At 61.5% G+C, this 56,530-nt stretch carries 53 protein-coding genes (1 of these 53 cut by a window edge); 29 read left to right on the forward strand and 24 right to left on the reverse strand.

The window, feature by feature from the left end; genetic code table 11:
- Positions 1–32: 32 nt before the first annotated feature.
- The 7 genes from AC1DLV_RS16455 to AC1DLV_RS16485 form a co-directional block, all read right to left on the reverse strand.
- Positions 33–824, reverse strand: coding sequence for a molybdopterin-binding protein (locus AC1DLV_RS16455; RefSeq protein ID WP_476801031.1), 792 nt, complete (start codon positions 822–824; stop codon positions 33–35).
- 16 nt (positions 825–840) lie between these two features.
- The gene (locus AC1DLV_RS16460) at positions 841–1,716 is read right to left on the reverse strand and encodes a cytochrome b/b6 domain-containing protein (RefSeq protein ID WP_476800885.1); all 876 of its coding nucleotides are present in this window, start codon (positions 1,714–1,716) and stop codon (positions 841–843) included.
- A gap of 119 nt (positions 1,717–1,835) precedes the next feature.
- On the reverse strand, positions 1,836–2,489 hold the full coding sequence (locus AC1DLV_RS16465; RefSeq protein ID WP_476800884.1) for a DUF1345 domain-containing protein: 654 nt from the start codon (positions 2,487–2,489) through the stop codon (positions 1,836–1,838).
- Positions 2,486–2,974, reverse strand: a complete 489-nt coding sequence (locus tag AC1DLV_RS16470; RefSeq protein WP_476800883.1) for a YaiI/YqxD family protein — start codon at positions 2,972–2,974, stop codon at positions 2,486–2,488. Before AC1DLV_RS16470 ends, AC1DLV_RS16465 begins: the two co-directional genes overlap by 4 nt.
- A gap of 151 nt (positions 2,975–3,125) precedes the next feature.
- The gene (locus AC1DLV_RS16475) at positions 3,126–3,617 is read right to left on the reverse strand and encodes a GNAT family N-acetyltransferase (RefSeq protein ID WP_476800882.1); all 492 of its coding nucleotides are present in this window, start codon (positions 3,615–3,617) and stop codon (positions 3,126–3,128) included.
- A complete protein-coding gene (locus AC1DLV_RS16480) occupies positions 3,617–4,744 on the reverse strand; it encodes an S-(hydroxymethyl)glutathione dehydrogenase/class III alcohol dehydrogenase (RefSeq protein ID WP_476800881.1) in 1,128 nt (375 codons plus the stop codon). Before AC1DLV_RS16480 ends, AC1DLV_RS16475 begins: the two co-directional genes overlap by 1 nt.
- Positions 4,745–4,794: 50 nt before the next feature.
- The gene (locus AC1DLV_RS16485; protein ID WP_476836195.1) at positions 4,795–5,058 is read right to left on the reverse strand and encodes a hypothetical protein; all 264 of its coding nucleotides are present in this window, start codon (positions 5,056–5,058) and stop codon (positions 4,795–4,797) included.
- Here AC1DLV_RS16485 and dnaE point away from each other — a divergent pair.
- From dnaE to AC1DLV_RS16510, 5 genes are all read left to right on the forward strand, one after another.
- Complete coding sequence (dnaE, locus tag AC1DLV_RS16490; protein WP_476800880.1) at positions 4,966–8,496, forward strand: DNA polymerase III subunit alpha; 3,531 nt, start codon at positions 4,966–4,968, stop codon at positions 8,494–8,496. The genes AC1DLV_RS16485 and dnaE overlap by 93 nt on opposite strands.
- Positions 8,497–8,675: 179 nt before the next feature.
- Entirely contained in the window at positions 8,676–9,686 is a 1,011-nt protein-coding gene (locus AC1DLV_RS16495; protein WP_476800879.1) for a methyltransferase, read from the forward strand.
- Between the two features lie 104 nt (positions 9,687–9,790).
- Positions 9,791–10,744: an ABC transporter substrate-binding protein gene (locus tag AC1DLV_RS16500; RefSeq protein WP_476800878.1), complete on the forward strand. Its 954-nt coding sequence runs from the start codon at positions 9,791–9,793 to the stop codon at positions 10,742–10,744.
- A gap of 30 nt (positions 10,745–10,774) precedes the next feature.
- Positions 10,775–11,452: a L,D-transpeptidase gene (locus AC1DLV_RS16505; protein ID WP_476800877.1), complete on the forward strand. Its 678-nt coding sequence runs from the start codon at positions 10,775–10,777 to the stop codon at positions 11,450–11,452.
- Between the two features lie 45 nt (positions 11,453–11,497).
- Entirely contained in the window at positions 11,498–11,806 is a 309-nt protein-coding gene (locus AC1DLV_RS16510; protein WP_476800876.1) for a hypothetical protein, read from the forward strand.
- 25 nt (positions 11,807–11,831) lie between these two features.
- Here AC1DLV_RS16510 and AC1DLV_RS16515 read toward each other — a convergent pair whose 3' ends face one another.
- Positions 11,832–13,160: a DNA polymerase IV gene (locus AC1DLV_RS16515; RefSeq protein ID WP_476800875.1), complete on the reverse strand. Its 1,329-nt coding sequence runs from the start codon at positions 13,158–13,160 to the stop codon at positions 11,832–11,834.
- Positions 13,161–13,226: 66 nt separating this feature from the next.
- On the opposite strand from AC1DLV_RS16515, the gene AC1DLV_RS16520 reads away from it, so the two are divergent.
- Positions 13,227–13,802 (forward strand): GNAT family N-acetyltransferase, encoded by a 576-nt coding sequence (locus AC1DLV_RS16520; protein ID WP_476800874.1) that lies wholly within the window; start codon positions 13,227–13,229, stop codon positions 13,800–13,802.
- A 4-nt stretch (positions 13,803–13,806) separates the two neighbouring features.
- Here AC1DLV_RS16520 and AC1DLV_RS16525 read toward each other — a convergent pair whose 3' ends face one another.
- Positions 13,807–14,349: a DUF924 family protein gene (locus AC1DLV_RS16525; protein WP_476801030.1), complete on the reverse strand. Its 543-nt coding sequence runs from the start codon at positions 14,347–14,349 to the stop codon at positions 13,807–13,809.
- 5 nt (positions 14,350–14,354) lie between these two features.
- Positions 14,355–16,211: a monovalent cation:proton antiporter-2 (CPA2) family protein gene (locus tag AC1DLV_RS16530; RefSeq protein WP_476800873.1), complete on the reverse strand. Its 1,857-nt coding sequence runs from the start codon at positions 16,209–16,211 to the stop codon at positions 14,355–14,357.
- Between the two features lie 266 nt (positions 16,212–16,477).
- On the opposite strand from AC1DLV_RS16530, the gene AC1DLV_RS16535 reads away from it, so the two are divergent.
- Entirely contained in the window at positions 16,478–16,744 is a 267-nt protein-coding gene (locus AC1DLV_RS16535) for a hypothetical protein (RefSeq protein WP_476800872.1), read from the forward strand.
- 68 nt (positions 16,745–16,812) lie between these two features.
- On the opposite strand, the gene AC1DLV_RS16540 is transcribed toward AC1DLV_RS16535, so the two are convergent.
- The 4 genes from AC1DLV_RS16540 to AC1DLV_RS16555 form a co-directional block, all read right to left on the reverse strand.
- The gene (locus AC1DLV_RS16540) at positions 16,813–17,331 is read right to left on the reverse strand and encodes a hypothetical protein (RefSeq protein WP_476801029.1); all 519 of its coding nucleotides are present in this window, start codon (positions 17,329–17,331) and stop codon (positions 16,813–16,815) included.
- 108 nt (positions 17,332–17,439) lie between these two features.
- Positions 17,440–18,528, reverse strand: a complete 1,089-nt coding sequence (locus tag AC1DLV_RS16545; protein ID WP_476800871.1) for a YcjF family protein — start codon at positions 18,526–18,528, stop codon at positions 17,440–17,442.
- A complete protein-coding gene (locus AC1DLV_RS16550) occupies positions 18,525–19,997 on the reverse strand; it encodes a YcjX family GTP-binding protein (RefSeq protein ID WP_476800870.1) in 1,473 nt (490 codons plus the stop codon). The genes AC1DLV_RS16545 and AC1DLV_RS16550 overlap by 4 nt, the downstream gene beginning before the upstream one ends.
- 67 nt (positions 19,998–20,064) lie before the next feature.
- The gene (locus AC1DLV_RS16555) at positions 20,065–20,568 is read right to left on the reverse strand and encodes a SixA phosphatase family protein (RefSeq protein ID WP_476800869.1); all 504 of its coding nucleotides are present in this window, start codon (positions 20,566–20,568) and stop codon (positions 20,065–20,067) included.
- Between the two features lie 245 nt (positions 20,569–20,813).
- Between AC1DLV_RS16555 and dksA the strand changes: the two genes are divergently transcribed.
- Positions 20,814–21,230, forward strand: a complete 417-nt coding sequence (dksA, locus tag AC1DLV_RS16560; RefSeq protein ID WP_476784386.1) for an RNA polymerase-binding protein DksA — start codon at positions 20,814–20,816, stop codon at positions 21,228–21,230.
- A gap of 69 nt (positions 21,231–21,299) precedes the next feature.
- On the opposite strand, the gene AC1DLV_RS16565 is transcribed toward dksA, so the two are convergent.
- Entirely contained in the window at positions 21,300–22,034 is a 735-nt protein-coding gene (locus tag AC1DLV_RS16565) for a hypothetical protein (RefSeq protein ID WP_476800868.1), read from the reverse strand.
- Between the two features lie 209 nt (positions 22,035–22,243).
- Here AC1DLV_RS16565 and cckA point away from each other — a divergent pair, with 209 nt between their 5' ends.
- The 4 genes from cckA to AC1DLV_RS16585 all read left to right on the forward strand — a co-directional run bounded on the left by cckA (position 22,244) and on the right by AC1DLV_RS16585 (position 27,750).
- The gene (cckA, locus tag AC1DLV_RS16570) at positions 22,244–24,835 is read left to right on the forward strand and encodes a cell cycle histidine kinase CckA (protein WP_476800867.1); all 2,592 of its coding nucleotides are present in this window, start codon (positions 22,244–22,246) and stop codon (positions 24,833–24,835) included.
- Positions 24,836–24,942: 107 nt separating this feature from the next.
- On the forward strand, positions 24,943–25,695 hold the full coding sequence (gene deoD, locus AC1DLV_RS16575) for a purine-nucleoside phosphorylase (RefSeq protein ID WP_476800866.1): 753 nt from the start codon (positions 24,943–24,945) through the stop codon (positions 25,693–25,695).
- 189 nt (positions 25,696–25,884) lie between these two features.
- Positions 25,885–26,061, forward strand: a complete 177-nt coding sequence (locus AC1DLV_RS16580; RefSeq protein ID WP_214385806.1) for a hypothetical protein — start codon at positions 25,885–25,887, stop codon at positions 26,059–26,061.
- 333 nt (positions 26,062–26,394) lie between these two features.
- Complete coding sequence (locus AC1DLV_RS16585; RefSeq protein ID WP_476836188.1) at positions 26,395–27,750, forward strand: DEAD/DEAH box helicase; 1,356 nt, start codon at positions 26,395–26,397, stop codon at positions 27,748–27,750.
- A gap of 171 nt (positions 27,751–27,921) precedes the next feature.
- Here AC1DLV_RS16585 and AC1DLV_RS16590 read toward each other — a convergent pair whose 3' ends face one another.
- Complete coding sequence (locus AC1DLV_RS16590) at positions 27,922–28,743, reverse strand: SDR family NAD(P)-dependent oxidoreductase (RefSeq protein ID WP_476800864.1); 822 nt, start codon at positions 28,741–28,743, stop codon at positions 27,922–27,924.
- Positions 28,744–28,935: 192 nt separating this feature from the next.
- On the opposite strand from AC1DLV_RS16590, the gene AC1DLV_RS16595 reads away from it, so the two are divergent.
- From AC1DLV_RS16595 to AC1DLV_RS16620, 6 genes are all read left to right on the forward strand, one after another.
- Entirely contained in the window at positions 28,936–29,967 is a 1,032-nt protein-coding gene (locus AC1DLV_RS16595; RefSeq protein WP_476836189.1) for a cysteine synthase A, read from the forward strand.
- Positions 29,967–30,710, forward strand: coding sequence for an alanyl-tRNA editing protein (locus AC1DLV_RS16600; protein WP_476786344.1), 744 nt, complete (start codon positions 29,967–29,969; stop codon positions 30,708–30,710). Before AC1DLV_RS16595 ends, AC1DLV_RS16600 begins: the two co-directional genes overlap by 1 nt.
- Before the next feature lie 15 nt (positions 30,711–30,725).
- Complete coding sequence (sseA, locus tag AC1DLV_RS16605) at positions 30,726–31,577, forward strand: 3-mercaptopyruvate sulfurtransferase (protein ID WP_476800862.1); 852 nt, start codon at positions 30,726–30,728, stop codon at positions 31,575–31,577.
- Positions 31,578–31,579: 2 nt separating this feature from the next.
- A complete protein-coding gene (locus tag AC1DLV_RS16610; protein ID WP_476836190.1) occupies positions 31,580–32,143 on the forward strand; it encodes a GNAT family N-acetyltransferase in 564 nt (187 codons plus the stop codon).
- Between the two features lie 112 nt (positions 32,144–32,255).
- Positions 32,256–32,813, forward strand: a complete 558-nt coding sequence (locus AC1DLV_RS16615; RefSeq protein WP_476784863.1) for an OmpA family protein — start codon at positions 32,256–32,258, stop codon at positions 32,811–32,813.
- 142 nt (positions 32,814–32,955) lie between these two features.
- Positions 32,956–33,456, forward strand: coding sequence for a DUF1203 domain-containing protein (locus AC1DLV_RS16620; protein ID WP_476800861.1), 501 nt, complete (start codon positions 32,956–32,958; stop codon positions 33,454–33,456).
- 60 nt (positions 33,457–33,516) lie between these two features.
- Here the strand turns inward: AC1DLV_RS16620 and ald are convergent, their stop codons facing one another.
- Positions 33,517–34,632, reverse strand: coding sequence for an alanine dehydrogenase (ald, locus tag AC1DLV_RS16625; protein WP_476787676.1), 1,116 nt, complete (start codon positions 34,630–34,632; stop codon positions 33,517–33,519).
- A 154-nt stretch (positions 34,633–34,786) separates the two neighbouring features.
- Between ald and AC1DLV_RS16630 the strand changes: the two genes are divergently transcribed.
- The gene (locus AC1DLV_RS16630; RefSeq protein ID WP_476784860.1) at positions 34,787–35,260 is read left to right on the forward strand and encodes an Lrp/AsnC family transcriptional regulator; all 474 of its coding nucleotides are present in this window, start codon (positions 34,787–34,789) and stop codon (positions 35,258–35,260) included.
- 14 nt (positions 35,261–35,274) lie between these two features.
- Here the strand turns inward: AC1DLV_RS16630 and AC1DLV_RS16635 are convergent, their stop codons facing one another.
- Positions 35,275–35,937 carry a 5-formyltetrahydrofolate cyclo-ligase gene (locus AC1DLV_RS16635; protein ID WP_476800860.1) on the reverse strand — a complete coding sequence of 221 codons (663 nt, stop codon included), beginning with the start codon at positions 35,935–35,937 and terminating at the stop codon, positions 35,275–35,277.
- A gap of 239 nt (positions 35,938–36,176) precedes the next feature.
- Between AC1DLV_RS16635 and AC1DLV_RS16640 the strand changes: the two genes are divergently transcribed.
- A complete protein-coding gene (locus tag AC1DLV_RS16640) occupies positions 36,177–38,153 on the forward strand; it encodes a bifunctional 2',3'-cyclic-nucleotide 2'-phosphodiesterase/3'-nucleotidase (RefSeq protein ID WP_476800859.1) in 1,977 nt (658 codons plus the stop codon).
- A gap of 65 nt (positions 38,154–38,218) precedes the next feature.
- Here the strand turns inward: AC1DLV_RS16640 and AC1DLV_RS16645 are convergent, their stop codons facing one another.
- Both AC1DLV_RS16645 and AC1DLV_RS16650 read right to left on the reverse strand, forming a co-directional pair.
- Positions 38,219–39,199: a glycerophosphodiester phosphodiesterase family protein gene (locus AC1DLV_RS16645; RefSeq protein ID WP_476800858.1), complete on the reverse strand. Its 981-nt coding sequence runs from the start codon at positions 39,197–39,199 to the stop codon at positions 38,219–38,221.
- Positions 39,200–39,338: 139 nt separating this feature from the next.
- Entirely contained in the window at positions 39,339–40,595 is a 1,257-nt protein-coding gene (locus AC1DLV_RS16650) for a class I SAM-dependent methyltransferase (RefSeq protein ID WP_476800857.1), read from the reverse strand.
- Between the two features lie 372 nt (positions 40,596–40,967).
- On the opposite strand from AC1DLV_RS16650, the gene AC1DLV_RS16655 reads away from it, so the two are divergent.
- The gene (locus tag AC1DLV_RS16655; protein WP_476800856.1) at positions 40,968–41,096 is read left to right on the forward strand and encodes a hypothetical protein; all 129 of its coding nucleotides are present in this window, start codon (positions 40,968–40,970) and stop codon (positions 41,094–41,096) included.
- Between the two features lie 101 nt (positions 41,097–41,197).
- On the forward strand, positions 41,198–41,488 hold the full coding sequence (locus AC1DLV_RS16660) for a Dabb family protein (RefSeq protein ID WP_476783115.1): 291 nt from the start codon (positions 41,198–41,200) through the stop codon (positions 41,486–41,488).
- 48 nt (positions 41,489–41,536) lie between these two features.
- Here AC1DLV_RS16660 and AC1DLV_RS16665 read toward each other — a convergent pair whose 3' ends face one another.
- Both AC1DLV_RS16665 and AC1DLV_RS16670 read right to left on the reverse strand, forming a co-directional pair.
- Positions 41,537–41,998, reverse strand: coding sequence for a Ros/MucR family transcriptional regulator (locus AC1DLV_RS16665; RefSeq protein WP_476800855.1), 462 nt, complete (start codon positions 41,996–41,998; stop codon positions 41,537–41,539).
- Positions 41,999–42,155: 157 nt separating this feature from the next.
- The gene (locus AC1DLV_RS16670; protein WP_476800854.1) at positions 42,156–44,996 is read right to left on the reverse strand and encodes an Rne/Rng family ribonuclease; all 2,841 of its coding nucleotides are present in this window, start codon (positions 44,994–44,996) and stop codon (positions 42,156–42,158) included.
- A 651-nt stretch (positions 44,997–45,647) separates the two neighbouring features.
- On the opposite strand from AC1DLV_RS16670, the gene AC1DLV_RS16675 reads away from it, so the two are divergent.
- The 6 genes from AC1DLV_RS16675 (at position 45,648) to AC1DLV_RS16700 (ending at position 53,044) form a co-directional block, all read left to right on the forward strand.
- Positions 45,648–46,913 (forward strand): N-acetylmuramoyl-L-alanine amidase, encoded by a 1,266-nt coding sequence (locus tag AC1DLV_RS16675; protein WP_476800853.1) that lies wholly within the window; start codon positions 45,648–45,650, stop codon positions 46,911–46,913.
- A 216-nt stretch (positions 46,914–47,129) separates the two neighbouring features.
- A complete protein-coding gene (locus AC1DLV_RS16680) occupies positions 47,130–49,571 on the forward strand; it encodes a penicillin-binding protein 1A (protein ID WP_476800852.1) in 2,442 nt (813 codons plus the stop codon).
- 269 nt (positions 49,572–49,840) lie between these two features.
- On the forward strand, positions 49,841–50,311 hold the full coding sequence (locus AC1DLV_RS16685; protein WP_476800851.1) for a VOC family protein: 471 nt from the start codon (positions 49,841–49,843) through the stop codon (positions 50,309–50,311).
- 145 nt (positions 50,312–50,456) lie between these two features.
- Positions 50,457–51,588 (forward strand): peptide chain release factor 2 gene (gene prfB, locus AC1DLV_RS16690; RefSeq protein ID WP_476800850.1). Its coding sequence is split into 2 segments (ribosomal slippage): positions 50,457–50,522 and positions 50,524–51,588, totalling 1,131 coding nucleotides; the frame shifts between segments, so codons are not numbered across the junction.
- A 144-nt stretch (positions 51,589–51,732) separates the two neighbouring features.
- Positions 51,733–52,071: a hypothetical protein gene (locus AC1DLV_RS16695; protein WP_476800849.1), complete on the forward strand. Its 339-nt coding sequence runs from the start codon at positions 51,733–51,735 to the stop codon at positions 52,069–52,071.
- A 325-nt stretch (positions 52,072–52,396) separates the two neighbouring features.
- Positions 52,397–53,044 (forward strand): YiaD family glycine zipper/OmpA-like lipoprotein, encoded by a 648-nt coding sequence (locus AC1DLV_RS16700; protein ID WP_476800848.1) that lies wholly within the window; start codon positions 52,397–52,399, stop codon positions 53,042–53,044.
- A gap of 160 nt (positions 53,045–53,204) precedes the next feature.
- Here AC1DLV_RS16700 and AC1DLV_RS16705 read toward each other — a convergent pair whose 3' ends face one another.
- Entirely contained in the window at positions 53,205–54,746 is a 1,542-nt protein-coding gene (locus tag AC1DLV_RS16705) for a DEAD/DEAH box helicase (RefSeq protein WP_476800847.1), read from the reverse strand.
- A gap of 167 nt (positions 54,747–54,913) precedes the next feature.
- The gene (locus AC1DLV_RS16710; RefSeq protein ID WP_476800846.1) at positions 54,914–55,687 is read right to left on the reverse strand and encodes an NAD kinase; all 774 of its coding nucleotides are present in this window, start codon (positions 55,685–55,687) and stop codon (positions 54,914–54,916) included.
- A gap of 94 nt (positions 55,688–55,781) precedes the next feature.
- Here AC1DLV_RS16710 and AC1DLV_RS16715 point away from each other — a divergent pair, with 94 nt between their 5' ends.
- Positions 55,782–56,530, forward strand: the 5' portion of a protein-coding gene (locus AC1DLV_RS16715) for a GGDEF domain-containing protein (RefSeq protein ID WP_476800845.1). 268 nt of this gene lie beyond the right edge of the window; 749 of the gene's 1,017 nt are visible here — the first part of the coding sequence; it begins with the start codon at positions 55,782–55,784; its stop codon lies off the right edge, out of view.

The raw sequence follows: 56,530 nt of genomic DNA on the forward strand, positions 1-56,530 counted from the left end.
GCGGCGAGGACCCCACGATCGGACGATCGCCGTCATATGCCGCCATACCAGTCGTAGCCGCGGTCTTCCCAATAGCCCCCCTTGCCGAGGCCCATGGGCCCAAAGCTGTCGACCAGTTCGATCTTGTGGAGGTATTTCGGCATCTTGTAGCCGAGCTGGCGCTCGACCCGCACGCGCAGCGGCGCCCCGTTTTCCACCGGCAGCGGCCCACCATTCATGCCATAGGCGAGGATCGTTTGCGGATGGCGCGCGTCGATCAGGTCGATCGAGCCGTAATATTTGATGTCGCCCGACAGGCTTTGCTCGATCGTATCGAGGCAATGGAAAACGACATAGCGCGCCTCAGGCTTGACCACCGCCTGGTCGAGCACCAGCGCCATCGGCACGCCGGTCCATTTGGCGATGCAGCTCCAGCCTTCGACACAGTCATGGCGGGTGATCTGGGTGCGCGAGGGCATGTCCATCAGTTGTTGCCGCGACAGTGACAGCGGCTTTTCGACTAAGCCAATGACCTCTAGCCGCCAATCGGAGAAATCGTTGGACTGGAGCCCCAAATAGACGCCGTCGTTAGGCGCGGTGATGCCGTTCGGCCGCTGCGGCTGGCGGATGTCTGCCTCGGTGAATTCCTGCGCCAGGGAGTTGCGGCCGGCGATCAGTCTTTGAGCTTGGTAGGTCAGATCGTTGGCACCCGTGAGGAAGTTGCGCACGCCGCTGTCGCGGTCCTGCAGGAAGTCGAAGGCATCGCAGCCAGACAGCGCAACGGTCGATGCCCCGAGCGTGGCTGCGGTGAGGAAGCGCCTGCGGGTAAGCTGGAACTTTGGCATGTCCAATTTGGGCATCTCATTCGCTCCCTTTGGGGCGGTCGTTTTCAGCCGGATCGGTACGATACCAGCCGGTGACGATCGAGCGCAGTTCGTTAATCGGACCGGCGGCGAGGATCATCAGCATGTGAACGATGAAGAAGCCGACGATCAGCAGCATGGTGATGAAATGGATGGTGCGTGCTGTCTGCCGTCCACCGAACAGGTCAGTGAGGAACGGGATCGCGGCGTTCATGCTCGGCGACATGGCGAGCCCGGTCAGGATCATCAGTGGCAGCAGCACGAACAACACGCCGCCATAGGCGAGCTTCTGCAGGGTGTTGTAGTCGCGGCTGTGATGGAATTTCAGCCTTGCGTGGTCGGAGATGTCCTTGGGCAGCCGGCGCAGGTCATCGACGCCAGGCGCGAGATCGCGGCGCAGATGACCGTTGAACAGGCTGGCAATGAACCAGACGAGCAACGTTGCGGACAAAAGCCAGGCGAAGAAGAAATGCACTACTCGACCCGTAGCCAGGTCCTGGCCGGACGGGATGGTAGCCCACGCTGGAAAGGCGCGGCCGCTCGGATTGTCGGCCGGACCGGAGAGACCAAGCACGCCCGTCGTGTTGAACCGATGTCCAAGAACTGTCGTGTAACCAACTGGTCCAGTTGCGGTATCTTCCGCGGAGATGGTCAGCACATCGTTGCTGAAAGCGAAGCCGGACTGCTTGCCGATATAGAGTGCGGGGTGCGCATTGAAGATCTGCAGGCCGCTCAACAGCAGGAAAAACAACGATAGCGCCCAGACCCAGTGGGTGACGCGTGTCCAGCGCGTTTGCCGGTAGACGAGTTCGCCATCGGCGATCGGCGCGGGCTGCTCATCCGCCTGCTGCGCTGTGCGTGCCTGGCTTTCCATCGCACCTGATCTCCCGTGGCCTCAGCCATCGCGGGACGTCATTTTACGCCCCTTCGGAAGTGATTACGCTTGGAGATTGGCTTTTGTTTCGCCGTTGCGATGATATTCGCGTGAGCCGGTCAACTGGCCAGTGAAACCACGAGATTGACCGCGGCAGCCACGATGATGGTGTTGAAGAAGAACGACAGGACCGAATGGGCCATTACAGCCTTTCGCATCACCGTGGTGGAGATGTTGGTGTCGGCGGTCTGGGCGGTCATGCCGATGACGAGGGAGAAATAGAGAAAATCCCAGCCGCAAGGGCGCTCGGTATCGGGAAATATCAATCCGCCGACCGGAATGCGGCTGCGTGTTGAGGTCGTTTGGTTCTTGTCGCCTTTCCAGAAGAGGTGGGCATAGTGCAACGCCGCCATGGCATGGATGGTGGACCAGCCCAATGGCAATGACAGCAGCGAAAAGGCAAGCCAGTAGGGATGCGGGCTCTGCTTCGCGTTCATCAGTACAAACAGCGATCCTACCGCCACTGCAACGATGCCGATGGTGACCAGGAAGATGATCCAGACAGGCTCGTCCGCCTGCTGGGCACGCCGGCTCAGGAAGTCGGCCGTCAGCTTCGGCATTTCGCGCAGCACCAGGAAAATATAGGCCACGAAGAAAGCATTGGCGGCAATTGCATAGCTCAAGGGATGTTGCAGAAACAAAGCCGCACCAAGTGCGATCAAGCCGACAGCGGCGCTGGCCGCGAAAATGAAATGTCGGCGAAACCGCATCATGCGGGCGCACCTTTGCCGGAAGGAACCGACCGGAGCGCCCGTCGTGCCGCCTGGTCAAGGGCGCCCAGAAAGCGCGAGCGATCCTGTGGCGCGAAAGATGCGTTGTAGCCCTTGCTCTCGCCGGTTTCGCGTAGATGCTGCTTGAGGTCGCGCATGGCCACTGCCATTCCGATGCTTTCGGGCGTGAACGGCCTGCCGGTGGGGCCCAGTACATGGGCGCCAAGCGCTACAGCTCTGGCAGCCAGCGGAATGTCGGCGGTGACGACGATGTCGTTGGCGCGCGCATTCTCGACAATCCAGTCGTCGGCTGCGTCCGCTCCCTTGGAGACGACGACGTTGCGGATCATCGGGTCGCGCGACGGCCTGAGGCCGCCATTGGAGACGAAGGTGACGATAAGGTCCAGCCGTTCAGCGACCTTCACCACCTCGTCTTTAACCGGGCAGGCGTCGGCATCGACATAGATGATGGGGGCATTTTCGGTCATTTCAGGCATGGTTCCGGGAGAGGATATCTTTGGCTATGGTCGGGCTTCGAACAGAGGCCGACCATGGCACATCTGATCAATCACGAACAATGGGCCGAAAAGGCCGATGCCTGGCATGGCAAGTTCCAGGGTGGCGCCGATGGCGTGGACGTCAGGCCTGACTTTGAGTTGTCGAGCCGGTGTGCGACTTCTGACGCAGCATGTCGATATGGGGGATATCGTCTTCCAGATATTCCTCCGACACCGTCTCGAAGCCGAACGACGCATAAAACTTCTCGAGGTGGCTCTGCGCAGAGAGCTCGATAGGCCGGTCCGGAAACAGCCGTTCGCAGGCGGAGATGGATTCCGCCATCAGCTTTTCGCCGAGGCGCTTGCCGCGATGGTCGGGCGACACGACGACCCGGCCAATTTGGGCCGGGTCCTCGACGCCGAACGGCGCGATGATACGTGTGCTCGCCAGCAATTCCGTGCCGGCAAGCAACCTGAGGTGCAACGCCTCAGGATCCTTGCCGTCCATTTCGGGGAATGCGCATTTCTGTTCAACGACGAAGACGTCGATGCGCATCTTCAGCATCGCATAGAGGTCGCGTGGGGGCAGGTCGTCCAACCCCCTGACGTCGACCTCGTATGCGACCTCGCTCATCAGTAGACCACGACGCTCCTGATGCTCTCGCCGGCATGCATCAGGTCAAAGCCCTTGTTGATGTCTTCGAGCTTGAGGGTGTGGGTGATCATCGGGTCGATCTGGATCTTGCCCTCCATGTACCAGTCGACGATCTTGGGCACATCGGTGCGGCCGCGCGCGCCGCCGAAGGCGGTGCCCTTCCAGGTCCGGCCGGTGACCAGCTGGAACGGACGCGTGGCGATCTCCTGGCCAGCACCGGCGACACCGATGACGATGCTTTCGCCCCAGCCGCGATGGCTGGCTTCGAGCGCCTGGCGCATCACCTTGACGTTGCCGGTGCAGTCGAAGGTGTAGTCGGCGCCGCCGATTTGGTCGGCACCACGCTTGGTCATGTTGACGAGGTAAGGAACGATGTCGCCGTCGACCTCCTTCGGGTTGACGAAATGCGTCATGCCGAACTTTTCGCCCCAAGCCTTGCGGTCATTGTTGATGTCGACGCCGATGATCATGTCGGCACCGGCAAGGCGCAGACCCTGCAGCACGTTGAGGCCGATGCCGCCCAAGCCGAAGACGATCGCAGTCGCGCCGATCTCGACCTTGGCGGTGTTGATGACAGCACCAATGCCGGTGGTCACGCCGCAGCCGATGTAGCAGATCTTGTCGAACGGCGCGTCGGGATTGACCTTGGCGAGCGCGATCTCGGGCAGCACGGTGAAGTTCGAGAATGTCGAGCAGCCCATGTAGTGGAAGATCTTGTCCTTGCCGATGGAAAAGCGGCTCGAGCCATCCGGCATCAGGCCCTGGCCCTGGGTCGCGCGGATGGCGGTGCAGAGGTTGGTCTTGCGGCTGAGGCACGACGGGCACGAGCGGCATTCGGGCGTGTAGAGCGGGATGACGTGGTCGCCCTTCTTGAGCGAGGTCACCCCCTTGCCGACATCGACGACGACGCCCGCACCCTCATGGCCGAGAATGGCTGGGAAGATGCCTTCGGGATCGGCGCCCGACAGCGTGAACTCGTCGGTGTGGCAGATGCCGGTCGCCTTGATCTCGACCAGCACCTCGCCCTCGCGCGGCCCTTCGAGGTCGACCTCCATGATCTCAAGCGGCTTTCCAGCTCCTACGGCTACGGCGGCGCGGGTTTTCATGGCGATGTTCCTTCAAGAGAAATCAGGGGCAAAAGTTCGGCGGCAAGGTTTCAGGTTTTGCCGAGGCGATCAACCGCGAAGGCGACGCAAAGCGGTCGTAAAGCGGCGACCGCGATGATACTCCACAAGCCGTTGCCGGCGCGACCCCTTGCGGGATGGACATGGCAGCGGGCGTGGCGGAACATGGCGGCCGAAATCTCCCTTGCAAGGCAAACGATTCGATGTCGAGTGACAGGCTCCCACGCGATCCGCTCAAGCGTGAAGCGTTGAAAAATGCAGAAAAGCCAGAGGTTTCGGCGCGGATGTTCATTCATCTTCGCGTCCATTCTGCCTATTCGCTGCTTGAAGGCGCCTTGCCGCTCAACAAGGTCGTCGCCCATGCCGTAAAAGATGCGGCGCCAGCGATTGCCGTTACCGACAGCAATAATTTGTTCGGTGCGCTCGAATTCGCCCAGAAGGCGACCAAGGACGGCATACAGCCACTGATCGGATGCCAGGTCGATATCGACTTTGCAGATGGAGGCGACGACACCCAGCGCAGCCATGGCTGGAAGCAGGCGCTCGTTTTGTTCCCTGTCGTGCTGATCGCCGCGACCGAGACCGGTTACGCCAATCTCGTGCGGCTGGTCAGTCGGCTCTATCTGGAGACGCCGCCAGGCGATCCAGTCCATGCGACGCTCGATTGGCTTGCAGCTTCGGCCGAAGGCATCATCTGCCTGACCGGCGGGCCGCGTGGACCGATCGGTGCCGCGATCAAGAGTGACCACGCGGCACTCGCCGAAAGCCGCCTGCTGAGCCTGAAGGCGTTGTTCGGCGACAGGCTCTATGTCGAGCTTGAACGGCTGGCCGGCTATGACCGCGTTGTCGAGGCGGCAACCATTGAGCTTGCCTATCGCCACTATCTGCCGCTGGTCGCCACCAACGAGGCATTTTTCCCGGCGCGCGCCGACTATGAGGCGCATGACGCGCTCATCGCCATCGCCGAGGGTTCGGTGGTCGCCGAAGACAATCGCCGACGGCTGACGCCCGACAATTTTCTCAAGTCGCAGAAGGAGATGGCGGAGCTTTTTGCCGATCTGCCTGAGGCGATTGACAACACGGTAGAGATTGCCCGCCGCTGTTCCTACTATCCCAAGAACCGCGATCCGATCCTGCCGCGCTTCACTGGTGGCGACATCGCCGATGCGGCTGCCGCGGTTGCAGCGGAGGCCGCGGAGCTGACGCGGCAGGCGCATGAGGGGCTTGCCATGCGCATCGCCTCGCGCGGCTTGGCCGAAGGCTACACACCAGAGCAATATACCGAGCGGCTGGAATACGAGCTCGGCATCATCGAGCGCATGAAGTTTCCGGGCTACTTCCTGATCGTTGCCGACTTCATCAAATGGGGAAAGATGCAAGGCATCCCGGTCGGTCCCGGTCGTGGTTCTGGTGCCGGTTCGCTGGTCGCCTATGCGCTCACCATCACCGACGTCGACCCTTTGCGTTTTTCGCTGCTGTTCGAGCGTTTCCTCAACCCCGACCGCGTCTCGATGCCCGACTTCGACATCGACTTCTGCCAGGACCGGCGTGAAGAGGTCATCCGCTACGTCCAGGGCAAGTATGGCCGCGAACAGGTCGGCCAGATCATCACATTCGGCACGCTTCAGGCTCGCGCCGTGCTGCGCGACGTCGGCCGCGTGCTGCAGATGCCTTATGGCCAGGTCGACAAGCTGTGCAAGATGGTGCCGCAGAACCCGGCCAATCCGGTGACCCTGGGACAGGCCATCGAGGGCGAGCCGCGCTTTGCCGAAGAAGCCGAGCGCGAGCCGATCGTGCAGACGCTGCTCGACATGGCCCAGAAGCTCGAAGGGCTCTATCGCCACGCCTCGACCCATGCCGCCGGCATCGTCATCGGCGACCGGCCGCTGTCGGAACTGGTGCCGATGTACCGCGATCCGCGCTCGGACATGCCGGTCACCCAGTTCAACATGAAATATGTCGAGCAGGCCGGGCTGGTGAAGTTCGACTTCCTTGGCCTGAAGACCCTGACGGTGCTGCAAAAGGCGCTGTATTTCATTAGCCGGCGTGGTGTCGATATCGACCTGGCTCTGATCCCGCTCGATGATCCGCTGACCTACGCCATGCTGTCGCGCGGCGAGACCGTCGGCATCTTCCAGGTTGAAAGTGCCGGCATGCGCAAGGCGCTGATCGGCATGAAACCCGACCGCGTCGAAGACATCATCGCGCTGGTGGCGCTCTATCGTCCCGGCCCGATGGAGAACATCCCGACCTACAACGCCCGCAAGCATGGCGACGAGGAGATCGCCTCGATCCATCCGATGATCGACCATCTGGTGAAGGAGACCCAAGGGGTCATCGTCTACCAGGAACAGGTGATGCAGATCGCGCAGGAGCTGTCGGGCTATTCGCTCGGCGAAGCCGATCTTCTACGCCGCGCCATGGGCAAGAAGATCCGCGCCGAGATGGACAAGCAGCGCGAGCGCTTCGTCACCGGTGCGATGGAAAAGGGCGTCTCCAAGCCCCAATCCAACTCCATCTTTGATCTGCTCGCCAAGTTCGCCGACTACGGCTTCAACAAGTCGCACGCCGCTGCATACGCGATCGTTTCCTACCAGACGGCGTATCTCAAGGCGCATTACCCGGTCGAGTTCCTCGCTGGGTCGATGACCTACGACATGTCGAACACCGACAAGCTCAACGACTTCCGCCAGGATGCCATGCGCCTTGGCATTGATGTTGTGCCGCCCTCGGTCATGACCAGCTTCCGCGACTTCGAGGTCGGCGAAAAGAAGATCTTCTACTCGCTCGCCGCCATCAAGGGCGTGGGTGAGGCCGCGGTCCAGCACATCGTTGCCAAGCGCACGGAAAAGCCTTTCGCCAGTCTCGCCGATTTCTGCGAGCGCATCGACCCCAAGATCGTCGGCAAGCGTGTCTTTGAAAGCCTGATCATGGCCGGCGCCTTCGACTGTTTCGGCTATGAGCGCGCTGCACTGATGGCCGGCATCGAGCGGATGATGGGCCTGGCTTCGCTGGCGCATGAGAACGCCACGCTTGGCCAGTCCGATATTTTCGGCAGCGCTTTTTCTGGCCAGGCGCCGGTGCTGCATCTGCCGCAGGCCGATGCCTGGCTGCCGGCGGACCGGTTGCACCGCGAGTTCCAGGTCGTCGGCTTCTACCTGTCGGCGCATCCGCTCGACGAGTACAAGTCGGCACTCGAAAAGATGCGTGTCCAGAACTGGACCGATTTCGCCGCCGCCGTGAAGCGTGGCGCGACCGCCGGCCGCCTCGCCGGAACGGTCACGACCAAGCAGGAGCGCAAGACCAAGACCGGCAACAAGATGGGCGTCATCCAGTTCTCCGACGTCTCCGGGCAATATGAGTCTGTGCTGTTTTCGGAGGCGCTGGCGCAGTATCGCGACCTGCTTGAGCCGGGCAGGTCGGTGGTCATTACGGTCGCAGCGGAAGACCGCCCTGAGGGTGTCAATCTGCGCATCCAGACCGTGCAGTCGCTCGAGGACGAAGCGAGCCGGGTGCAAAAGACATTGCGCATCTTCGTGCGCGATGCAGCTCCGTTGAACATGCTGTCCAACCAGCTGACCGTGCGCGGCGAGGGCGAGGTCAGCTTCATCGTGCTCAAGGGCGAGGCGCAAGGCGAGATCGAGATCGAACTGCCCAACCGCTATCGCATCACGCCGTCGATAGCATCTGCGATGCGGGCCGTACCGGGTGTTGTTGAGGTGGAACTGGTCTAGTCGCGGGACCTGGCCATCGCGCCGAACGCTCTGCCCGCGGCATTGCACCCACCTCCGGATTTGGCTGCGGCGAGAGCACGTCGCAAGGTTCTTTGCCGATGCCAACCGAGGGCGCGTTGCGGGCAGCAACCTATACTGGTACTTTAGCTTCTGCTCATGTTTTAAGCCGGAGTATCGTCATGGACGAGAATGCCGCCGCCAATCAACTCCTGCAGATGGTCAATGGCTATCAGGTGTCCCAGGCAATCTGCGTTGCAGCAGCACTGAGCATCGCTGATCAGCTGAAAGACGGTGGCCGTACAAGCGACGATCTCGCCGCGGCAACGCAGTGCCATCCGCAGGCGCTTTACCGGCTGCTGCGCGCACTTGCTTCGGTTGGCGTCTTGCACGAAGGAGATGATCGTCGTTTCTCGCTGACCGCGCTTGGGTCGGGCCTGCGCTCCGATGCGCCGCAATCTGTTGCGCCTTGGGCGCGCCTTGTCGAAAGATCCTATTATCGGCAGGCGTGGAGTGACTTGCTGCATAGCGTGCGCACGGGTGAGAACGCTTTCCATCATGCGCACGGCATGGGTGTCTGGCGGTATCGGGCGGAGCATCCCGAGGAGTCGGTGATCTTTGACCGGGCCATGACCGCGTTGTCTCGCCTGGTGACCGATGCGGTGCTTGCCGCCTATGATTTCAGCCCCTTCGAGGTCGTCATGGATGTTGGCGGCGGGCAGGGCGCGCTTCTCGCCAAAATACTTTCCCAAAATCATGCTCAAAGAGGCATCCTGTTTGACCAGCAGCAGGTGGTTGCCGGTGCGCTTCCTACGCTTCAGGCCGCCTCGGTCGCGGATCGGTGTCAAATTGTCGGCGGTGATTTCTTTGCGGCGGTGCCCGATGGAGCAGACGCACAGCTCATGAAATCGGTCCTGCATGACTGGGACGACGAGCGATCCGTCGCAATCCTGAAAAGCTGCCGCCGCGCGTTGCGGCCAGGCGGCAAGCTGCTGGTACTGGAGGCGGTGTTGGCTCCGCCCAACGCGGGCGCGGGCGCAAAGTTCGCCGACCTCAATATGCTGGTGGCGCCCGGAGGGCAGGAGAGGACTGCCGAAGAATTTGCGAAACTCTTCAACGCCTCCGGCTTCAGGTTGGCACGAACGATCGATGCCGGTCCGCGCATCAGCATCATCGAAGGTGAGCCTATCTGAAGCCATCGATTTTTCTCGCCTACCGATTGTGGCGGAACTCGGCTTGACTTGGCCTTGATAAGAATAAATCCTGCCTGTCAGCGGAAACGAAGCAGGCGGACGATATGAAGCCCCTATTGCGTGGTGTCTGCATTACAACTGCGATCTTCGCAGGAGCCCTCCAGGCGTCGGCTGCCGATCTGGTCGTGGCGATGCCCAATTGGCCTTCCGGACAGGCGTCCGCAAACATCATCAAGGCCGCGCTGGAAAAATCCCTTCAGGTCAAGGTCGACGTCCAGGAGATGGGGACGATGATCGCCTTCACCGGCATGGATTCAGGGGCGGTCGATGTTTACCCTGAAGTGTGGCAACCGAATTTCGACCAGCTCATCCAGAGATTCAGCACCGAACGCGGAACCGTTCATCTCAGCTCGCGCAACGTGGCGGCGACCCAAGGGCTTTGCGTCACGCAGAAGACCTATGACGATTTTGGCATTCACGATGTCGCCGACCTGAAGGATCCCGCCAAGGCCAAGGTTTTCGACACCGATGGCGACGGCAAGGGCGAGATGTGGATCGGCGCGCGCGGTTGGCTGTCGACCGATGTCGAGCGCATTCACGCCAAGAGCTACGGCTATGCGGACACCATGACGCTGCTCGAAATGCCTGAGGAAGTGGCCATGTCGGCTGTCGACGCCGCGGCCGCGACCGACAAGCCGATCGTTTTCTACTGCTACAGCCCGCATCACGTGTTCGAGCTTCATCAGCTCAAGAAGCTCAGCGAGCCGCCTTTCGATGTAGCGAAATGGAACATCGTATTGCAGGCGGACGATCCGATGTGGCTGTCGAAGTCAGACGCGCCCGTGGCTTGGAAGCCGTCAAGTTTCAGCGTCGCTTATGCAACGTCCCTGTCCAAACGCTTGCCGCAGGTCGCCAAATTCCTCGACAATATTGATTTCACCGCCGACGAGGTGACCGCGATGAGTTACGCCATCGAAGTCGAACGGCAGGATCCGGCGAAGTTTGCGGAGCAATGGGTGGCGAGCCACGAGGATCGCGTCAAGGCATGGTTGCAGTAGGCCGGACAACGGCAAACGGGGACAAGCTCAATGACAGGCATATCGCGTCTAGGTGGAAAGATAGGTCAGGCCGTTGCACTTTCCGTCGCTCTCGGACTGGGCACCACACTGGCACTGGCCGATCAGACGCAGATATTCGACCCCAAGACGCATAAATGGATCAATTACGATCGCAAGAAGGCGCGGCAATACTACGCCGCGCATGGCCAGGTTCCCGACGCTTTCCGCCGACAGGTCGTAGACTTCCGCACTGCCGAGAAGCCAGGAACGATCATCATCGATGGCAACCAGCACTTCCTCTATCTCGTGCTGCCTGGACTCAAGGCCGTGCGCTACGGCATCGGCGTTGGCCGCGATGGTTTCGGCTGGGCCGGCATCGTGCGTGTCGGGCGTATGGCCGAATGGCCGACCTGGACGCCACCGGCCGAGATGGTGGCGCGTGATCCGAACGCCGTGAAATTCGCTGGCGGCATGCCCGGCGGTCCCGACAATCCGCTCGGTGCGCGCGCGCTCTATCTCTACCAGGGCGATCAGGACACCATCTACCGCATCCACGGCACACCCGAACCCTGGACGATTGGACTCGACGTTTCGTCCGGCTGCATCCGTATGAACAATGACGACATCGTCGACCTGTACTCGCAGGTCCAGGTCGGGGCAAAGGTCGTGGTGCTGATGCAGGGGGCTGCGCTCTACAAGGGGGTGTAAGCGCCGTCATCTCATAACAATAAGCACGTCGAATGAGGGGATATCATGCGAACAGCTTTTTTTGCCGGAACTGGCTTGCTGATCGGCCTTGCGGTCACGGGCTGCTCCTCCACCGCACCCGAGCCGCAGAACATGGCACGGACAACTGTGCAGACAGCACCGGCGGACCTCCAACTGACTTGTGCCACCGCAACGGCAACACAGGCCGGCGTCGACAGCAGCAAAGTGCTGCCCGTGGGCTCGTCCACGCTCGACGCCACCAGATATCAGGTCGAACTCAATGCATCGGGCCAACGCTATACATGCGTGGTCGACAACATGGGCGTCGTGAGCTCGGTGCAGAAGGCAGCTTGAGCAGGGCTAAATCGGGTCACGGTGATTACTCTTCCAGCGGCTCGGGCGGATGGGCGTTTCGGCCCTTGCCGAACGTATAGCCTGTCTCGACGGCCGTTCTGCCGAACTTGTTGCGCAAGGCGTCCATGGCGCCTTCGGCCAGGGCACGCTTGCGCGACTGGGTGTCGACAAGATCGGGCGGATCGGCGCGTTCATCGTCCGACAGGTCGCTGACGCCAATGCCGAGCAGGCGATATTTGGTGCCGTCGGTCTCTTTCTCCAGCAATTGCATTCCGGTTTGGAAGATGCGGTCGGCAAGCCGTGTTGGATCGGCGAGCTGGCGGTTGCGTGTTCTTGTCTTGAAGTCTTGCGTCTTGAGTTTGAGCACGACCGTGCGGCCGGCGATGTTCGCTTTCTTCAGCCGGGCCGAGACTTTCTCCGACAGTGCCCGCAGCACCGGTACCAGGTCCGCCGACGAGGCGAGGTCACTGTCAAAGGTGGTTTCGGCAGAAACGCTCTTGGCCTCTTGGTCGGGCGAAACCTGCCTATCGTCCTGGCCGCGCGACAGGTGGAAGAGCCGGCTGCCCATTGTGCCGTAACGGCGCATCAGGTCGCCGCGATCCATCCTCTGCAGTTGGCCGATGGAACGGATGCCGTCGCTTTCAAGCGTCGCAGCAAACGCCTTGCCTACCCCCCAGATCATCGTCACCGGCTGTTGCGCCAGGAAGCCGACCGCCTCGGCTTCGCCGATGACGGAAAATCCGCGGGGCTTGCGGAAGTCCGAGGCGATCTTGGCGAGGAATTTGCAGTAGGACAACCCGGCGGAGACGGTGATGCCGATCTCCTTTTCCACCGTGATTGCAAAGCGGGCGAGCACCAGCGCCGGCGGCAGGCCATGCAGCCGCTCGGTGCCGTTGAGGTCGAGGAAGGCCTCATCGATGGAGATCGGCTCGACCAGCGGTGTCAGCGCCTGCATCATCGAACGCACCTCGCGCCCGACGCGGACATATTTTTCCATGTCTGGGCTGACGACGACGGCCTCGGGGCAAGCCTCCAGCGCCTTGAACATCGGCATGGCCGAGCGCACGCCATGGATGCGGGCGATGTAGCAGCAGGTCGAGACCACGCCGCGCTTGCCACCGCCGATGATGACGGGTTTGTCCTTCAGGTCAGGGTTGTCGCGCTTTTCCACTGCGGCGTAGAAGGCATCGCAGTCGATATGGGCGAGATGCAGCTTGTAGAGTTCGGGATGGCGCAGCAGGCGCGGGCTGCCGCAGGCATGACAACGCGGCCCCGCGCCACGCTGAAGGGCAAGGCAGTCGCGGCAGAAACCGTGGCTGGGATCGTTGACAGGCATTGCCTTCACTGCGAACATAAAGAGAACAATCGCGATATTATGTCAGCTGTCCCGCCGGGACAAGGCGTGTGACGGAGCTATGCCATGACTATTGCCATCTCGCCGTTGACGCCCGATCTGTGGCCGCATTTCGAGGAGTTGTTTGGCAAGCAGGGCGCCTGCTACGGCTGCTGGTGCACCTATTTCAGGTTGCCGCCGGCAGCACGCCGAGAAAACAATCGCGAGAGCAACAAGGATCACATCAAGGCGCGCATCGAGTCTGGCCCGCCGCCGGGTCTGCTTGCTTTCGAAGATAATGAGGCGAGCGGCTGGATGCAGATCGGCCCGCGCGCCGACGTGCCGGAATTCAACAATGCGGGCAGGGGCTCGGCACCGTTTGAGCCGGGCGATGCCAGCGACCCGCTAGTTTGGGCGATTTCGTGTTTTTTCATCCGCAAAACAGCGCGTGGCCAGGGGCTGACCCATCGACTTGTCGATGCTGGCATCGCATTCGCGCGACAATCGGGCGCGCGTGTTGTTGAAGCGTGCCCGATGGACCAGTCGAAGGATTCGCGCTCGGTTGGACTGTTCGTCGGCTCGACGCGGGTGTTCGAAAAGGCCGGCTTTGCCCGCGCTGTGGAACGGCGCCCCGGCCGCCCCTTGATGCGCCTGGCGCTTTGAAGCCTCAGCCGGAAAAGCCGCCCGCTTCCAGGAACGTCAGCTCCTGCTCGCTCGATTCGCGGCCGAGGAGGAAGTTGCGGTGCGGGAAGCGGCCGAAACGCGCGACGATATCGCGATGGCCGATGGCATGCTTCAGGTAATCGCCACCAAGGGCTGTCGAGCGTTCGAGCGGGATGTCGTGGTCGGCCAGCGCCTCGGAATGCGAGAACGGCAGGTAAAAGAATACTCGGATCGGCGCTTCGGTGGCGAGGTCATGGCCATCGGCAATCGCCTTGCGCGCGAAATGGCGGGCCAGAGGGTCGGTGGCATACATATGGCCGCTGCCCCGGAAGCAATTGCGCGGAAACTGGTCGAGCAGGATCATCAGCGCCAGCGCACCTTCGGCATCTTTTGCCCAGTCATCGCACTGGCGCTTGGCTGCGGCCAGGTGCAAGTCGCCGAAGCGGCTGCGGAAGCCATCGTCAAACGCCGCGTCCTTGCGGAACCAGCCGTCGGGGCCGGCATCGCGCCAGTAGGCGACCACTTCAGTTGCGCGCTGCCTGTCCATCATCTTCAGTTCCTCTCCGTCGTTTCCGTTGCCTTCTTGGCGATCATGCTCGCGGCTTCCTCATTGAGCGCCTTGGCGGTGCGGCGCGGCGGTGTCAGCGGCGTCGGCACCGGACCGGGAATGTTGCCCTGCAGATAGTCGCGTCCGGATTGAATGTCGCCTGCGATCTGCATTTCCAGCCGCGCCGCATCGCGGTTTCGCACCTCTTCGATCACCTCGGCGACATCGTCTGGATCTTCGCCAAGCTTTTCGAGCGTGGCGCCACCAAAGACGATCGCCGATTCGAAGGTCTCGCGCAGTTGGTAGTCGACGCCAGCACGAATGAGCTGGATCGCTGTGCCGCGGTCATAGGCGCGGGCCAGTACGGGCACCAGCGGGAACTCTGCAGCCAGGTTTTCGGCGATGCGGACCGCGGTGTCTTCCTTATCGACGCAAATCAGTACGGCACGCGCACGCCCCGCACCCGCCGCGTGCAGGATATCGAGCCGGGTGCCGTCGCCATAGTAGATCTTGAAGCCGAAATCGGCCGCCGCCTGGATCATCTCGACGTCGTTGTCGATGATGGAAACGTCGACGCCGCGCAACAAAAGTGGTTGGCTGGCGATCTGGCCAAAACGCCCGAAGCCGATGACCAGCACGGTGCCGCTGAGTTCAGCTGCCACGTCGACGTCTTCGAGCGACTGTTCGTCCTTAGGCGTGAATCGGCGCAACATCATGATCGCCAGCGGGGTCAGCACCATCGAAATGATGATGATGGCGGTAAGCACCGCATTGGCTTCGCCGTCGATGATGCCGACCGCAAGCGCCGAGGAATAAAGGACAAAGGCGAATTCGCCGCCCTGCGCCATGATCACCGCGCGCTCCAGAGCCTCGCGGTGCCCTGATCTGAGGAAGCGGGCAACGATGTAGATGCCGAGGCCCTTCATCAGCATGTAGACGACGACGTAGAGTGCGATCAGCTGCCAGTTCGCGACGACCACCATAAGGTCGAGCGACATGCCAACGGCAATGAAGAACATGCCGAGCAGGATGCCGCGGAATGGCTCGACGTCGGCCTCGAGCTGATGTCGGAAGGTCGATTCGGACAGCAGAACGCCGGCGAGGAAGGCGCCCATCGCCATGGATAGGCCGCTCAACTGCATGGCAAGTGCCGACCCGAGCACGACCAGCAGAGCTGCGGCGGTCATGACCTCGCGAGCGCGCGATTCGGCGAGAACGCGAAACAGCGGGTTGAGCAAATAGCGCCCGGCGATCACCAGGCCGGTAATCGCCGCAATGCCGATGCCGATCTCGGTGAGCCTACCGGCCCAGCCGGTGCCTGCGTCATTTGCCGCCACAGGCGCGAGGAAGGCCACAAGCGCCAGCAGCGGCACGATGGCAAGGTCTTCGAGCAGAAGAATCGAGACCATGCGCTGGCCCTTGGGCGTCGACATCTCGCCGCGCTCATCGAGCAGTTGCATGACGATTGCCGTGGACGTCAGCACAAATCCGGCGCCAGCGACGAAGGATTGAGAGACTGAAAAGCCGCCCGCAAGCCCGACCGCGGTCAGCAAAAGCGCGCAAATGCCGACCTGGAGCGCGCCAAGCCCGAAGATTTCGCGGCGCAGCCCCCACAGTCTGGATGGCTGCATTTCGAGACCGATGATGAACAGGAACATCACCACGCCAAGCTCGGCGACATGCAGGATGGTCTCGGATTCCGAGAAAACGCCGATGCCGAACGGGCCGATGATCACGCCGGCGGTGAGATAGCCAAGGATCGAGCCGAGGCCGAGGCGCTTGAAGATGGGAACAGCAACGACGCCCGCTGCGAGCAACGCCACCACCGGAACCAGGTCAACACCCGATGCTTCTGCTGCCATGCGCCTTGTCGATCCTTATGCATGCGGCAGCCGGCCGCTTTGGCGGAAAGGGCCAAGATAGGTGCTTCGAGGGCTGCCGAACAGCCCGCCCATCCAATCGAATCGCCGGGTTGCGAAATGATTTGCTCGACGTTTGGCGCGTCAGTCTTTGGCCGCACAACTTGCCATTGCGTCTGACATGTCATGCCGCTATGGCGGGCGTGGTTTCGATCAGCGGAGGTCGAAAAGATGCCGGCATTTCCTGCCGGTTGCGAGGAAAGACTGACATGAGAAATATTCTGCTTGCCGTTCTTGGCGTTGCTGCACTTGGCCTTTCGGCCTGCTCGAAGGCGCCGGAATGCACCGCCGAGGTCATGGCCAAGAAGGGCCAGGAAGTGGCAACAGCGCTTCAGGAAGCCATCACCAAGGATCCGGCCAAGGCAGCCGAGCTGTCTGCCAAGGTGACGGAAGTTGCATCCAAGTTCACCGGCGCGACAACTTCGGCGGACGCCTGCAAGGCCTATGACGATCTGCTGACGGCCATCAAGGGCTGATTCTTCAGCTTCAAAAAAGAAAGGGCGGCACCTCAGGTGTCGCCCTTTTTCGTTGGAGGAGGAAACGATCAGTTCTTGGCGATGGCGCCGACCGCCGTGCCGTCGACACGCGACAGCTTCATGCCGATCACCGGCACCAGCTGCTTTTCGACACGCACTGAAATGGTGACATGCATCGAATTGTCGTCCGGCACGCGCGCCTGCATCACGCCGTTGAGCTGATTTCGGTTGATCGCAAGCACGACCTTGCGGCCATCGACGACGCTGCCGGAAACGATGTCGAGGCCTTTGCCTTCCGAGCCGTCGAGGAATTTGCCGCTATAGCCGCTGCGGCCCTTCTGCTCGATGGTTGCCGACATCTTCTGGGTGAACACGCCGACGCGGCAGCCGCCGTCGAGCGACATGCCGACCTTGCCGTCCGGTGTCGAGCCGGTGAAATTGCAGGTGAATTTCGTTCCCTTGTATTTGCCAGCGACGATCTCGCCCGGGCCGACCCATTCGCCTTGGACCGACTTGAAGAACGTCTTGTCGCGTTCAGGTGCCTTGACCATGTCCGCGTGCACGACGGATGGCAGCGCCACGGCCATGGCAGGCAGGACAGCGGACAACAACAAGCGCTTCATGGGCACACCCGACAGCAGGAAACTGGAACAATTGATTGCTAGGACCATGACCAAGAATGGTTAATGCTTCGTCTATTTGGCCTTTTCAGTGCCCTTGTCCTTGGTCGCGAATGTGGTGAGCGCGGCGAGGAAATCGCCCATGCCGGGACGCTTTATCGCGGCAAAGGGCAGGGGGCGCGCGGTCTCCATCGCAGCGATGCCGATACGCGCCGTCATCATGCCGTTGACCACGCCTTCGCCGAGCTTTGCCGAAAGTTTCGCAGCCAGGCCGTGGCCGACCAATTGCTGGACGAAACTGTCGCCGACGGCGATCGAGCCGGTGACTGCGAGGTGGGCAAGCGCTGCGCGGGCAAGCCGGAAGAAGCCGAGCGTGCCAGGGCGTCCGCCGTATAGCTCGGCCAGCCGGCGGATCAGGCGGCCGGCCTCGAACACGACATAAGCGATGTCGACCAATGCGCGCGGGCTGACCGCCGTCACCAGCGACACGCGTTTGGCGGCGTCCAGGATCAGGATCTTTGCCTGTGCATCGAGCGGTGTCAGAATCTCGGTTTCAGCGAGCCGCACGAGATCAGCGCCATCGATCACGTCGCCACGCAGGTCCGCAAGTGTGCGCCTCCCGGCTGCCGTTTCAGGCTTCGACGCCAAAAGATTCGACAATTCATCGACGACATTGCGCGCCAAGCCCGGGTCATTGCGCTCGATGGCATCGGTTGCCCGGTTACGCAGCCGCTCGACTGAAGCGAGGCGGAAGACGGCAAGAAGCTCGCGAACAAGGATGACGAGTAACGCAAACGCCGCGATACCAGCGGCGCCTATGGCGAGCCAACCGAGCCAATCGGCGCGGGTGAACAGGTCGCGGATCAGCCGGTCGGTCCAAAGGCCGACACCGAGCGAAATCAAAACACCTGCTGCGGCAAGAAAGATCGTGCCGAGGCGGGACTTGCGCTTGGGCGCAGTTGCCGGCGGCGGTTCGGCAGCAGCGATGTTGGGTTCGTCAAACACATCGAATTCGGCCGGTGTGACAATCGCAGCCTCGGCGGCGAGCGCGCGCGGCTTGCGTTCGGCAGGCTGGGACACTTGCGCCTTCTTGCTCGCAGCCACGTCGTGCACGGTGATTTCCGGTTCGATGCGGAACGCCGCAGGCTTTCGGGGAGCGCTCATGCGAGGTGATCTCCGATGAGGAACTGCAGGGCGCGGTCAAGCCGGATATGCGGCAGCGACAGTGTCACGCCTTCGGCCGTGCGCTCGAGCCGGGGTGGGCGGAAGCGCACGAAGCGGATCGTCGGGTCGTTCGCGTCCTGGCGGTGATTGGTGCCAAAATCCTGGAACACGACATCGGCTTTTTCGGGTAAGTCACCGGGAAATATGGCGGTTTCGGTATTGCCGTCAAAACGGTCCTTGCCGATGGTCTCACCCTCGATCGGCGTGCCGATGATGACTGGCAATGTCTCTCGACCTTGCTTGACAGTACCCTCGCGCGTGGCGCGCACTGCGGCAAGTGCGAGAACGTCGACTTCGGCGCCTGAGAGATTGGCGCGTGCAACGGCACGATCGGTCAGCCGCCGGACGATCGACTGCAGCTTGTCATGGCTTTCATGGTGCAGATGATCGGCCTTGGTCGCAGCGACCAGGATGCGGTCGATGCGGCGCGAAAACAGGTCGGTGAACAGGTTGCCGCGACCGGGACGGAAACAGGCCAGGATTTCCGTCACCGCGCGTTCGAGGTCGGCGATGGCGCCAGGCCCCGCATTCAGCGCCTGCATCGCATCGATCAGCACGATTTGCCGGTCGAGGCGGGCAATGTGCTCGCGGAAGAACGGCTTTACCACATGGGTCTTGTAGGCCTCGTAGCGCCGCTCCATCATCGCATGCAGCGAACCGGGGCGCGCGCGCTGGGTGAGGCCAGGCAGCGGTGCAAATGTCAGCGCCGGCGAGCCTTCGAGGTCGCCCGGCATCAGGAAGCGTCCCGGCGGCAGCGTCGACAGTGCGCGCTCGTCATCCTTGCATGCCTTGAGATAGGCGGCAAAACTCTCGAACAGGCGCCGCGCCGTCATCTCGTCGGCGTCCGCTTCGGGTTTCACCGTGGCTGCAAGCTCGCGCCAGCCTTCCGACAGGTCTGCCCGAACCGGCAAACCTGCGAGCTCAAACGCCTCCCTGGAGAAGTCGTCATAACTCTTGCCCAGCAGCGGCAAGTCGAGCAGCCATTCGCCGGGGTAGTCGACGAGGTCGACCGACAGCTTTCCCGCTGAAAACATGCGGTTCCAGCCCGAAGCCGATTCAAATTCGATGGTCAGCCTGAGTTCCGATATGGCGCGGGTCGAGTCCGGCCAGATACGCTGGTCGACAAGCGCTCCGACATGATCCTCATACTGGAAACGGGGCACCGCGTCGTCGGGTTGCTCTTCGAGGAAGGCGCGCGAAATACGGCCCGACTTCTGCGCTTCAAACAGCGGCAACCGTCCGCCATGGATCAGATTGTGCACAAAGGCCGTGATGAACACGGTCTTGCCAGCGCGCGAAAGGCCGGTGACGCCAAGCCGCAGCGAAGGCGCAAACATACCTGTGGCACGGCCGGAAAGCGTGTCGAGGGCAATGCGCGCCTCGTCGGTGAAAGTGGTCAGAGACGCCAATCGTCGATCCCCATGAGGTCGCGTCGGATATAGGTGGCGCCGACGGGATTTGAAATGGCGTGCGATTTCAAAGATCGGCCGGCGTGAGGAAAGCTTCGAGATAACCTTGGCCAAGCTCGGCGGTGGAAAGCTCGCCTTCGAACCGAACCACGGCTAGCCCCGACGTGGGAAAACCTGTTTGCAGCGTATGCATCGCAGCCTCGTCGCCGTCGCCTGAAACGGCCATTGCAAGATCCTCCATCATCGGATTGTGACCGATGATGAGGACAGAACCGTGCCGGCCATTTTCCCGGATTTTCTCGAGATACCCGGCGGCGTCCGCACTGTAGAGATCGTCAGTGAAAACCACCCGTCCGGTATCAGCGTGGCCGGCGATACCCTCCAGGGTCTCGCGGGCGCGTAGAGCATTGGAGCAGAGCGTCAGTTCGGGAACATAGCCATTGGCGCGCATCGCCCTGCCGGTCGCCTCGGCATCCGCGACGCCGGTGGCGTCGAGCGGACGGTCGAAATCCCTGACGCCGGGCAGCGCCCAGCCAGCCTTGGCGTGCCTGAGAAGATAGAGCTTGCTCAAATGTCGCTCCCGGGAAGCTCAAGCTCCCGACGAGCCTGTGCCAACAGCCATCTGAGGATGTAGCCAAGCGCTAGGCACCTTGCAACCGGACGATGCCGTTCTTCGTTGCTTGTGCAGGAGAGTTGCGCTCTTGCCACGCCCGAATCACGACGCGCAGGCCTGCGACAACTTTTCTAGGAATGCACTTGTGTGAGGGTTGACCCGCGAATATATAGGCGGCGAAACGGGGTTATCGGGTGAGTCGAATGAACGATACCGTTACACTTGGTTACGTACCCTCTGAGGAGGAGCCGTTCATGAGCGAACGGCAGAAGTCTTACTTCAGAGCTAAGTTGATTGCCTGGAAGAACGACATCTTCCGCGAAGCTCGCGAAACACTCGAAATACTCCAGCAGGAAAATGCCAACCACCCGGATCTTGCCGATCGCGCATCATCCGAGACGGACCGCGCCATCGAACTTCGAGCGCGCGACCGTCAACGCAAGTTGATCTCCAAGATCGACTCGGCGCTGCAGAGAATTGACGAGGGAACCTACGGCTATTGCGAGGAGACTGGCGAACCGATCTCGCTGAAGCGACTGGACGCACGTCCGATCGCCACGCTGTCGATCGAAGCTCAGGAACGTCATGAGCGCCGCGAAAAAGTCTATCGAGACGACTGATCGCGGAATATCGAAGCAATGAAAAAGGCGGCCTCGGCCGCCTTTTTTGCGTGTGCTGTCCGGTGGCGCCTATCGCTTGTGGCTCGAAAGCTCGCAGAGCAGTTTCGCCATTTCATCGTCGAGTGACGGATCGGCAACCTTGATCGCCTTGGCCTGAGGTTTGTCGTCGAGCGACACCTCGAGCTCCTTCATCAGCGTATCGTCGATGGCGTCGCGAGGTGGCGCCGCCGCAGGCATGGGTGCCTGCCGCACCGGCGCGGAATGGCTGGGTTGGACATATGCCTGGGGCACTGTGTTTGGCGTGGGCTGAGGTGCTGGTGAAACTGGCATCCTGGGCGGAGCAGGGCGCGGCTGCGCTGGGGCAGGGGCGGGTTGCTGCTGTTGCGGCCTGGCTGGTGCTTGCGGGGCCGGCTGAGGGACTGCCTGTTGTACAGGTGCTGGCTGGCGTGGTCTCGGCGGCGCGTCCTGCCCACCCTCGCTGCCTGTCAATGCAGGGCGGCGCGGTGCACTCATGCGGATGTCTGTTTCGATCACGACGTCGGTTGGGCCGCCGATCAGCAGCAAATGTTCGATGTCGTCACGGCGCACCAGTACCAGTCGCCTTTGGCTGTCGACGGCAGTTGCGTCCATGACGGCGAGGCGGGTCTTCCTGTTCCTGCCACCGGCAACGAAGGTGCCGAAGGTCAGGCTGCGGATCAGCTTGACGATGACAAGCACGATGACGAGCAACACCAGCGCGGCAAAGGTCCACAGCACCGCCGCCGCATATCCGGGTCCCGCTACGTTATCCAGCCATTCGAACATGTCTTACCCCCGTCGCCGCGCCGGGGCGACACTAACTCTTAGCTAGCGCGCACGGCAAGTTGCCATTCACGCGTTACAGGCAAGATTTAAGCTAAGCGCATGATCTTGCCCCGGGCTTGCACCGCCTTTTTGTGTCTAGGCCTTTTCCCGGTAAGGAGAATGTGATTCAACCGCTTCCTTATGAGGGAGCCGGAGAGACTCGCAGGGGCATGGCCAAAGAAACGCGCAACGATTTCTATCCGGTTCCGATCGTGGATCAGGCGGCGCGCCCCGATGCCATCACCCGGCTGATCATCTTCATCGTCGTTCTGACCGGCGCTGCCATCGTTTTTGGAATCTTTCGCGAGCGCCTCGGTGACCCATTCCTGATGGGCATGCTTGGCGTGCTCGCCATGATCGGCGTTGGCTATCTTTTCGCGACCGCGATCGGCTTTGTCCAGATTTCCCCACGCTCGCCTTCAGATGGACTTTCCAAGGCTTTTGTCGATTCCATGTCGCAGGGCCTTGTCGTAACCGATGCCAAGGGCCGTGTCGTTTACGCCAACCGCGCATATGCCGACATGACGGGCGCGACCACGGCGTCGGACCTGAAGACTGTCGAAGGGTTGCTCTCGGACGTGACCGAGGCGTCGGCGACCATCTCGCAGCTGGCGTCCGGCTTGCGTGACGGCCAGCCGGGCGACGGCGAATTCCGCCTCGCGCAATCCGTTCGCCCAGGTGCTGCGCCCGGCGCACGCTGGTACCGGGTTCGAGCGCGCGCCTTCAACGTGCCTGGCCAGCGTCAGCCACTAAACGCCTGGCAGCTCGCCGATATTTCGCCGGAGAGAGCGGAGCAGGAGCGGTTCTTCCTCGACCTGCAGCAGGCCATCGACCATCTCGACCACGCCCCGGCTGGATTCTTCTCGGCTGACCAGGATGGTCGCATTACTTATGTCAACGCGACGCTGGCTGAGTGGCTCGGCATCGACCTTGCAAGTTTTACGCCTGGAGCCATCAGCCTGGACGAGGTCGTCGCCGGCGACGGCATGGCCCTTGTGCGTTCGGTCAAGGCCGATCCGGGTACGACGCGCAATGCGGTGATCGACCTCGATCTCGCAACGATCAACGGCGAGGCTTTGCCGGTGCGCTTCATGCATCGCGTCTCGGCCAGTCGCGAAGGCATCAACGGCCCGACGCGGACGATTGTGCTCAACCGCACCCAGGGCGAGGATTCGTCGGCGCAGCTGCGCGCTTCGGAAGTGCGCTTCACCCGCTTTTTCAATTCCACGCCGATGGCGATTGCCGGTGTCGACCACAATGGCCGCATCCTGCGCACCAATGCGCCGTTCCTGTCGCTGTTTTCGTCGGTGGTCGACCGCGACGCCGTGGATCGGAAGGTGCGTCTCGACACGGTCATCCACGACCGCGACCGAGCCGCTTTTGCTGCGGCCCTCCAAAGGGCGCATCAGCGCCAGGCGGATATTGCCCCCATCGACACGGTGATGCCGGACAATGAGGAGCGCCATATGCGCTTCTACGTCAACGCGGTGGCTGACGGTTCTGATGCCGAGGGTGCCGAAGAGGCCGCGATCGTCTACGCCGTCGAGACGACCGAGCAGAAGGCGCTCGAAAACCAGATGGCCCAGAGCCAGAAGATGCAGGCCGTGGGGCAGCTTGCAGGTGGCATCGCTCACGACTTCAACAATGTGCTGACCGCCATCATCATGGCGTCGGACCTTTTGCTGACCAATCACCGCCCGTCGGATCCGTCCTTCCCCGACATCATGAACATCAAGCAGAACGCCAACCGCGCCGCTTCGCTAGTCAGGCAGCTTCTGGCGTTCTCGCGCAAGCAGACGCTTCGTCCGGAAGTACTCAATCTCACCGACGTTCTCGCCGATCTGCGTACTCTCGTGGCGCGCCTTGTCGGCAACGGCATCAAGCTCAAGGTCGACCACGGCCGCGACCTGTGGCCGGTCCGCGCCGATATAGGCCAGCTCGAACAGGTGGTGGTCAATCTCGCGGTCAACGCGCGTGATGCGATGCCAGCAGGCGGTGACCTGGTGATACGCACCAAGAACGTGCCGGCCGAAGAGAGCAAGGCTTATGGTTATCGCGAGTTGGTGGCAGGCGACTACGTGGTGATAGAGGTCGAGGATACCGGTAGCGGCATCGCGCCCGAGGTGTTGAAGAAGATATTCGAACCATTCTTCACCACCAAGGAAGTCGGCAAAGGCACCGGCCTGGGCCTGTCGATGGTCTACGGCATCATCAAGCAGACCGGCGGGTTCATCTATTGCGACTCCGAAGTCGGCAAGGGCACCGTATTCCGCATCTTCCTGCCGCGGCATGTCGTAAAGCCACAGTCGGTGGAGGAAGCCAAAGCTGGCGCCGAGGCAGCAGCACTTGCCAAATCGGAAGCCGCACCGAGCAATGTCGCCAAGGATCTTTCCGGTTCGGCGACCGTTCTTTTGGTCGAAGACGAGGATGCTGTGCGCATGGGCGGGGTGAGGGCGCTGACCTCGCGCGGCTACACCGTTCACGAAGCATCGTCCGGCGTCGAGGCGCTCGAGATATTCGATGAGCTCCAAGGCCAGATCGACATCGTCGTTTCGGATGTGGTGATGCCCGAGATGGACGGGCCGACGCTGCTCGGTGAGCTGCGCAAGCGCCAGCCGGATATCAAGTTCGTGTTCGTTTCCGGTTATGCCGAAGATGCCTTTGCCAGAAACCTGCCCGCTGACGCGCAGTTCGGCTTCCTGCCCAAGCCGTTCTCGCTCAAGCAGCTGGCAACGGTCGTCAAAGAGGTGCTTGAAAGCTAGAGGCAGCGCAGCTACGCTGCGTTCAGGTCTGCCCGACCTGTTGAACCGCTTCCCCGCAGGCATTTATGATGCCATCATGTCGGCAAGCGCGTCGTCGGGGTGGACATATGCAGACAACGCCGCACAACGAAGCAAGACGAGGTGACTACGCCGAGGCCGTTCTGTTGCCCGGCGATCCTCAGCGCGCGGAATGGATTGCCGCCACTTTCCTTGAAGACGTCAGATGCGTAAACCGGCTGCGCGGTGCGCTGGGCTACACAGGCAGATTCCGCGGTATGCCGGTAAGCGTGCAGACGACCGGAATAGGTGCGCCCTCGCTTGCCATCTATGCGCATGAACTGCTTGAGACCTACGGCGTAAAGACGCTGATCCGTGTCGGCACCTGCGGTGGCCTGGCCGAACACGTCAAGCTGCGCAGCCTGGTCATCTCGCAATCCTCCAGCAGCGACAGCGCCATCAATCGCCAGTTTTTCGGCGTCTATGATTACGCGCCGAGCGCTGATTTCGAGTTGCTGCGCCGCGCGGCGGCGCGGGCAGCGGAATTGGCGCTCGATCATCATGTCGGCCAAACGGCATCGAGCGACGTGTTTTACCATCCTGACGTACTTGGGCGATTTGCCGGAGTGCGAGCCCATGGCGCGGTGGCGGTCGATATGGAGACCAACGCGCTTTACACTGTCGCCGCCCGCTTTCGTGCAAAGGCACTATCGATCTGTACCGTGGTCGACAGTCTGGTGACTGGCGAGGAGACGGATCCGGCCGAGCGGCAGGGGCTATTCTCCGACATGGTGCGGCTCGCACTCGATGTCGCAACTGGCATGCCTTCCGCGGCGGCCGGGCCGGATACCACTCGGCGCTAGCGCGGTTCTGCGCCCATGCTAACATTGCTGCGGCCTTGTGAGTCGGCCGCTTTTCCCGTGTCTCCCCGATCGAAGAATGGAATCGCCGGCCGCGCCGGCAAGTTCCGCGCAAGCTGCGATCCGTACTTCTGATTGGGCGTTCTGGTCTGTGTTCATTGCGTATGGGCAATCGGACGAAGGGACAGCCTGATGGAACAGTTTGTCGAGGAAAGCATGAAGAGGCGTCTGACCGAACCGGTCGACATACTCACCGCAGTCAGCATATTGAAATCGCACGGCTATTGGGGGGATGAGCTGATCATTGCGATTACCAGGATATTCTATGTCGACCTGGACACTTTCAACGAGGTTGTCGGCACCGCCTGAAGCAGATCGATGTCAGAATGTTCGATTTGCCATGTTGCATTGCAGCATGGCGGGCTTGCAATTTGTTGCCAAATCATCCATATGCGGCGTTATAGGCGCTTGAGCCGGGCTTACGGCTTTCTCCCTAAGAGAGACTGGTTGCGTCTGTTTTCACCCTTTCCGGCAACGGAAGGCGGCGAAATAGACCCGCAGGCATGAGGCCAGCGGGCACGACAGCGCAGCCGAGCGGACGGTCGTCCGCCGCCTTGTCGTTTCATGAGAGATTTAGGCCGGCAGGTTGCGCCCTGCCGCCATTGTTGTTTGTGGCGGAAAGCCACACGAAAGAAGAAGATATTGACGAATGAAATCAATGCGGAGCTGAACGGCTTCGCCAAACTCGGCATTACCGGCGCTCTGCTCAAGGCTACCCAGCTTGCGGGCTTCACCGAGCCCAAGCCGATCCAGGTCGAATCCATTCCGGCTCAGCTGGCTGGCCGCGACATTCTCGGCATCGCGCAGACCGGTTCGGGCAAGACCGCAGCGTTTTCGCTGCCGATCCTGTCCAAGATCGTTGCGCTTGGTACCAAGCGCCGGCCCAAGACGGCGCGCGCACTGATCCTTGCACCGACGCGTGAACTCGCCGTGCAGATCGAAGACACCATCAAGATTCTGGCCAAGGGCGCGCATATCTCGACAGCCCTGGTTCTCGGCGGCGTGTCGCGCTTCTCTCAGGTCAAGAAGATCGCCCCGGGCGTCGACGTCTTGATCGCCACCCCCGGCCGCTTGACCGATCTCGTCCGTGAGGGCGACCTCGTGCTGGCCGATACCCAGTGGCTGGTCCTCGACGAGGCCGACCGCATGCTCGACATGGGCTTCATCAACGACGTCAAGCGCATCGCCAAGGCGACGGCGCGCAACCGTCAGACTGCCCTGTTTTCGGCAACCATGCCGGCCGAGATCGCCGAGCTGGCGCAGGGTCTGCTCAAGGATCCCATTCGTGTCGAAGTTGCGCCGCAGAGCACGACCGCGGCTGAAATCCGCCAAAGCATCATTTTGGCCCGCACCAAGCAGAAACGTCAGATCCTGGCAAAGATGCTTGCCGATGAGGCCATGACCTCGGTCCTGGTCTTTGCCCGCACCAAGCATGGCGCCGACCGTGTGGTGAAGGATCTGGATCGCGACGGCTTTCCCGCCGCCGTCATCCACGGCAACAAGTCACAGAATGCGCGTCAGGCAGCACTCAACGGCTTCCGCGCTGGCAAGGTCCGCATCCTCGTTGCCACCGACATCGCCGCACGCGGTATCGACGTGCCTGGCATCAGCCATGTCGTGAACTTCGACCTGCCTGACGAAGCCGAAAGCTATGTCCACCGTATCGGTCGTACCGGCCGTAACGGCGCCAACGGCGTCGCGGTCACGCTGGTCGACCCCTCGGAAAACTCCAAGTTGAGGCAGGTCGAGCGCATCATCCGCATGAAGCTGACCATCGACGCGGACCATCTTGGCGAGCCCGATCCGGCTCGTCCGGCCGGTGAGCGCAACTTTGTGCCGGCCAACGACCGTGGTGACCGCGAGGAACGCCGACCCAGCGGTCAGCGCCCGCGTGGCAACAATGGCGGCAAGCCCAAGGGCGATCGTCCGAATGGCGCGGCACCCAAGGGCGGCAAGCGTCGCTTTGGCGCACGCAAGCCGAACACGCGCGCAGCGTAATCGGCAGCAGATCGGGCCGGCTTGGTCCGTTTGTTGAGATGACTGGATAGGTCAGGGCGGTCGGGGCGAATGCTTCGGCCGCCCTTTCGTTATGTGCGGATGCAGGAGGGCGGTCGTCATCTATCTCCGGGCACGCGCCGCCAAACCTGAAGCTGCGGCCCTGACTTAGCGTCAGTCGAAGCTCGAACGCTTGAGATAGACCAAAGGTTCGGCCTTCCATCGCGTGGCGATGCCTAGCGCTTTTTCCCGCAGAGGCCGTGGTAGAAGAAACAGCAGTTTCATGCCCCAGGTCAGGCGGCGGGGGAAGGTGACCTCAAAACCGCCCTTACGTATTGCTTTACAGATTCGCGCTGCCGCAGCCTCGACCGGCATCATTGCCGGCATCGAGTAGGGGGCTGTTTCCGTCAGCGGCGTGTCGATGAAGCCGGGATTCATCACCTGCGTTCGGATGTTCATCTTGTCGAAGTCGAACTTCAGCGCTTCGGCCATGATGTTGACCGCAGCCTTGGTGGCGCCATAGGCAGCGGTCGTTGGCCAGCCGAAATAGCTGCTGATCGAACCCATGAACACGACATGTCCGCGGCTGCGATTGCGCATGCGTTCGATGACGGGCACCAGTCCGTTGATGACGCCGAAGACGTTGACTTCAAAACTCTGGCGGAAGGCTGCGATGCGCAAATTGTCACCGGTCGCGGGTAAGTAGGCTCCGGCATTGAAGATGGCGAGCACGATGGGACCGGCCTGCGCCTCGATGGCGTCGACTGCAGCGGCCATGCCGGCTTCGTCGGTCACGTCGGAAGGGAACGAAAGCACGCGACCCTTCATGCCCTTGGTTTCGTCGATCAGCGCGTCGATCGGATCGTTGGGACGAACGGTGACGGCGACGGTGTAGCCATTGCTGGCCAGCATGCGAGCAACGCTGCGACCGATACCGGTGCTGCCACCGGTAATCCATGCGACCCCATCTTCTGGATTGGCCCGATATGTGCTCACGTCGAACCCCTCGGCAGTGCTAGCTTATCAAGCTCTAGCTAGGCCTCATGCATATGAAAAGGCTGTTTTAGGACAGAAGCGTAACGGCCCGTGCTCGTTGACGCCCGGATGCGACTGGTCCAGACAATTTCATCCCTTGAAAGCACCGCCTCACATTTCTAGGGTTCACAGGCGAATTAGGAAGGAATCTTCATGCGCTCGGTGATCGATGCCATCGGCAATACGCCTCTCATCCGGCTCAAGCGGGCCTCGGAAGAAACCGGCTGCGAGATACTTGGCAAGGCCGAGTTCATGAATCCCGGCCAATCGGTCAAGGACCGAGCGGGCCTGTTCATTATCCGCGATGCCGAAAAGCGCGGCCTGCTCAGGCCCGGCGGCGTCATCGTCGAAGGCACGGCCGGCAATACCGGCATCGGCCTGACCGTTGTCGCCAAGGCGCTCGGCTACCGCACGGTGATCGTCATTCCCGATACCCAGAGCCAGGAAAAGAAGGACGCGCTTCGACTGCTCGGCGCCGAGCTGATCGAGGTTCCGGCCGTTCCCTACAAGAACCCGAACAACTATGTGAAGGTTTCCGGTCGCCTGGCCGAACAACTGGCCAAGTCCGAACCGAACGGGGCCATCTGGGCCAATCAGTTCGACAATGTCGCCAACCGCGACGGCCATATGCGCACGACAGCGGAAGAGATCTGGCAGCAGACCGGCGGCAAGGTCGATGGCTTTGTCTCGGCGGTCGGCACCGGTGGCACGCTTGCCGGCGTGGCGATGGGGCTGAAGGCGAAGAGTGGCGCCGTCAAGATCGCGCTCGCAGACCCTTTGGGGGCTGCACTCTACAGCTTCTACACGACAGGTGAGCTCAAGGCAGAAGGCAGCTCGATCACCGAAGGCATCGGCCAGGGCCGCATCACCGCCAATCTGGAGGGCTTCACGCCCGATTTCTCCTACCTGATCCCCGACGAGGAGGCGCTGCCGATCGTCTTTGCATTGATCCAGGAGGAGGGCATCTGCGTCGGCGGATCCACTGGCATCAACATTGCCGGGGCGATCAGGCTCGCCCGCCAGCTCGGCCCCGGCCACACCATCGTCACCGTACTTGCCGATTTCGGCACGCGTTACCAGTCCAAGCTGTTCAATCCGGAATTCCTGCGCGGCAAGAGCCTGCCTGTGCCCGACTGGATGGAGCGCGAGCCCAGGATTTCGGTTCCGTTCGAGCGGGTAGCATGATGGCGTTTTCCACCGAGGCGGTTTTTCGCGAAGATGCCTACCTGCGTGAGACCGAGGCCAATGTGGTCGGCATCAACGACCGCGGCGGCATCATCTTCGACCGCACCATCTTTTATGCGACGTCGGGCGGGCAGCCCGGCGATACCGGCGCCTTGATTCGCGATGACGGCAGCCGGATTGCTGTTTCTGCGACTATCACCGGCGAGAGCAAGGACGAGATCATCCACGTGCCGGCGCTGGATCAGGCGATGCCAGAGATTGGCGAACGCCTGAAGCTTGCGATCGACTGGCCGCGCCGGCATCTTTTGATGCGGATGCATGCGGCTTGCCATCTGCTGACTGTCGTTTGCCCATATCCGATCACCGGGGCTGCGGTCAGCGAGGACGATTCGCGGGTCGACTTCGATCTCCCTGATGCCGGCGTCACCAAGGAAGATGTGACGGCGCAGTTGATGGCGCTCGTCCGTGCCAACCATCCGATTTACACGCGCTGGATCTCCGACGACGAGCTTGCCGCCAATCCGACGCTGGTGAAGTCCAAAAACGTCCGTCCGCCCTCGGGCACGGGAAAAATCAGACTGGTCTGCATCGGCGATAATGGTTCGATCGACAGCCAGCCCTGCGGCGGAACCCATGTTGCCGGCACCGCTGAAATCGGCGAGATCCACATTGGCAAGATCGAAAAGAAGGGGCGCGAGAACCGCCGCTTCCGCATCCGCTTCGGCGCGATGCCCGCCAACTGAACCGGAGAAGTTGCCATGAGCGAAAAAAGCGCGTTCGTCATTGATGCGGACTGGTTGGAAAAGCGGCTGGGCACGCCCGGACTGTCGATCGTCGACGCATCCTGGTACATGCCCGCACTCAAGCGCGACGCGCGCGCGGAGTATGATGCGGCTCACATTCCCGGGGCGTTGTTCTTCGACCAGGATCTGGTCGTCGATCCGGATTCGGCCTTGCCCCACACCTTGCCTTCGCCTTCGCTGTTCGCGCGATTTGCCGGTTCGATGGGGATTTCGGCTGACGACACCATCGTCATTTATGACGGGCCTGGATTCATGGCAGCGCCCCGCGTGTGGTGGATGTTCCGCATCATGGGCGTGTTCCAGGTCTACATTCTGGATGGCGGCTTCGACCGCTGGAAGGCCGCTGGCCGGCCAGTGACGGCCGAGCCGACCAAGACCGCTCCGGGCTTTTTCCATGTCGACTACGACGCATCGAAGGTCGTTTCGCTCGCCGAGATGCGGAAGGTCGTGGATAGCGGCAGCGCCCAGATCGCCGACGCGCGTTCCGCCGGGCGCTTCGAGGGTACCGATCCGGAACCGCGCGCCGGCTTGCGTTCGGGCCACATGCCTGGCGCACGCAACGTGCCTTCCGGCACGCTGTCTGAGAACGGTGAGTTGTTGCCGCTTGATCGTCTGAAGGCAACGCTCGAGGCGGCGGGGCTCGATTTGTCCAAGCCAGTCGTCACTTCCTGCGGCTCAGGCGTGACCGCTGCTGTCATCACACTGGCGCTGCAGTCGCTGGGCCACGGCGACAACAGGCTTTATGACGGTTCATGGACAGAATGGGGCGGCATGTCCGACACCCCGGTGGTGACAGGGAAAGCATGAGCATGGCCGTCGACCGCAGCGAAAACATTGAAGTCACGGTCACCTTTCTGGAGATGCACGTGCCGCCGGCTTACACGCCGCCGCTGCCGGTCAATCGTCAGATAGCGTTGCTCAAGACCCGTGACATTCCGCTGCATTATTATCGCTATCTCGCCGACCGTGTCGGCCGCAAATGGCATTGGGTCAATATCCTCAGGCTCGACGACGACGAACTCGCCGCTGGCCTGCACCGCGAAGACCGCGACATCAGGGTGCTCTATCTCGATGGTGCGCCTGCCGGCTTCATGGACCTCAAGCCGCATCTGCCCGATGAGGTCGAACTGGCCTATTTCGGCATGATGGACCATGCCATGGGGCAGGGGATCGGGCGCTGGTTCCTCGGCGCGGCGATCGCCGCCGCATGGTCCTACCGGCCGCACAAGGTGACAGTCCAGACTTGCACGCTCGACCATCCGGCCGCCTTGCCGCTCTATCAGAAGATGGGGTTTTCACCCGTCGCGCAGAAGACGGAGACGGTTCGGACGATGACCTTTGCCGAGCGCGCGGCAAGCGTGATGCGACCGTGATCGCACACAACCCCGGCTGAACCGTCCGTTCATCGCGTCTTCAGCTTGGCTCAGGCATTTTCCGCTGCATCAGATTCGACCGGATCGGTCGAAACATGCAAGGAGAATGAAGATGTTGAACCGCCGTACGCTCGCCGCCGCGCTGATCGCCGTGCTTGCCGCACCGTCTTATGCCGCAGCGCAAGCGACGACGCCTTCGGCGTCGCAGATCGAGCGCCAGCTTCAGGCGGCGCCAACAACGAGGCTCCAGCCCAACCAGCGCGTCACTGTACGCGAATTCAAGCGTCGGCCGGATTTGCGCCGCATGGCGCCGTCGATCGATATCCAGTCCATCAACTTCGCCTTCGGCTCGGCCGAGGTGCCTTATTCGCAATATGGCAAGGTGGAAAACATCGCCAACGCGCTGGACCGCATCCTGCGCCGCGATCCCGAGGCGCGGGTGCTGATCGAAGGCCACACCGATGCCGTGGGCTCGTTCTCCGCCAATCAGGCGCTGTCGGAGCGCCGTGCTGCTTCGCTCAAGCAGACGCTGGTGCGTCAGTTCGGAATTCCGCGCTATGCGCTGGAAACCGTCGGCTATGGCGAAGAGTTCCTGCTCGTGCCGACCCAGAACGAGAATTGGCGCAACCGCCGCGTGACGCTGCGCCGCTACGACGCCTTCATCCGGTAAGAGCCTGATCCAATCGACAATTCATGAAGCCCGGTTTGCAAGAGCCGGGCTTTACGCTGCCTCACCACTGCGTCGGAAATCGGGTGGGCGAGCGCTTGTGCGCGCCATAATTTGCGGCAATCGATCAACCAGGATTGCCGCTATGACCATACTCTTCCAAGCCCTTCCCACCGATGCGGTGAAGGCTCTCCAGCATGGCGCCCCAGACGCCTATGGCATGACGCCCGAGCGCAAGATTTCGGATGGCGTTGGCGTGCCTTGCCGCCATTGCCTGACCAATGTCGCAGCGGGTGAGCCTTACCTCGTGCTGGCATATCGCCCATTCCCGGAACTCCAGCCCTATGCCGAAACGGGGCCGATCTTCTTGCATGCCCAGGAATGTCCACGTGCGGCTGAGACCGGTGAGTTGCCGGAGCTGTTCGCCAAGACCAAGGACTACATCCTGCGCGGCTACAGTGCGGACGATCGCATCGTCTATGGCACCGGTGCGGTGACGCTGACGCCCGAGATTGTCGGTTGGGCGGCAATGTTGCTCCAGCGCCCTGACGTGGCCTATGTGCACATGCGATCGGCAAAGAATAATTGCTATCAGTGCCGGATCGAGCGGGACGAGCCGATGAAATCAAGCGGCGGCGATATCTGACTGAAAACGAAAAAAGCCCGCCGCATCACTGCGACGGGCTCCTTTATCGTTGCTGCAGACTTAAGCCGCCAGCGCGGACTTGGCTTCCGTCATCTCATAACCAAGGGCTTCGGCGACGGCGCGATTGGTGATGCGGCCGCGATGCACGTTGAGGCCGTTGCGCAGGTGCGGCTCGTCGGCGAGCGCCTGGAGGCCGCGGTCGGCCAGCGCCAGGCCGTAATGCAGCGTGGCGTTGTTGAGCGCATGGGCCGAAGTCACTGGCACCGCGCCCGGCATGTTGGCGACACAGTAGTGGATGATGCCGTCGACTTCGTAGGTCGGGTCGGCGTGGGTGGTCGCGTGCGAAGTCTCGAAGCAGCCGCCCTGGTCGATGGCGACGTCGACAAGCACCGCGCCCTTTTTCATGCCCGACAGCATCTCGCGGCTGACCAGTTTGGGCGCTGCCGCCCCTGGAATGAGCACGGCACCGATGATGAGGTCGGCGGAAAAACACTCTTCTTCGAGCGCTTCAACCGTCGAATAGCGCGTGTGGACACGGCCAGCGAAAAGATCGTCGAGCTGGCGCAGGCGCGGGATCGAACGGTCGATGATGGACACATCGGCGCCGAGGCCGGCGGCCATGCGCGCCGCATGCAGGCCAACGACACCGCCGCCGATGACCGCGACCTTGCCCGGCAGCACGCCAGGCACGCCGCCAAGCAGTACGCCACGGCCGCCATAGGCCTTCTGCAACGCCGTGGCGCCCGCCTGGATCGCCAGACGACCGGCCACTTCCGACATTGGAGCCAGCAAAGGTAGGCCGCCGCGCTCGTCGGTCACGGTTTCATAGGCGACCGCAGTCACCCCCGACGCGAGCAGCCCCTTGGTCTGCTCCGGATCGGGCGCAAGATGCAGATAGGTGTAGAGGATCTGGCCTTCGCGCAGCTGCGCCCATTCATTGGGCTGCGGTTCCTTGACCTTGACGATCATGTCGGAGCGGGTGAACACCTCTTCGGCGGTCTTGGCGATCTGGGCGCCGGCCGCACGGTAGGCGTTGTCATCTGCGCCGATCCCGGCACCCGCGCCTGTCTCGACCAGGACGTCATGGCCATGGGCGACGTATTCGCGAACCGAGCCGGGAGTCAGCCCGACGCGGTATTCATGATTCTTGATTTCCTTGGGGCAACCTACGCGCATTTCCTGCTCCTCCGCAGCCGTTTTGGCCGTCGTTCCCTGATGATGAAGTCAATCACGAATCGTTCCGAATATGTTTGCGAAAAAGGTTGCGCTACCGCAGGTTGATCGATAATTTTTGCGCACATCCTCTGTATTGTCGAAGGAAATTCGAAGAATGCCGTTGGACAGGATCGATATCGCTATTCTGGACGCGCTTCAGAAGGATGGGCGGATGCCCAACGCGGCGCTTGCCGAAAAGATCGGGCTGTCGCAATCAGCCTGTTCGCGTCGCCTCGACAACCTTGAAAAGTCGGGCATCATCAGTGGCTATCATGCCAGGCTTTCGAGCGCGGCACTCGGTCACCAGATGACCGTGATCGTGCATATCTCGCTGTCGGGACAGTTCGAAAAAACGCTTTCGGATTTCGAAGTCGCGGTGAAGCGTTGCCCCAACATCCTGTCTTGCCATCTCATGTCGGGTGAATACGACTACATCCTGCGCATTGCCGCCCGCGACCTGCCCGACTATGAGCGTATCCACAAGGAATGGCTGTCGGCCATGCCGCATGTCATCAAGATCAACTCGTCATTCGCCCTGCGTGAGATTGTCGACCGTATGGCCACGGGCATGCGGCCGGATCTGGCGTGACCAAAGCAATGGCCTCAGCGGATGACGCCGGCCTCGGTAACGATCCTGTCCATGGGAATGTCGTGCGGCTGCGGGAAGATCGTTGCAATGCGCGCGATCTCGTAGCCTACGCCGATGACCAGCGCCTTTTTCGGCAGCGCGGCCAGTGTTCGGTCGAAGAAACCGCCGCCATAACCTAGCCGATAGCCCGTAGCGTCGAAGCCGACGAGTGGGGCAATCACGATATCGGGGATGACCTCCGGGCCGGCGACCGGGACTGGTATATTCCAAACACCACGTTCGAGCTTGTCGCCTGGGGCATAGGCGCGAAAGATCAGCGGTCGACCCAACTCGATGGCGATGGGCAGCGCCGACTTGCCGCCGCGCGCATTGACCGATGCCAGCCATGGCCGAAGGTCCGGCTCACCCCGGAACGGCCAGTACAGGCTGACCATCTTGCCCGCCACATCGCCTGCGACTTGGTCGAGCCCTTGCGCGATTAGCCCGGCCATAGCCGTGCGTGCGTCAGCGGAGATGGCAAGGCGGGATTCGATCAGCCTTGCGCGCTCGGCTTTGCGCCAGCGCCTGACGTCAGGCCATTCCGGCGCGGGCCCGGCGCGGAATTCGGGATCAAGTTCATGCATGAAACATGGTGGCGAGGCGTATTGCGCCGGCTGTTCGTCGTCGAGATCGGCCATGTCGCACCTTTTTGAGGTTTCGAGCAGCGTCGAACCTAGTCCTGCATGCTGGCTGCCTGTGGTCAACGGGCGACATCGCGCTGGCCGAACAGGTCGCAAAGCGTCTGGACCAATCCATTCCCCCACAGCCTGTCGCGCGGCTGTCATGCGAGTCGGCTGGACTTGCGCGGATTTTGGCGCGACATTTGATCTTTGGGACGCCGGCTAAATACTGTCAGTTCATTTCCTGGAGAATGAAAATGTCCAACATGCTTCACCCAATCTCTCGCCGTTCCTTTCTTGCTGGATCAGCCGCGGCGAGTGCGCTTGTGATGCTGCATCCGTTTTCGGCGCGCGCACAGGCCAACCAGGCGCATCTGCGCATCATGGAAACGACGGACCTGCACGTGCACGTCTTTCCCTACGATTATTACGCCGACAAGCCGAACGACACGATGGGTGTTGCCCGCACGGCCTCGATCATCGACGCCATCCGCACCGAAGCCACCAACTCGATCCTGGTCGACAATGGCGATTTCCTGCAGGGCAACCCGATGGGCGACTACATGGCCTATCAGCGCGGCATGAAGGACGGCGACGTCCACCCGATCATCAAGGCGATGAATACGCTGGGCTATGACTGCTCGACGCTGGGCAATCACGAGTTCAATTACGGCCTCGACTACATGTTCAAGGTGCTCAATGGCGCCAATTTTCCAGTTGTCTGTTCCAATCTGACCAAGGGCGAGCTGGCCGCCGATGCGACCAAGGATGAGTTGTTCCTCAAGCCCTACGTGATCCTCGACAAAAAGGTGAAGGATGGTTCGGGCGCCGAGCATCCGATCCGCATCGGCCTGATCGGCTTCGTGCCGCCGCAGGTGATGACCTGGGATTCCCGGCACCTGCATGGCAAGGCGATGACGCGAGACATCGTCAAGACAGCGCAAGCTTGGGTGCCGCAGATGAAGGAGCAGGGTGCCGACATCATCATCGCACTCTCGCATTCCGGCATGGGCACCCCACAAGCTGCGGAAAACCTCGAAAACGCCTCCATCCTGCTTGCCGGGGTTGATGGCATCGACGCGCTCGTCACCGGCCACAGCCATCTCGATTTCCCTGGCCCGAAATTCGACAAGGTCGACGGTGTCGACAACGCCAAGGGCACGATCAACGGCAAACCAGGCGTGATGGGTGGCTTCTGGGGTTCTCATCTCGGCCTGATCGACCTGCTGCTCGAGCGCGACGGCAATGCCTGGAAAGTCGTCAGTTCGACTAGCGAGGCGCGCCCGATCTCCAAGCGCGTCGACAAGAAGGTGGTGCCGACAGTCGAGAGCAAGCCCGAGGTCGAGGCGGCTGCCAAGGAAGAGCACGAGGCGACGCTGGCGTATGTCCGCACCCCGGTCGGCAAGACCTCGGCGCCGCTCTACTCGTATTTCGCGCTCGTCGCCGACGATCCGTCGGTGCAGATCGTGAGCCAGGCCCAGATCTGGTACATCAAGGACATGCTCAAGGACACCGAGCACAAGGATCTGCCGGTGCTTTCGGCAGCGGCGCCCTTCAAGTCCGGCGGGCGCGGCGGGCCCGACTACTATACCGACGTTCCGGCGGGTGCTGTGGCGATCAAGAACGTCGCTGACCTCTATCTCTATCCCAACACGGTGCAGGCGGTGGCGATCACTGGCGCGCAGGTCAAGGAATGGCTGGAGATGTCGGCCGGCATCTTCAACAAGGTCGAACCTGGCAAGGCCGATCAGGCGCTGATCAATCTCGATTTTCCGTCCTACAATTTCGACGTCATCGACGGCGTGACCTACAAGATCGATCTGGCGCAACCGCCGAAGTACGATCCCAAGGGTGCGGTGCTGAACGCTGGTTCCAACCGGATCGTCGACTTGATGTTCGAAGGTAAGCCGATTGATCCGGTGGCGAAATTCGTCGTTGCAACGAACAATTACCGGGCCGGTGGCGGCGGTAATTTCCCTGAAATCAACGCCTCCAAGCTGGTGTTCGAGGCACCGGATACCAACCGCGACGTGATCGTGCGCTACATCGTCGATCAGGGCACGATCAACCCGTCCGCCGACGCCAACTGGTCTTTTGCCCCGGTTGCGGGCGCATCGGTGATCTTCGAGACCGGTCCCAAGGCCAAGGATCACATCGCCGAAGTCAAGGCTGTGAAGATAGAGCCGGCCGGCGATGGCGCCGAAGGTTTTGCGAAGTACCGCATCACGCTTTGAGCTCTTTACGACGCATGAGGGCGGCTGGAGCGATCTGGCCGCCCTTTCATTTGCGCGAATGTTGGTCAGTTGGTCCGACGCTCGACGGCAGGCGCAACCAGATCGAGTGCGTCGGTGGATATCCCACCCGAATAGCCCACCGGCAGCGCGTCGATGATCGCCGGGTCGTCGATGCCGTCGGAGAAACCCCCGCCATTGTAGGGCCCCAGCAGATAGACACTGGTGCCGACGCTCTCCATGCGATCGAGGAAACGGTTCGGCCATCCCCATAGCCAGGGAGCGAAGTTGAGGGGCACACCCAGTGTGGTGCCGCGACAGTCTTCGGGCACGTAGCCGCTCCAGCCCAATCCCTCATATCGCAACAGGCAGCGCATCAACGATTGCTTGGACAGTGTCCGCATGCCGGGCAGGGCCTGATTGACCGCCTGGACCGGCTTGTCGCCACCGACGACGGTGAGGGATGACTGGCGTTCCGCAGGCAACGCCGACAGGAACGCCGCAAGTGCCTCGCCTTCGTTAGGATCGTTGCTTTTGACGTTTATGTGGAACTGCTTGTCGGGAAAGCGCTTGAGAATTTCGTCAAGGGAGGGCATCAGCCCGACGCCTTTGCCACGGAAGGGAAATGTCTTGCCGCCATCGGCGGTGTAGCCGTAACCGACATCTAGTGTCTTGAGCTCGGCCATCGAATGGTCGCGGGTCTCGCCGCTGCCTTCGGTGCGGCAATCCACTGTCCAATCGTGGAAGACTGCGAACTGGCCGTCGGTGGTGGGGTGCACGTCGAGCTCGAGCACGTCAGCCCCAATCGAAAAAGCGGCTTCCATGGAGCGGACGGTGTTTTCCAGAAAATCGTGCCGGGGCGGCAGCATCCGCTCGGCTGTACATGTGTCGCCGGTCAGCCCGGTCCGGTCGAATTCCTGGGCAAGCCCTCTGTGCGCGAGGATGACCGGCTCGCCGGCAGGCCGGCTTGAAAGCAGCGATGTGTTGTTGAGGTAGATTGCTCCGCCAATCGTCAGACTAGAGAGAAGGAAAATGCTTCGCTTGCGCATGTCTTGATTCGCTCCGAGGTCCGGCCCGCGAAGCTATAGTGAAGAGGGATTCGGCGTTTTCACGACTGAAACATGTCGAAAAACTGCCTTGGGAAAGCAACCTCAAGACAGATCGCATGCTGAAACGGACGATCAAAGTTTAGGCTTTGTAGACCACCTGCCGCACGTCGATATATTCGGCGCGGAACCCTGCTTCGCAATAGTGGAGGTAGAACTCCCAGAGTTTCTTGAAGCGCTCGTCAAAGCCAAGAGGCACGATGCGTTCCCACGATGACCAGAAGCGGCCGCGCCATTCGGCGAGCGTGCGCGCATAGTCCTGCGGAAAGACACGCTCGCGCAGATAATCGAGCCCGTGCTCGGCGCCTAGCGACTTGAGCAGAGCCGGCGTCGGCAGCATGCCGCCGGGAAAGACGTAGCGCTGGATGAAGTCGGGGCGCTTGCGGTAAAGCGGATAGGCCGCCTCGTTGATGGTGATGATCTGCAAGCCCGCCGTGCCGCCCGAAGGCAGGCACTGTTTCATCTTGGCAAAAAAGGCCGGCCAGTATCGTTCGCCCACCGCCTCGAACATCTCGATCGAGGCGATGCGGTCATAGGTGCCGGTCTCGTCGCGATAATCCTGCAGCTTGAATTCAACTTTGTCGGAAAGCCCGGCATTGTGGATGCGCTTTTGGGCGAAATCGAACTGCTCACGGCTGATAGTCAGCCCTGTCACCTTGCAGCCGATCTCGCGTGCCGCAAACTCGGCGAAACCACCCCAGCCGCAGCCGATCTCGAGCACGTGGTCGTTGGGGCCAATGCCGGTGTCTCGCGCCAAAGCTCGATACTTCTCGGTTTGAGCGCCTGCCAGGTCGTTGGCGCCCGTCGCATAGAGCCCCGAGGAATAGGTCATGCTCGGATCGAGCCACTGGCTGTAGAAGGCATTGCCAAGGTCGTAGTGGGCGGAAATGTTACGTTGCGATCCGGTGCGGGTGTTTTCGTTGAGCCAGTGGCGAATGCGCTGAATGGTGGTGAGCAGCCAGTTGCTGCCGCCGGCAACGCCTTCTCCCGCCTCGGTGTTGATCACGAACAGCTCGAGGAAGCTGGTGACGTCGGGGCTTTCCCAATCGCCGTCGATGTAGGATTCGGCGACCCCGATGGTGCCGCCGTTGAAGGCGCGGGCGGGAAGCTTCCAATTGTGCAACACGATCTCGGCGTCCGGTCCCGGCGCTTTGCCGCCGACCAGAATGCTGCGGCCATCCGGCATCTTCACCTTGAGCGAACCGCGCGGCAGGTGAAGTGCTGCCGACAGCGCCATGCGCACGCGCGCCGGCAGGCCTCTGGCAAAGTCCGCGACATTGCCCTCGTGAAGCCTCGTCACGCCATGATTGGTAGAACCGTCCGAAGTCCTCTGGGCCATGTCGCCGTCCCAAGTTCTTGCCCGGTACGGCGTGTCGGGCCCGTTGCTCCTGGTTCTTGTGCCGCTGACGTGTCTGGCCGACGATGCACCGCCGCTGCATCTCCGGACAGGTTGCGAAGGACTTGGCCGGGGGGCTGCCATGACTTCCGCGTGCTGCGGCGAATTCCTGCCGTGATCTTCGCCGCCAAAATCTGGAACTTCAAGTGACATCTGGCAAGCGCTGATATGCCAGACGAACTATCAGGCCGAATGAAACGCGTTGCAAAGGCGAAAGGCGAGTTTGTTAAATATTGTAGTCCACTAATTTAGCTGTCGAGATTTGCAGGGCCCGCGAAAACAACGGGTTTCCGGGGCAGTCGGGGAGGGCACGCATTGCGATATGTAATTGTGATCATGTGCGGCACCGTGTTCCTCATCTGGGATCTTTTCTACAATCACGGTAACGCCATAGGCGGGACGGTTCGGGAAGTTCATCGCGTCGTGCGTATGATCACCGGTTGAAAGCGCGTTCGCGCGAATCGGACTGCTGCTTTTTGGCGGATTGACGCGGACCAAAAGCCGACCCAAAAGGCGCCAGCGAAAGCAGCAGAAGGAGTCGCGGCTTGATCCGGCACATCGTGTTCTTCAGTGCGCGCCAGAAACAGGACGTCGAGATGATCCGCGAGGAATTGTCGGCGCTCGGCGGCATTCCGCATTCCACCGTCTTCGAAGTGACGGTCAATACGAAAGTCGATCCCTATTCGGACGAGGTCGACATCGTCGTTTATGCGGAGTTTGCCGACCAGGCAGCGCTGGCCGCATACAAGGCCCATCCGCTCTATGACCGCACGACCCAGCGCGTACGCCCCATGCGTGAAATGCGCTATTCGGCGGATGTTGTCGCCGCACAATAAAAAACGCGCTCCGGGATGTCCCGAAGCGCGTCGTTGAAATTCCAGAAATTACGCCTTTTTGGCGCGGCCGCGTGCCTTTGCTGGCGCGGCAGCTGCCCTGGTGGACGTAGCGCCCGCCTTGCGGCCGAGGCCAAGCGACTTGGCCAGTTCCGAACGGGCGGCGGCATAGTTCGGCGCAACCATCGGGTAATCGGCCGGCAAGCCCCACTTGGCGCGGTATTCCTCAGGCGTCAGTCCGAAGTGGACCGAGAGGTGGCGCTTCAGCGACTTGAACTTCTTCCCGTCCTCCAGGCAGATGATGTAGTCGGGAAGAACCGAGCGCTTCGGGTTCACCGCAGGCTGCTGGGCTTCGGCCGGCGCCTCAGTGGGCTGGTCGAGCGACAGGATCGACGCGTTGATGCTGGCGATCAATTCCGGCAGGCCGGTGGCCGGAACCTTGTTGTTTTCAACATAGGCGCTGACGATATGGGCAGTCAGTCCTAGGATGTCGATCTTGCTATCATTCGTCATCGACCGTCTCTCCGGGCAGTATTAAAGCAAAATATGAATCTATCCATTCGCTGCGCCGTATATCGGTGCAAATGGTGTCAGACAGCAAGCAAAATAATCTCAAAAAGTAGTGACCCCGACCAGCATGTCGCTGGTCGGGGTCATCTATATTAGCTTATTAAAAGAAACCTTTGCGCTGCCACCAGCCGCCTTTTTTCGGCTTGGTCTCGGTCGAGGCGGCTGCCTCGGCTTCGACCACGGATGTGACAACGGGAGTGACAGGCGCTGCCAGCGCTACAGGCGCTTCGGAGACGACGTCATCTTCGGCCGGAGCGGCAGCTGCCTTGCGGCGCGGGGCGCGCGGCTTGGCAGCCTTCTTCTCAGGCTTGGCTTCGGCTTCAGGCGCTATCGCCTCAACGACTGCCTCTTCGGCAGGAGCTTCGACCACTTCAGCTTCAGCCTTCTTGGCCTTGGCCGAACGGCGCGGAGCCTTTTTCGGCTTGGCTTCGACGACAGCTTCGGGCTCTGCGGCGGCAGCTTCAACCACCACAATTTCGCTTACGCTGGTCTCGGTGACCGTCGCGTCGTCAGATGCGACCTGTTCGTCGCCTTCGGCCGACTGCTCTTCGTCTTCCTTGCGGTTGCGCTTGCCACCGCGCTTGCCGCGCCGGCGCTTCTTGGCAGCAGCATCGTCAGCTGTATCAGGAGCTGCGGTTTCAACGACGACCTCGGAAACAGCTGCGTCGACGGCGACGCCGGCCTCGCCATCTTGAGACTCGCCGGCCTCAATGGCCTCGCCAGCTACGGCCTCGCCTTCCTGCGGCGCCGCATGCTCGCGATCGCGGCCGCCCCGACGACGCCGGCGCTTGCGGCGCTTGCGGTCGTGCTGCTCGCCTTCGGCGGACGCAGGCTGCGGCGCTTGGGCAGGCTTTGCCTCGGCGACGACGATCTCTTCTTCTTCCTCTTCGACGATCTCGTCTTCGATGTCGTCGGGCTCTTCATAGGCCGGGGCCGCGACGGGCAGGGCGAAGTTTGCCGGCTTCTCGGCAATGGCGCCGCGGAAGATGGCATGGTTCTGCGAACCGACGCTGTCGTCGGCCTCAAGCGTGATCGTCACGCCGAATCGGGCTTCGAGATCGACCAGCGTCGAGCGCTTGTGGTTGAGCACGTAGAGTGCCGTCGCCACCGGCGTCTTGACCGTGATGTGGCTGCGCGAGTCCTTGAGCAGGAACTCTTCGATAGCGCGAACGACCTGCAGCGCAACCGAGGAGTCCGAACGCACATGGCCGGTGCCGCCGCAATGCGGGCAGGGCTTCATCGTCGATTCGAGCACGCTGGCGCGAATGCGCTGGCGCGACATCTCCATCAGGCCGAAATGCGAGATCCGGCCGACCTGGATGCGGGCGCGATCGTTCTTCAGGCAATCCTTGAGCTTCTTTTCGACCGCGCGGTTGTTGCGGTTCTCCTCCATGTCGATGAAGTCGATGACGATCAGGCCGGCGAGATCGCGCAGCCTGAGTTGGCGCGCGACTTCCTCGGCGGCTTCAAGGTTGGTGTGAAGGGCCGTTTCCTCGATCGAGTGCTCCTTGGTGGAGCGCCCGGAGTTGACGTCGATGGCAACCAGCGCTTCGGTCTGGTTGATGATGATGTAGCCACCCGACTTCAGCGTCACCTGCGGCTGTACCATCCGCTCGAGCTGCGATTCGATGCCGCTGCGCACGAAGATCGGGGTGATGTCGCGGTATGGCTGGACGACCTTGGCATGGCTGGGCATCAGCATGCGCATGAAGTCCTTGGCCTCGCGATAGCCGTCTTCGCCGGCAACCAGAACCTCGTCGATGTCCTTGTTGTAGAGATCGCGCACCGATCGCTTGATCAGGCTGCCTTCCTCATAGACCAGCGCGGGAGCTGTCGACTGCAGCGTCAGGCCGCGGACATTCTCCCACAGGCGCATCAGATATTCGTAGTCGCGCTTGATCTCGGCCTTGGTGCGGCTTTCACCTGCGGTGCGCAGGATGACGCCCATGCCCTTTGGCACTTCGAGATCGGCAACAACTTCCTTCAGGCGCTTGCGGTCCTGGGCGTTGGTGATCTTGCGCGAAATGCCACCGCCACGTGCGGTGTTGGGCATCAGCACCGAATAGCGGCCAGCCAGCGACAGATAGGTCGTCAGTGCAGCGCCCTTGTTGCCGCGCTCTTCCTTGACCACCTGGACCAGAAGGATCTGGCGGCGCTTGATGACTTCCTGGATCTTGTAGTGGCGGCGAACCGGCTTGCGGCGGTTGCGCACCTCTTCAAGCGCATCTTCAGCGCCAACCGACTCGATCTCATGATCATCGTGGTGGGCCGAGTGCACTTCTTCGATCACGCCGCCGTTTTCATTCTCGGTGACGGTTGGCTCTGGGGCCTTTTCGGATACGACATCGGCATCGACGGATGCGGCGATCGAGGTCGGCTCGCGCTCATCCGATGCGGCATCATCGTTTTCTTCTACGGCTTCAGCCGCCGAGTCGCCGGCGTTTGCATCGGCGTCGGCGTCGGCGTTGTCGCTCGCCGCGACCGATTCGCCTTCGTCATCGGACGATGCATCGCCGTCGTCTTCGGAAGAGCCTTCGGGCTTGTTTTCGTCGCGACCACGATTCTTGCCTCCGCGGCGCCTGCGGCGTCCACGGTTGCGATCCTGGCTCTTGCTATCGTCGCCTTCGTTGTCTTCGTCTTCCTCGTCCTCGGCTTCTTCAGCCTCTGCGCGCAGCAGCGCCTGCCGATCGGCAACCGGGATCTGGTAGTAGTCGGGATGGATTTCACTGAAGGCGAGGAAACCGTGACGGTTCCCGCCATATTCGACAAAGGCAGCCTGAAGGGACGGCTCAACCCGCGTTACGCGGGCGAGGTAGATGTTTCCTTTGAGCTGCTTTTTGTCCTGTGATTCGAAATCGAATTCTTCAATACGGTTACCGCGAACTACGACAACCCGTGTTTCCTCCGGGTGGGAGGCGTCTATCAGCATCTTGTTGGGCATTATTTGTCCTCCCGGCAGCCGTCAGCCGCGGCTTGCGGGAACTTGTCCGCCGCCGTGAGTTTGCTGATGAAGGGGTGCCGGATGATTTTGCGCCCGCCGGTCGCAGCCAAAACGCCATGGCGGAGCCGCCCGCTGCCGTGATGGCGCGGTTACCTGCGGACCTGTCCATGATTGCGTCTGTGGCCAATGCGTGACCTTGCGGAACCTTGTTTCAAATCTAAGCCCGGGAATCCGGACCAGCTACTTTGCTCTTACAGAGCCGGCGCGGAATGAGTGTCCGGCCGTTTTTCTCACGCAGTCGCTACCCCGCCACGGGCCGCGCCTGCGAATCTCGTCGCGATCACTGAAATCTAACTCTAATGCGAGGCGGGCCATCGCTCGTCGCGTGGTTCCCTAGCGGAAGGCGCTGAGGGCGCGGGCCCTGGATTGCAGTGATCCAATGTCGCTTTTATGATTTGGCGAGGTCGAGCGCAACCCCGATTTCCGACGCCGGCAAAGCCTCCTTCAGCGACATGAGGGGAGCATTGCGACAAAGACTCGGTTAACCTTCTTTGGTTACCACTCGTTAATCGAGGGAGCCGCGTATTCGGCTCGCGAACGACAACCGCGCGCGCAAACTGCGCGCCTGCCTTTTGGAGCGGCAACACAGAAATGGGGTCCGTGACGTTGACTGGCAAGAGCCTCCCATTTGTGGGCGTTCCGCCCCAGGGCGCATTTTGCCGTGCGATGTTGGCGTTGTTCGTATTCTTCGCCGTGTTCGTCGGCATCAATTGCCAGCCGGTTTGCGCCGCCGAAGCGATCAAGACGCTCGACTACAAGATGGCCGGCGACGCGACTCACATGCGTATCGTCATGAATTTCGACCGCGAACCAGAACCGAAGTGGATGCTGCTGCGCAGCCCACACCGCCTGGTAATCGACCTTCCCGATGCAATCCTTGCACTCGACGCCAAGGACCTCAAGCCGCGCGGGTTGATCAAGAGTGTGCGCTACGGTGCGTCGGGCGAGGGCGCCTCGCGGCTGATCGTGACTTCGAAGGGGCCCTTCAACGTCGAAAAGGTCGATGTTCTCAAGAACGAAGACGGCTCCGGTTATCGCCTGGTTGCCGATATTGCGGCCGCCTCGGAACGCGAGTTCGACGCGGCACTTGCCATCCAGGCGGAGACCACCGGCTCGACGACAGCCAAGACTGATAGGCTCAACAAGATCGCCGATCGCGGCGAGCGGCCGTTCACGATCGTGCTCGATCCTGGCCATGGCGGCATCGACGGTGGGGCCGAGGGGTTGAACGGTACGGTTGAAAAAACGGTCACGCTCGCCTTTGCCAAGGAATTGAAAGACAAGCTGGCATCCAATAGCGCCTACAAGGTCGTTCTGACGCGCGAGGACGACGAGTTCCTGCGCCTCGACGACCGGGTTCGTATTGCGCGCCAGCAAGAAGCCGACCTCTTCATCTCGATCCATGCCGACACGATTCGACTCAAAGGTATCCGCGGCGCCACCGTCTATACGGTGTCGGACAAGGCGTCCGATGCCGACGCGCAGGCGCTGGCCGATCGCGAAAACCTCTCCGATCAGCTTGCCGGCGTCGATGTTGCCGAAGAAAATCACGAAGTCTCTGATATTCTGGTCGATCTGATCCGGCGAGAGACGCATGGGTTTTCGGCACGCTTTGCCCGATCTCTGGTCGGCGAACTGACGCCGACGGTTGGCATGATCAACAATCCGCATCGCTCCGCAGGCTTCAAGGTGCTCAAGGCACCCGACGTGCCGTCGGTGCTGGTCGAACTCGGCTACCTCTCCAATCCACAGGACGAAGAGCAGCTTCGCAGCGCCGATTGGCGCGAAAAGGCGGCAACAAGCATTTCGAAGGCTGTTGCGGCTTTTGTCGCGGAGCGAGGCGTTCCAGGCGGCTGATGCTGACAGCGGGCTTCTCGTCGGCGTTGCCGAGAGGTCACGGACCGAGCATTAATAGTGTTTTCGACTAGAATCTTGGGCGCATGCGAGGCGATTGCCGTATTTTGCCCACAACCGCGCGACATGGGTGGCCGATTGCGGATCGGGACAGTACCTGCAGCTTGCGGTGATGGCGGGTTGGTTTAGGAAATTCCCGAACCTTGTACTGGAGCGGGCATGATTCGTCTTATCGGCTATTTCTTCGGCATCGGCACGACGCTTGCGCTCGTCGTTGCAGCGGGCGTGGCGCTCTATCTCGGCCAGCTCACCAAGGAACTTCCCGACTACGAGGTGCTCGCCAAATACGAGCCGCCCGTGACGACGCGCATCCACGCCTCCGATGGCGCGCTCATGGGCGAGTTCGCGCGCGAGCGCCGGCTCTATCTGCCGATCCAGGCCGTGCCCGATCGCGTCAAGGCGGCGTTCCTATCGGCCGAAGACAAGAACTTCTACAATCATCCCGGCATCGACATCATGGGCTTTTCGCGCGCCGCGCTCGCCTATGTCACCGGTGGTCCGACGCAAGGTGGCTCGACCATCACGCAGCAGGTCGCCAAGAACTTCCTGCTCTCCAACGAGCAGACGATGGACCGCAAGGCCAAGGAAGCCATCCTGTCGTTCCGCATCGAGCAGGCCTATTCCAAGGACCGTATCCTCGAACTCTACCTCAATGAGATATTCTTCGGCCTTGGCGCCTACGGCATCGCCGGTGCGGCGCTGACCTATTTCGACAAGTCGGTGAACGAGCTGACGGTGGCAGAGGCCGCTTATCTCGCGGCTCTGCCGAAAGGACCGTCCAACTATCACCCGTTCAAATACGCCGCGCGCGCCGTCGAGCGCCGCAACTGGGTAATCCAGCAGATGGTGGTCAACGGCTACATTTCGCGCGAGGAGGGCGAGAAGGCCAAGGCTGAGCCGCTCGGCGTGACGCCGCGCCGTACCGGCACCTACGTCTTCGCTGGCGAATATTTCACCGAGGAAGTCCGCCGCGAATTGATTGCGCGCTACGGCCAGGACGCGCTCTATGAAGGCGGCCTGTCGGTTCGCACCACGCTCGACCCGAAGCTTCAGGCCATGGCGCGCAAGGCCATGCAGTCGGGCCTGGAGAAATATGATCGCCTGCGCGGCTATCGCGGTCCGGTCAAGAACATCGACATTTCTGGCGATTGGGGCACGGCACTTGGGGCGGTCAAGGCTCTGGGCGACGTTCCCGAATGGCGCTTGGCCGTTGTTCTCGACAGCTCGAAGACCGGGCTCGACATCGGCCTGCAGCCCAAGCGCGAAGTATCCGGCGCTCTGTCCAAGGATCGCGAGCAGAGCTCCGTGTCGAAGGACGATATGAGCTTTGCCATGCGTTATGTCGCCGCCGGCAAGCGCCTCAAGGCAAATTCGCCCGCTGAAGTGCTCAAGGCCGGCGACGTGATCTACGTCCAGAAGAATGAGGGTGGCGCCGGCTATGCGCTGCGCCAGGTGCCGGAAGTGGAAGGTGGCCTCGTTGCCATGGATCCGCACACTGGCCGCGTGCTCGCCATGGTCGGCGGGTTCTCTTTCGCGCAGTCCGAGTTCAATCGCGCGACCCAGGCGATGCGTCAGCCCGGCTCGGCATTCAAGCCCTTCGTCTATGCGGCTGCGCTCGACAACGGCTACACGCCGGCCTCCGTCATCATGGACGGCCCGATCACCATCCAGTCTGGCAACACCTCCTGGACGCCCAAGAACTATGATGGCAAGGCCGCTGGACCGTCGACCTTGCGCGCCGGCATCGAGCGCTCGCGCAATCTCATGACGGTGCGCCTGGCCAACGACATGGGCATGAAGACGGTTGCCGAATATGCCGAGCGTTTCGGTGTCTACGACAAGCTCGCACCGTATCTGCCGATGGCGCTGGGCGCGGGCGAGACCACGGTGATGCGCATGGTCTCAGCTTATGCGGTGATGGCCAATGGTGGCCGCCAGATCAAGCCGTCGCTGATCGACCGGATCCAGGACCGCTACGGCAAGACGGTGTTCAAGCATGACGAGCGTGGCTGCGAAGGATGTGTCGCCACCGAATGGGCCAACCAGCCCGAGCCGGAACTGGTCGACAATTCCGAGCAGGTGCTCGACCCGATGACGGCCTACCAGATCACCTCGATGCTGGAAGGTGTGGTCCTGCGCGGCACTGCAACGACGTTGCTGTCGCTCAACCGTCCGATGGCGGGCAAGACAGGAACGACCAACGACGAGAAGGACGCCTGGTTCGTCGGCTATACGCCCAACCTCGTCGTCGGACTGTACCTTGGCTATGACAAGCCGCAGGGGCTCGGCAAGGGCACCACCGGTGGCGGTCTCGCAGCACCCGTGTTCAAGGACTTCATGACCGTGGCGCTCGACGGTACGCCCAAGGTCGACTTCGTCGTTCCGGCCGGCATGAAGGTGATTTCGATCGACCGCAAGACCGGCATGCAGGCGTCGGAAGGTGCGCCCGGCACGATCATGGAAGCGTTCAAGCCCGGCACCGGACCCGCCGACAGCTACTGGGTCATCGGCATGGGTGAGGACGGCACCAATGGTTATGGCGGAGCACTCTCGCCGCAGGCCAGCAAGGCCATCAGCGAAGGTGGCGGCGGCCTCTACTAAGATCGCAGTCCAGTCCGGCATCAGCTGGACCCTTTGACGGAACTGACAAATGCGCGTGGCCAAGCCGCGCGCATTTTTTGTTGTGTTCGAATGGCGGTCCATCTGCCTCTTGCAAATAGCCAAATAGTTATATAGCCTTTCAGTTATTGAATGGGCGTCGAGGGGCGTACGCGAACTCCGAAGTCATGTCGGAGCGTTCGTTGCTCGATCGTCCTTGAAGCAGCAGCCTCGATGGTGGCGCAGTCCGATTTCAAAGCAGGGAGAGAGTGATGCAGAAGATCAGCCCATTCCTATGGTTCGACAACCAGGCCGAAGAGGCCGCCAAGTTCTACACATCGGTGTTCAAGAACTCGAAGATCGGCAAGATGACCCGATATGGCGAGGCAGGGCCAGGGCCCGCCGGCAGCGTCATGGTGGCCGAGTTCGAGCTTGAGGGCATGGGTTTCACCGCCCTGAACGGCGGTCCGCACTTCAAGTTCACCGAAGCGATCTCGATGTCCATCGACTGCAAGGATCAGGCCGAGGTCGACTATTTCTGGACCAAATTGTCGGAAGGTGGCCAGCCCGGCCAGTGCGGTTGGCTGAAGGACAAGTTCGGCCTTTCCTGGCAGGTCGTTCCCGAAGCCTTGCCTCGGCTGCTCGGCGATGCCGATGGCGCCAAGGCCAGCCGGGTGATGCAGGCGATGTTGCAGATGACCAAGATCGACGTCGCCAAACTCGAAGCGGCTTACGTCGGCTAGGCAACGCAGGGCACGACAAAGCTGGCGGGCGGGAGCACATGGCTCCCGCCCATTTTGCTTTACACAGGGCGACCTCATCCCTATGTTCCGCGCGGATTCAACAAGCCGCCTTCGGGTGCGAAACAAGCAAAAAGAAGCAATCTCCATGCGCGCGGAAACGCAGAACATTGTCGACGAAATCAGGCAGGCCATAAGCCTGCTGAGGAGGCATCTTTGACTGGGATCAGGCGGTAAAACGGCTTGATTACCTGAACATGCGGGCAGAGGACGGCAACCTCTGGAACGACCCGCAGGAGGCGCAGAAGCTGATGCGCGAGCGCCAGTCGCTCGACGACAGCATCCGCTCTATCCAGGGGCTCAGCCAGGCGCTGGAAGACAATATCGGCCTGATCGAGATGGGCGAGGAGGAAGGCGATGCTGACATCATCAGCGAAGCCGAAACCGCCATCCGTTCGCTGGCCGGTGAAATCCGGGCGCGCCAAATCGAGTCGCTGCTGTCGGGCGAAGCCGACAAGAACGACACCTATCTCGAAGTCCACGCCGGCGCCGGCGGCACCGAGAGCCAGGACTGGGCGAACATGCTGCTGCGCATGTACACGCGCTGGGCCGAACGCCGCCGCTTCAAGGTCGAGATTCTGGAAGTCCATGACGGCGAAGAAGCCGGCATCAAATCCGCCACGCTCCTCATCAAGGGCCACAATGCCTATGGCTGGCTGAAGACGGAATCGGGCGTCCATCGGCTTGTCCGCATCTCGCCTTTTGACAGCAATGCACGGCGCCACACGTCGTTCTCGAGCATCTGGGTCTATCCGGTCGTCGACGATTCGATCGAAATCGACGTCTCGGAATCGGATGTCCGCATCGACACCTACCGTTCTTCGGGCGCAGGCGGCCAGCACGTCAACACCACCGACTCGGCGGTGCGCATCACGCACATCGCCACCGGCATCGCTGTCGCTTGTCAGGCCGAACGCTCGCAGCACAAGAACAAGGCGAAGGCCTGGGAAATGCTGCGCTCGCGCCTCTACGAGGAAGAGCTGAAGAAGCGCGAAGCTGCGGCCAACGCTACTGAGGCGTCGAAGACCGATATCGGCTGGGGCCACCAGATCCGTTCTTACGTATTGCAGCCCTACCAGCTGGTGAAGGACCTTCGCACCGGCGTCGAAAGCACAAGCCCGTCCGACGTTCTCGATGGCGACCTTGACGACTTCATGGAGGCGTCGCTGTCGCAGCGTATCGAAGGCGGGGCAGGGCAGGCGGTCGCTGATCTCGACTAGCGGCTAGCTTCCTTCCGTAACTTGCACCCGGTCATCCGCAGGTAGCGATGACCGGGCACCGGTTGCTGGAACATCTTGCGGTAACTTTTCGTTAAGCATGCGGGCGGAGGATTCGCTTGGGAGGAGATCTCAGGGGAACGCGTCATGTTGTGCCCAGGAAAACGCCCGCCGCGGAGATATGCGCTTGCTGTCTCTGCCCTTGTGCTGATTGCTCTCAACGTCCCGCCCGCTTTTTCGCACGACGCGCCAAAGGGCTGGACCTATCCCTTTGCCTGTTGCTCTGGCTATGACTGCCGCGAGGTGCCGAAGAAGGCGATCAGCGAGCGCCCGCAGGGCTATGTCATCGAGGGCACCGGAGAGGTCGTCACCTATCAGGATGCCCGCGTCAAACCCTCGCCGGACGGCGAATACCACTGGTGTTCGGTCGACGGCGCCGACAACACCCGGACCATCTGCCTGTTTGTGCCATCGAAATCATATTGATCGCGGTTGCTGACGATGTTCCTGACGCCATTGTGTGAGCAGCGCCTGCTATTGTGTTCTGTTGCCAGTGGGGCGGCGGCGCAAAATCGATTATGTTCAATTCGCGTCTGTTCGACGACTTCGAGCTCGACAAGATCGAGGTTGCGGTGATCGACGGAAGGAAGCTGCGGTAACAGGCAAAATTTCTCATGCAAGGCGGGTTCGAGTTTGCTCGCTTGTTACTGCTGCCGTTCCGTTTTTCGCCGCATTTCATGCTACAAGGCCGGTGAAGGGCTTTGCGTGGAGCGCCGTTGCGTTTCGCGGGTACTGAGAGGGACATCCTTAAATGAAGAAGACAGTGATTTTCGCGCTGGCTGGCAGCATGTTTGTTGGCGCCTGCACGACCGACCCATATACGGGCCAGCAGAAGGTTTCGAACGCCGCAGCAGGCGCAGGTATTGGTGCGCTTGCCGGTGCGGGCCTTGGCCTGCTTGCCGGCGGCAATGACCGCCGCAACGCGCTGATCGGCGCGGGCGTTGGCGCTTTGGCTGGTGGCCTTGCCGGCGGCTACATGGACAGGCAGGAATCCGAACTGCGCGCCCAGCTTCAGGGCAGCGGCGTCAGTGTCACCCGCGCCGGTGACCAGATCATCCTGAACATGCCGTCCAACATTACCTTCGCCAGCGACCAGGACGCCGTGAAGTCGGGCTTCTACAACACCCTCAATTCGGTTGCGCTGGTGCTGAAGAAGTACAGCCAGACCACGGTCGACGTGTTCGGCCATACCGATTCGACCGGCGGCGACCAGCACAATTTCGACCTGTCGCAGCGCCGTGCGCTGTCGGTGGCCAACTACCTCGGCTCCCAGGGTGTCGATTCGCGTCGCTTCGCCGTCACCGGCTTCGGTGCAACCCGGCCAATCGCTTCCAACGCAACGGCCGAGGGCCGCGCGCAGAACCGTCGTGTCGAGATACAGCTGTCGCCGCTTACCTGAGCGGTTCAATCAAGCAAAAGAAAACGGCCCCGCAAGGGGCCGTTTTTCATTGGGGCGCTGGCTAAACCAACCGCAAAGGGCGTCGCTGCTCGTTGAATTGCTTCAGTCGCCAAAAGAAAACGGCCCCCGAAGGAGCCGTTTTCTTTGAGACGCTTGGCTCTCAGATATTTGTCTCGATCAGCATGAAGGCCGGCAGGTCGTCGCCGAAACCGACCGTGCGGTCGTCGTCTTCTTCACGATCGCGATTGTTGCGGCGGTGGCCGCGATTGTCGTCACGACGCGGCTTGTCTTCATGCTCGCGCGGCTTGCGATCGGCGTTGCCGTTCCGGATCGCTTCCTTGCGCTCACGGCGCTCGTTGATGTCGGATACCACGTTGTCGACCGGAGCTTCGCTTGCGACAACTGCTGCCTGGGCGACGGGCGCTTCTTCACGCGGCTTGCGGTCGCGCTCACGGCCATGCTTTTCCTTGCCGGCACGGCGCGGTGCGCCACGGCCACGGCGCGGAGCCTCGTCCTCGCCTTCGCTGGCGATCACCGTCGAAAGGTCGCCATCGTGCCATTCGATTGGCAGGCCGGTCAGTCGCTCGATGGCGTCGACATATTTGGTGTCGGACTTGGTAACGATGGTGAAGGCCTTGCCCAGCCGTCCGGCACGACCGGTGCGGCCGATGCGGTGGACATAGTCTTCCGCATGAATCGGCACGTCGTAGTTGAAAACGTGGCTGACTTCGGGAATGTCGAGGCCGCGCGCGGCAACGTCGGAGGCAACGAGGAGCTTCAGTTTGCCGTCGCGGAAGCCGGCGAGCATCGCCATGCGGGCGCGCTGATCCATGTCGCCATGCAGGGCGCCGGCGTCGAAGTCGTGCTTGACCAGCGAGCGGAACAGTTCCGACACGTCGACCTTGCGGTTGCAGAAGATGATGGCGTTCTTGATCTCGTCGCCTTCGGCATTGATCAGCTTGCGCAGCGTTTCGCGCTTGTCCCACGGCTTGGGGCCGGACTTGACGAGGCGCTGGGTGATGTTGGTGCTGGTCGATGCTGCCTTGGAGACCTCGACGCGTATAGGCGCGTGCAGGAACTGCTCGGTCAACTTGGTGATTTCAGGCGGCATTGTCGCCGAGAAGAACAGCGTCTGCCTAGTGAACGGGATCAGCTTACAGATACGCTCGATGTCGGGAATGAAGCCCATGTCGAGCATGCGGTCGGCTTCGTCGATGACCAGGATCTCGACGCCGGTGAGCAGAAGTTTGCCGCGTTCGAAATGGTCGAGCATGCGGCCGGGCGTGGCAATCAGAACGTCGGCGCCGCGCTCAAGCTTCTTTTCCTGCTCGTCGAACGATACGCCGCCGATCAAAAGGGCGATGTTGAGCCGGTGGTTCTTGCCGTATTTGACGAAGTTCTCTTCGACCTGGGCGGCGAGTTCGCGCGTCGGTTCGAGGATCAGCGTGCGTGGCATGCGTGCCCTGGCGCGGCCCTTTTCAAGGCGCGTCAGCATCGGCAGCACGAAGGATGCCGTCTTGCCGGTGCCCGTCTGGGCGATACCCAGCACGTCCTTTCCCTGCAGCGCGTGCGGAATCGCGCCTGCCTGGATCGGCGTAGGCTGCGTGTAGCCGGCGTCGGTGACTGCGGAAAGGACCTTCGGCGAAAGGCCGAGGTCTGCGAAGGTCAACGCTTCTGAAGCGGTCTGAGTGTCTTCGGACAAGTTTGTTGGCTGTCTTTGCTCGTTCAAGGGCGCGGCGATCTGGCCACGACAGGCGCAACTCGCCTGCAATATGCCGCAACGCGATAGGCGTAAGTGCGCGATTTGTCAACTCAAACTGGCACCTACACGGCGATTGCAGCTGTTTACTTCTAGCTGTGGCCCAAAGCTCAGTATCTGAACTGCTCGGCCAGGATGCGCTCACTCCAGGAATGACCGGCGTCGAACAGCAAGGTGGCGGTATGGTTTGCCGATTCCTTGACCTCGACCGAGACCACCGACTTGACTTCCGTGTGGTCGGCGACTGCGTTCACCGGGCGCTTTTGTTCTTCCAGGATGTCAAAGCGAACCACTGCGGTCTTGGGCAAAAGCGCGCCGCGCCAGCGTCGCGGCCTGAACGGGCTGACCGGGGTCAGCGCCAGAAGCGGCGCGTCGAGCGGCAGGATGGGACCGTGGGCCGATAGATTGTAGGCTGTGGACCCAGCCGGCGTTGCCACCATCACGCCGTCGCATATCAGTTCCTCCAGTCGAACCTTGCCGTCGACCGAAATGCGCAACCGTGCCGCCTGGTAGGACTGGCGCAACAGCGAGACCTCGTTGATGGCAAGCGCGTCCCTGGTGACACCCGCATTGTCGATCGTCACCATTTCCAGTGGCCGGATGGTTTCGGCAACTGCTGAGGCAAGTCGCTCGGGTAGGGCGCTCTCATTAAATTCGTTCATCAGGAAGCCGACGGTGCCACGGTTCATGCCGTAGACGCATTTGCCGGTGCTCATCGTCTCACGCAGTGTCTGCAACAGGAAGCCGTCTCCGCCCAAGGCAACAACGATGTCGGCCTGATCGTAAGACGTCTGGCCATAGCGCTTGGAAAGGCGCTCGGCCGCGGCGTCGGCCTCCGCTGTGCCGGAGGATGCGAACGAGAATGTCAGCGACTTGGCGTCCATGTGCTCCCTACAGGCGGTCCGAACGCCGATGTCGTCCGCCGCAACGGGGGTAGCATGCTGATTTGTCGAAGCAAAGGGAGCGGACAGGCGCCTTATGTCGCCAGGCCTGTTGGCCATAGCTTATCCGGCCCCCGCCCCAGGCGATCTCACATATGCCGCTACCTACGAGTTTCTTGGTCGTCACCGGGCCTGGGTGAATGTTGAACATGGAACACTGCGACGTTCCAGGCGCGGACCTCACTCGGACCAATGCGATCTCTGTACATCTGTGCCCGGATGGCAAAGCATTAAGTTTCAACCGCTATCCACCACTGCAAGAGGGGGCACGAACTGCAGGGACAACGCCGTGTGGAAGATCGCGTTCAAGGCCAGCTTGATCACCATTGCCGTCATCGTCGTGAGCCAAATCGTATCGTTTTCGATCCGCTATTCGGCCGGCCAGCCCTTCACGGCGTTCGTCTTCGCGATGAACTCGATCCTGCCCGTGCTGACAGCGTTTCCGGCCGGCTTCCTGATTTTCTGGCAGAACGAAAAGCTGAAGCGGGCACTTGCCGAGCTGCAGGAGGCCCATACTCAGCTCAAGACAAAGGCTACCCATGACCAGATGACCGGCCTGTTGAACCGGGAGGCCTTTTTCGAGAAGTCGAAACAAGCGCGGCGCAAATGCGATCACGGCGCGCTTTTGTTGATCGACGCCGATAATTTCAAGAACATCAACGACAGCTTCGGTCACCTCGTCGGCGACGAGGCGCTCAAGCTGATTTCAAACGCGTTGCGGATCTCTATCCGCGAGCATGACCTTGTCGGACGTGTCGGCGGCGAGGAGTTTTGCGTCTTATTGCC

The organism is Aminobacter sp. 01T433, assembly GCF_056398585.1.

Coding starts and splice junctions, on each gene's coding strand:
- AC1DLV_RS16465 (WP_476800884.1), bottom strand. CDS start 2,489: ATGATGCGGTTTCGCCGACATTTCATTTTCGCGGCCAGCGCCGCTGTC.
- AC1DLV_RS16510 (WP_476800876.1), top strand. CDS start 11,498: ATGCGAACAGCTTTTTTTGCCGGAACTGGCTTGCTGATCGGCCTTGCG.
- ald (WP_476787676.1), bottom strand. CDS start 34,632: ATGCGCGTAGGTTGCCCCAAGGAAATCAAGAATCATGAATACCGCGTC.
- AC1DLV_RS16495 (WP_476800879.1), top strand. CDS start 8,676: ATGGACGAGAATGCCGCCGCCAATCAACTCCTGCAGATGGTCAATGGC.
- AC1DLV_RS16685 (WP_476800851.1), top strand. CDS start 49,841: ATGCAGAAGATCAGCCCATTCCTATGGTTCGACAACCAGGCCGAAGAG.
- AC1DLV_RS16460 (WP_476800885.1), bottom strand. CDS start 1,716: ATGGAAAGCCAGGCACGCACAGCGCAGCAGGCGGATGAGCAGCCCGCG.
- AC1DLV_RS16470 (WP_476800883.1), bottom strand. CDS start 2,974: ATGACCGAAAATGCCCCCATCATCTATGTCGATGCCGACGCCTGCCCG.
- AC1DLV_RS16610 (WP_476836190.1), top strand. CDS start 31,580: ATGGCCGTCGACCGCAGCGAAAACATTGAAGTCACGGTCACCTTTCTG.
- AC1DLV_RS16675 (WP_476800853.1), top strand. CDS start 45,648: ATGGGGTCCGTGACGTTGACTGGCAAGAGCCTCCCATTTGTGGGCGTT.
- AC1DLV_RS16670 (WP_476800854.1), bottom strand. CDS start 44,996: ATGCCCAACAAGATGCTGATAGACGCCTCCCACCCGGAGGAAACACGG.
- AC1DLV_RS16535 (WP_476800872.1), top strand. CDS start 16,478: ATGAGAAATATTCTGCTTGCCGTTCTTGGCGTTGCTGCACTTGGCCTT.
- AC1DLV_RS16485 (WP_476836195.1), bottom strand. CDS start 5,058: ATGAATGAACATCCGCGCCGAAACCTCTGGCTTTTCTGCATTTTTCAA.
- AC1DLV_RS16630 (WP_476784860.1), top strand. CDS start 34,787: ATGCCGTTGGACAGGATCGATATCGCTATTCTGGACGCGCTTCAGAAG.
- AC1DLV_RS16695 (WP_476800849.1), top strand. CDS start 51,733: ATGTTGTGCCCAGGAAAACGCCCGCCGCGGAGATATGCGCTTGCTGTC.
- sseA (WP_476800862.1), top strand. CDS start 30,726: ATGAGCGAAAAAAGCGCGTTCGTCATTGATGCGGACTGGTTGGAAAAG.
- AC1DLV_RS16600 (WP_476786344.1), top strand. CDS start 29,967: ATGGCGTTTTCCACCGAGGCGGTTTTTCGCGAAGATGCCTACCTGCGT.
- AC1DLV_RS16615 (WP_476784863.1), top strand. CDS start 32,256: ATGTTGAACCGCCGTACGCTCGCCGCCGCGCTGATCGCCGTGCTTGCC.
- AC1DLV_RS16475 (WP_476800882.1), bottom strand. CDS start 3,617: ATGAGCGAGGTCGCATACGAGGTCGACGTCAGGGGGTTGGACGACCTG.
- cckA (WP_476800867.1), top strand. CDS start 22,244: ATGGCCAAAGAAACGCGCAACGATTTCTATCCGGTTCCGATCGTGGAT.
- AC1DLV_RS16480 (WP_476800881.1), bottom strand. CDS start 4,744: ATGAAAACCCGCGCCGCCGTAGCCGTAGGAGCTGGAAAGCCGCTTGAG.
- AC1DLV_RS16645 (WP_476800858.1), bottom strand. CDS start 39,199: ATGCGCAAGCGAAGCATTTTCCTTCTCTCTAGTCTGACGATTGGCGGA.
- AC1DLV_RS16525 (WP_476801030.1), bottom strand. CDS start 14,349: ATGGACAGGCAGCGCGCAACTGAAGTGGTCGCCTACTGGCGCGATGCC.
- AC1DLV_RS16505 (WP_476800877.1), top strand. CDS start 10,775: ATGACAGGCATATCGCGTCTAGGTGGAAAGATAGGTCAGGCCGTTGCA.
- AC1DLV_RS16540 (WP_476801029.1), bottom strand. CDS start 17,331: ATGGCCGTGGCGCTGCCATCCGTCGTGCACGCGGACATGGTCAAGGCA.
- AC1DLV_RS16455 (WP_476801031.1), bottom strand. CDS start 824: ATGCCAAAGTTCCAGCTTACCCGCAGGCGCTTCCTCACCGCAGCCACG.
- dnaE (WP_476800880.1), top strand. CDS start 4,966: ATGTCGAGTGACAGGCTCCCACGCGATCCGCTCAAGCGTGAAGCGTTG.
- AC1DLV_RS16665 (WP_476800855.1), bottom strand. CDS start 41,998: ATGACGAATGATAGCAAGATCGACATCCTAGGACTGACTGCCCATATC.
- AC1DLV_RS16680 (WP_476800852.1), top strand. CDS start 47,130: ATGATTCGTCTTATCGGCTATTTCTTCGGCATCGGCACGACGCTTGCG.
- AC1DLV_RS16520 (WP_476800874.1), top strand. CDS start 13,227: ATGACTATTGCCATCTCGCCGTTGACGCCCGATCTGTGGCCGCATTTC.
- AC1DLV_RS16580 (WP_214385806.1), top strand. CDS start 25,885: ATGGAACAGTTTGTCGAGGAAAGCATGAAGAGGCGTCTGACCGAACCG.
- AC1DLV_RS16650 (WP_476800857.1), bottom strand. CDS start 40,595: ATGGCCCAGAGGACTTCGGACGGTTCTACCAATCATGGCGTGACGAGG.
- AC1DLV_RS16565 (WP_476800868.1), bottom strand. CDS start 22,034: ATGTTCGAATGGCTGGATAACGTAGCGGGACCCGGATATGCGGCGGCG.
- AC1DLV_RS16595 (WP_476836189.1), top strand. CDS start 28,936: ATGCGCTCGGTGATCGATGCCATCGGCAATACGCCTCTCATCCGGCTC.
- AC1DLV_RS16515 (WP_476800875.1), bottom strand. CDS start 13,160: ATGTTCGCAGTGAAGGCAATGCCTGTCAACGATCCCAGCCACGGTTTC.
- dksA (WP_476784386.1), top strand. CDS start 20,814: ATGAACGATACCGTTACACTTGGTTACGTACCCTCTGAGGAGGAGCCG.
- AC1DLV_RS16500 (WP_476800878.1), top strand. CDS start 9,791: ATGAAGCCCCTATTGCGTGGTGTCTGCATTACAACTGCGATCTTCGCA.
- deoD (WP_476800866.1), top strand. CDS start 24,943: ATGCAGACAACGCCGCACAACGAAGCAAGACGAGGTGACTACGCCGAG.
- AC1DLV_RS16545 (WP_476800871.1), bottom strand. CDS start 18,528: ATGAGCGCTCCCCGAAAGCCTGCGGCGTTCCGCATCGAACCGGAAATC.
- AC1DLV_RS16710 (WP_476800846.1), bottom strand. CDS start 55,687: ATGGACGCCAAGTCGCTGACATTCTCGTTCGCATCCTCCGGCACAGCG.
- AC1DLV_RS16700 (WP_476800848.1), top strand. CDS start 52,397: ATGAAGAAGACAGTGATTTTCGCGCTGGCTGGCAGCATGTTTGTTGGC.
- AC1DLV_RS16640 (WP_476800859.1), top strand. CDS start 36,177: ATGTCCAACATGCTTCACCCAATCTCTCGCCGTTCCTTTCTTGCTGGA.
- AC1DLV_RS16530 (WP_476800873.1), bottom strand. CDS start 16,211: ATGGCAGCAGAAGCATCGGGTGTTGACCTGGTTCCGGTGGTGGCGTTG.
- AC1DLV_RS16620 (WP_476800861.1), top strand. CDS start 32,956: ATGACCATACTCTTCCAAGCCCTTCCCACCGATGCGGTGAAGGCTCTC.
- AC1DLV_RS16635 (WP_476800860.1), bottom strand. CDS start 35,937: ATGGCCGATCTCGACGACGAACAGCCGGCGCAATACGCCTCGCCACCA.